44 protein-coding genes and 1 riboswitch (1 of these 45 running past the window's edge) are annotated in these 57,671 nt (G+C 35.7%); of the genes, 30 read left to right on the top strand and 14 right to left on the bottom strand.

Features of this window, described 5'->3' with window-relative positions:
* Positions 1 to 228 precede the first annotated feature (228 nt).
* Both GTZ96_RS06900 and GTZ96_RS06905 read right to left on the bottom strand, forming a co-directional pair.
* Positions 229 to 903 (bottom strand): hypothetical protein, encoded by a 675-nt coding sequence (locus GTZ96_RS06900; protein ID WP_161642242.1) that lies wholly within the window; start codon positions 901 to 903, stop codon positions 229 to 231.
* Positions 904 to 1,178: 275 nt separating this feature from the next.
* The gene (locus GTZ96_RS06905; RefSeq protein WP_161642244.1) at positions 1,179 to 2,129 is read right to left on the bottom strand and encodes a PhoH family protein; all 951 of its coding nucleotides are present in this window, start codon (positions 2,127 to 2,129) and stop codon (positions 1,179 to 1,181) included.
* A gap of 197 nt (positions 2,130 to 2,326) precedes the next feature.
* Between GTZ96_RS06905 and GTZ96_RS06910 the strand changes: the two genes are divergently transcribed.
* The 4 genes from GTZ96_RS06910 (at position 2,327) to dnaN (ending at position 6,909) form a co-directional block, all read left to right on the top strand.
* Positions 2,327 to 3,157 (top strand): SAM hydrolase/SAM-dependent halogenase family protein, encoded by an 831-nt coding sequence (locus GTZ96_RS06910; RefSeq protein WP_161642245.1) that lies wholly within the window; start codon positions 2,327 to 2,329, stop codon positions 3,155 to 3,157.
* A 105-nt stretch (positions 3,158 to 3,262) separates the two neighbouring features.
* A complete protein-coding gene (gldF, locus tag GTZ96_RS06915; RefSeq protein ID WP_161642247.1) occupies positions 3,263 to 3,988 on the top strand; it encodes a gliding motility-associated ABC transporter permease subunit GldF in 726 nt (241 codons plus the stop codon).
* A complete protein-coding gene (gldG, locus tag GTZ96_RS06920) occupies positions 3,988 to 5,673 on the top strand; it encodes a gliding motility-associated ABC transporter substrate-binding protein GldG (RefSeq protein WP_161642249.1) in 1,686 nt (561 codons plus the stop codon). Before gldF ends, gldG begins: the two co-directional genes overlap by 1 nt.
* A 117-nt stretch (positions 5,674 to 5,790) precedes the next feature.
* Positions 5,791 to 6,909 carry a DNA polymerase III subunit beta gene (dnaN, locus tag GTZ96_RS06925; protein ID WP_161642251.1) on the top strand — a complete coding sequence of 373 codons (1,119 nt, stop codon included), beginning with the start codon at positions 5,791 to 5,793 and terminating at the stop codon, positions 6,907 to 6,909.
* Positions 6,910 to 7,060: 151 nt separating this feature from the next.
* Here the strand turns inward: dnaN and GTZ96_RS06930 are convergent, their stop codons facing one another.
* Positions 7,061 to 8,833 (bottom strand): MutS-related protein, encoded by a 1,773-nt coding sequence (locus GTZ96_RS06930; RefSeq protein ID WP_161642253.1) that lies wholly within the window; start codon positions 8,831 to 8,833, stop codon positions 7,061 to 7,063.
* A 68-nt stretch (positions 8,834 to 8,901) separates the two neighbouring features.
* Positions 8,902 to 9,735: a universal stress protein gene (locus GTZ96_RS06935; protein ID WP_161642255.1), complete on the bottom strand. Its 834-nt coding sequence runs from the start codon at positions 9,733 to 9,735 to the stop codon at positions 8,902 to 8,904.
* 146 nt (positions 9,736 to 9,881) lie between these two features.
* Here GTZ96_RS06935 and mnmE point away from each other — a divergent pair, with 146 nt between their 5' ends.
* Positions 9,882 to 11,285 (top strand): tRNA uridine-5-carboxymethylaminomethyl(34) synthesis GTPase MnmE, encoded by a 1,404-nt coding sequence (gene mnmE, locus GTZ96_RS06940; protein WP_161642257.1) that lies wholly within the window; start codon positions 9,882 to 9,884, stop codon positions 11,283 to 11,285.
* Between the two features lie 181 nt (positions 11,286 to 11,466).
* Here the strand turns inward: mnmE and GTZ96_RS06945 are convergent, their stop codons facing one another.
* The 4 genes from GTZ96_RS06945 to GTZ96_RS06960 form a co-directional block, all read right to left on the bottom strand.
* Entirely contained in the window at positions 11,467 to 12,393 is a 927-nt protein-coding gene (locus tag GTZ96_RS06945) for a HipA domain-containing protein (protein WP_161642258.1), read from the bottom strand.
* On the bottom strand, positions 12,386 to 12,700 hold the full coding sequence (locus GTZ96_RS06950; protein ID WP_161642260.1) for a HipA N-terminal domain-containing protein: 315 nt from the start codon (positions 12,698 to 12,700) through the stop codon (positions 12,386 to 12,388). The genes GTZ96_RS06945 and GTZ96_RS06950 overlap by 8 nt, the downstream gene beginning before the upstream one ends.
* A gap of 2 nt (positions 12,701 to 12,702) precedes the next feature.
* Positions 12,703 to 12,912, bottom strand: a complete 210-nt coding sequence (locus tag GTZ96_RS06955) for a type II toxin-antitoxin system Y4mF family antitoxin (protein ID WP_161642262.1) — start codon at positions 12,910 to 12,912, stop codon at positions 12,703 to 12,705.
* 210 nt (positions 12,913 to 13,122) lie between these two features.
* Positions 13,123 to 14,478 (bottom strand): cobyrinate a,c-diamide synthase, encoded by a 1,356-nt coding sequence (locus GTZ96_RS06960; protein WP_161642264.1) that lies wholly within the window; start codon positions 14,476 to 14,478, stop codon positions 13,123 to 13,125.
* Between the two features lie 336 nt (positions 14,479 to 14,814).
* Here GTZ96_RS06960 and GTZ96_RS06965 point away from each other — a divergent pair, with 336 nt between their 5' ends.
* The 16 genes from GTZ96_RS06965 (at position 14,815) to GTZ96_RS07040 (ending at position 34,557) form a co-directional block, all read left to right on the top strand.
* Complete coding sequence (locus GTZ96_RS06965) at positions 14,815 to 15,663, top strand: GHMP family kinase ATP-binding protein (RefSeq protein ID WP_161642266.1); 849 nt, start codon at positions 14,815 to 14,817, stop codon at positions 15,661 to 15,663.
* Positions 15,664 to 15,668: 5 nt separating this feature from the next.
* On the top strand, positions 15,669 to 17,150 hold the full coding sequence (locus GTZ96_RS06970) for a cobyric acid synthase (protein WP_161642268.1): 1,482 nt from the start codon (positions 15,669 to 15,671) through the stop codon (positions 17,148 to 17,150).
* On the top strand, positions 17,147 to 18,169 hold the full coding sequence (locus GTZ96_RS06975) for a pyridoxal phosphate-dependent aminotransferase (RefSeq protein ID WP_161642270.1): 1,023 nt from the start codon (positions 17,147 to 17,149) through the stop codon (positions 18,167 to 18,169). The genes GTZ96_RS06970 and GTZ96_RS06975 overlap by 4 nt, the downstream gene beginning before the upstream one ends.
* Positions 18,154 to 19,095, top strand: a complete 942-nt coding sequence (gene cbiB, locus GTZ96_RS06980) for an adenosylcobinamide-phosphate synthase CbiB (protein ID WP_161642272.1) — start codon at positions 18,154 to 18,156, stop codon at positions 19,093 to 19,095. The genes GTZ96_RS06975 and cbiB overlap by 16 nt, the downstream gene beginning before the upstream one ends.
* 98 nt (positions 19,096 to 19,193) lie before the next feature.
* Positions 19,194 to 19,394: riboswitch (cobalamin riboswitch) on the top strand.
* A 115-nt stretch (positions 19,395 to 19,509) separates the two neighbouring features.
* Positions 19,510 to 22,131 (top strand): TonB-dependent receptor domain-containing protein, encoded by a 2,622-nt coding sequence (locus GTZ96_RS06985; RefSeq protein WP_161642274.1) that lies wholly within the window; start codon positions 19,510 to 19,512, stop codon positions 22,129 to 22,131.
* Between the two features lie 18 nt (positions 22,132 to 22,149).
* A complete protein-coding gene (locus tag GTZ96_RS06990) occupies positions 22,150 to 22,950 on the top strand; it encodes a HoxN/HupN/NixA family nickel/cobalt transporter (protein ID WP_161642276.1) in 801 nt (266 codons plus the stop codon).
* A gap of 78 nt (positions 22,951 to 23,028) precedes the next feature.
* Positions 23,029 to 23,967: a sirohydrochlorin chelatase gene (locus GTZ96_RS06995; RefSeq protein WP_161642278.1), complete on the top strand. Its 939-nt coding sequence runs from the start codon at positions 23,029 to 23,031 to the stop codon at positions 23,965 to 23,967.
* 83 nt (positions 23,968 to 24,050) lie between these two features.
* Complete coding sequence (gene cobI, locus GTZ96_RS07000; RefSeq protein WP_161642280.1) at positions 24,051 to 24,761, top strand: precorrin-2 C(20)-methyltransferase; 711 nt, start codon at positions 24,051 to 24,053, stop codon at positions 24,759 to 24,761.
* Positions 24,758 to 26,524, top strand: coding sequence for a precorrin-3B C(17)-methyltransferase (gene cobJ, locus GTZ96_RS07005; protein WP_161642282.1), 1,767 nt, complete (start codon positions 24,758 to 24,760; stop codon positions 26,522 to 26,524). Before cobI ends, cobJ begins: the two co-directional genes overlap by 4 nt.
* Positions 26,525 to 26,571: 47 nt before the next feature.
* Entirely contained in the window at positions 26,572 to 27,756 is a 1,185-nt protein-coding gene (cbiE, locus tag GTZ96_RS07010) for a precorrin-6y C5,15-methyltransferase (decarboxylating) subunit CbiE (RefSeq protein ID WP_161642284.1), read from the top strand.
* 24 nt (positions 27,757 to 27,780) lie between these two features.
* Entirely contained in the window at positions 27,781 to 29,649 is a 1,869-nt protein-coding gene (gene cobM / locus GTZ96_RS07015; RefSeq protein ID WP_161642286.1) for a precorrin-4 C(11)-methyltransferase, read from the top strand.
* Between the two features lie 32 nt (positions 29,650 to 29,681).
* A complete protein-coding gene (gene cobK / locus GTZ96_RS07020; RefSeq protein ID WP_161642288.1) occupies positions 29,682 to 30,437 on the top strand; it encodes a precorrin-6A reductase in 756 nt (251 codons plus the stop codon).
* Between the two features lie 2 nt (positions 30,438 to 30,439).
* Positions 30,440 to 31,516 carry a cobalt-precorrin-5B (C(1))-methyltransferase gene (locus tag GTZ96_RS07025; RefSeq protein ID WP_161642290.1) on the top strand — a complete coding sequence of 359 codons (1,077 nt, stop codon included), beginning with the start codon at positions 30,440 to 30,442 and terminating at the stop codon, positions 31,514 to 31,516.
* 64 nt (positions 31,517 to 31,580) lie between these two features.
* A complete protein-coding gene (locus GTZ96_RS07030; protein WP_161642292.1) occupies positions 31,581 to 32,279 on the top strand; it encodes a hypothetical protein in 699 nt (232 codons plus the stop codon).
* Positions 32,279 to 33,961 carry a VWA domain-containing protein gene (locus GTZ96_RS07035; protein ID WP_161642294.1) on the top strand — a complete coding sequence of 561 codons (1,683 nt, stop codon included), beginning with the start codon at positions 32,279 to 32,281 and terminating at the stop codon, positions 33,959 to 33,961. The genes GTZ96_RS07030 and GTZ96_RS07035 overlap by 1 nt, the downstream gene beginning before the upstream one ends.
* Before the next feature lie 11 nt (positions 33,962 to 33,972).
* Positions 33,973 to 34,557, top strand: a complete 585-nt coding sequence (locus GTZ96_RS07040; RefSeq protein ID WP_161642295.1) for a cob(I)yrinic acid a,c-diamide adenosyltransferase — start codon at positions 33,973 to 33,975, stop codon at positions 34,555 to 34,557.
* 167 nt (positions 34,558 to 34,724) lie between these two features.
* Here GTZ96_RS07040 and cobN read toward each other — a convergent pair whose 3' ends face one another.
* Both cobN and cobW read right to left on the bottom strand, forming a co-directional pair.
* Positions 34,725 to 38,600 carry a cobaltochelatase subunit CobN gene (cobN, locus tag GTZ96_RS07045; RefSeq protein WP_235972883.1) on the bottom strand — a complete coding sequence of 1,292 codons (3,876 nt, stop codon included), beginning with the start codon at positions 38,598 to 38,600 and terminating at the stop codon, positions 34,725 to 34,727.
* 78 nt (positions 38,601 to 38,678) lie between these two features.
* Positions 38,679 to 39,716 carry a cobalamin biosynthesis protein CobW gene (gene cobW / locus GTZ96_RS07050; protein ID WP_161642298.1) on the bottom strand — a complete coding sequence of 346 codons (1,038 nt, stop codon included), beginning with the start codon at positions 39,714 to 39,716 and terminating at the stop codon, positions 38,679 to 38,681.
* A 257-nt stretch (positions 39,717 to 39,973) separates the two neighbouring features.
* Between cobW and GTZ96_RS07055 the strand changes: the two genes are divergently transcribed.
* Genes GTZ96_RS07055 through GTZ96_RS07065 form a run of 3 tightly spaced genes read left to right on the top strand, consistent with a single transcriptional unit; the run spans position 39,974 to position 41,874 of the window.
* Entirely contained in the window at positions 39,974 to 40,339 is a 366-nt protein-coding gene (locus GTZ96_RS07055) for a cytochrome c (RefSeq protein WP_161642300.1), read from the top strand.
* A 27-nt stretch (positions 40,340 to 40,366) separates the two neighbouring features.
* Positions 40,367 to 40,921, top strand: a complete 555-nt coding sequence (locus GTZ96_RS07060; RefSeq protein WP_161642302.1) for a YceI family protein — start codon at positions 40,367 to 40,369, stop codon at positions 40,919 to 40,921.
* Between the two features lie 5 nt (positions 40,922 to 40,926).
* Positions 40,927 to 41,874, top strand: a complete 948-nt coding sequence (locus GTZ96_RS07065; protein ID WP_161642451.1) for a DUF5777 family beta-barrel protein — start codon at positions 40,927 to 40,929, stop codon at positions 41,872 to 41,874.
* 181 nt (positions 41,875 to 42,055) lie between these two features.
* Here the strand turns inward: GTZ96_RS07065 and GTZ96_RS07070 are convergent, their stop codons facing one another.
* Both GTZ96_RS07070 and GTZ96_RS07075 read right to left on the bottom strand, forming a co-directional pair.
* Positions 42,056 to 43,348 carry a PQQ-dependent sugar dehydrogenase gene (locus GTZ96_RS07070; protein WP_161642304.1) on the bottom strand — a complete coding sequence of 431 codons (1,293 nt, stop codon included), beginning with the start codon at positions 43,346 to 43,348 and terminating at the stop codon, positions 42,056 to 42,058.
* Positions 43,349 to 43,370: 22 nt separating this feature from the next.
* Positions 43,371 to 45,053 carry a GH39 family glycosyl hydrolase gene (locus tag GTZ96_RS07075; RefSeq protein ID WP_161642307.1) on the bottom strand — a complete coding sequence of 561 codons (1,683 nt, stop codon included), beginning with the start codon at positions 45,051 to 45,053 and terminating at the stop codon, positions 43,371 to 43,373.
* 215 nt (positions 45,054 to 45,268) lie between these two features.
* On the opposite strand from GTZ96_RS07075, the gene GTZ96_RS07080 reads away from it, so the two are divergent.
* The 6 genes from GTZ96_RS07080 to GTZ96_RS07105 all read left to right on the top strand — a co-directional run bounded on the left by GTZ96_RS07080 (position 45,269) and on the right by GTZ96_RS07105 (position 55,011).
* Positions 45,269 to 45,838 (top strand): helix-turn-helix domain-containing protein, encoded by a 570-nt coding sequence (locus GTZ96_RS07080; protein WP_161642309.1) that lies wholly within the window; start codon positions 45,269 to 45,271, stop codon positions 45,836 to 45,838.
* A 271-nt stretch (positions 45,839 to 46,109) separates the two neighbouring features.
* Positions 46,110 to 51,134 carry a translocation/assembly module TamB domain-containing protein gene (locus tag GTZ96_RS18415; RefSeq protein ID WP_317168886.1) on the top strand — a complete coding sequence of 1,675 codons (5,025 nt, stop codon included), beginning with the start codon at positions 46,110 to 46,112 and terminating at the stop codon, positions 51,132 to 51,134.
* A 21-nt stretch (positions 51,135 to 51,155) separates the two neighbouring features.
* A complete protein-coding gene (gene tamL, locus GTZ96_RS07090) occupies positions 51,156 to 53,462 on the top strand; it encodes a translocation and assembly module lipoprotein TamL (protein ID WP_161642312.1) in 2,307 nt (768 codons plus the stop codon).
* A 511-nt stretch (positions 53,463 to 53,973) separates the two neighbouring features.
* Complete coding sequence (locus GTZ96_RS07095; protein WP_161642313.1) at positions 53,974 to 54,213, top strand: YtxH domain-containing protein; 240 nt, start codon at positions 53,974 to 53,976, stop codon at positions 54,211 to 54,213.
* A 77-nt stretch (positions 54,214 to 54,290) separates the two neighbouring features.
* Positions 54,291 to 54,650: a hypothetical protein gene (locus tag GTZ96_RS07100; RefSeq protein ID WP_161642315.1), complete on the top strand. Its 360-nt coding sequence runs from the start codon at positions 54,291 to 54,293 to the stop codon at positions 54,648 to 54,650.
* Positions 54,640 to 55,011, top strand: coding sequence for a hypothetical protein (locus tag GTZ96_RS07105; protein ID WP_161642317.1), 372 nt, complete (start codon positions 54,640 to 54,642; stop codon positions 55,009 to 55,011). Before GTZ96_RS07100 ends, GTZ96_RS07105 begins: the two co-directional genes overlap by 11 nt.
* Positions 55,012 to 55,230: 219 nt before the next feature.
* Here GTZ96_RS07105 and GTZ96_RS07110 read toward each other — a convergent pair whose 3' ends face one another.
* Positions 55,231 to 56,703: a glycoside hydrolase family 30 protein gene (locus tag GTZ96_RS07110; protein WP_161642319.1), complete on the bottom strand. Its 1,473-nt coding sequence runs from the start codon at positions 56,701 to 56,703 to the stop codon at positions 55,231 to 55,233.
* 24 nt (positions 56,704 to 56,727) lie between these two features.
* Positions 56,728 to 57,671: the 3' portion of a glycoside hydrolase family 30 protein gene (locus GTZ96_RS07115; RefSeq protein ID WP_161642321.1), read on the bottom strand. It continues 511 nt past the right edge of the window; 944 of the gene's 1,455 nt are visible here — the last part of the coding sequence; the start codon falls outside the window, past its right edge; it ends in the stop codon at positions 56,728 to 56,730.

A 57,671-nucleotide genomic window follows, 5' to 3' on the forward strand; every position in this document is an offset into this window, starting at 1 on the left:
AACTAATTTTACGGGTAAGGGTACATATGCCTATAAGTGAAGGTAAACAACCTAAAACCAACCTTCAATCCACACCAAAAAAAGAGGACTAAAAATCCTCTTGAAAATCTACAAATTTATTTTACGATAACTCCATAGTGTGACGGATGTGTAATCGGTTCCGTTCAACACGAGTTTCATTGTTCGTGCTGCGCACGCAACGAAACTCTAACTGTTAGTAGCTGGCATTTAATGTCTGTTTTCATATTCCTTTAAAATTTTGGCTTTATCGATTTCATCTCTTAAACTAATTCGTCCATCAAGTAAATATTCATAAAGTGGAATTTTATTGTAGTCAATCCCTTTCCAATAATTTTCTATAGCTTTAATGTCTTTTGTTTCAATATAATAATCAAACCATTGTGAGTCAGCTTTATGAAATAATAATTGAATATCTATATTTATAGGAACAATAAAAAAATCTTTTTTATTTGGAAACATATTTTTTAGCATAGTTCTTCCATCAAAATCATCATTAGCTAAATAGATGGATATTAATCGGCTAGGTAAATTTGGATTAACTTCTCTTCTAATTCTTTCGAATTCAAATTCTATTTTAGCAATATCATTAATTCTCTGTAATTCCTTACTATCGAATATTCTGGTATTTTCAATTCCCACCCCTAAAACCAAACCATTTTTTGACATATTTGCCATAGTTAGGAATTTTAACCTAGGACTTGTAAATGTATTTACACATTGCATATTTTTTAATTCTTCAATTTCCAATGTATAAACAGGGTGTAGTTCTTTAGATGTTCCGTAATGAGCGAGTGTAGATGTAGAAATACAGTTTGTAATACCAAAATTATGGCACACTAAAAAATCCTCAAGATCTACAAAATAAATATAATTGGAATTCATTTTACGTTTTTCTGTGATGCTTATTACTGCTAACTTGTTTATATACTCAGTTTTTACTCATTTAGTTGAACCTATACAACAAAACAGTGCTGTATTGGCTGAACTTTAAATTAAGTTTTTTTCAAAACCAAATATATAAAATATTCTTACAAATATTTATAACTCTCCTTATCAAAACCTTAAATAATTCCCATAAAAAAACTACGACCTTAAAATTAGAGCCGTAGTTCTTTTGTTATTTGCTATTGCAAATTGTTATTGCTATTGATTTTTATTTAATCAACGTTTTCAGTGTACTTATAAGCATCAATTACCTTTTTAACTAATCGGTGTCTTACAATGTCTTTATCATCAAGGTAGATAATTCCAATGCCTTCAATGTCTTTTAAAACCAATAACGCTTCTTTTAATCCCGAAATGGTTCTTCGAGGCAAATCGACTTGGCCAGGATCGCCTGTAATCATGAATTTTGCATTTTTCCCCATACGGGTTAAAAACATTTTCATTTGCGAATGTGTCGTATTTTGCGCTTCGTCCAGAATTACAAACGCATGATCTAAAGTTCGTCCACGCATGAAAGCTAATGGTGCAATTTGGATAATTCCTTTGGTAATATATTCCTCTAATTTTTCATTCGGAATCATATCACGCAATGCATCATAAAGCGGTTGCATGTAAGGATCTAATTTTTCTTTCATGTCTCCTGGAAGAAAACCTAAATTCTCCCCTGCTTCTACCGCCGGACGTGTCAAAATAATTCGTTTTACCTGCTTTTCTTTCAATGCTTTTACCGCCATTGCCACACCCGTATAGGTTTTACCCGTTCCGGCTGGTCCAACTGCAAAAACCATGTCGTTTTTATTGATTGTATCTACTAATAATTGCTGGTTAGGTGTCATGGCTTTTACAATTTTGCCTCCTACTCCATGCACTAAAATTTTGTCATTCGGACTCATTTTTTTGTCGTCTTGAACATCTCCTAAAATTACGCGCTCAATTACATTGTCATCAATGTTGTTGTAGCGGGTAAAATGAAGCATTAATCTTTGAAAACGCCTTTCGAACTCGTCCAGTATGTCTTTTTCTCCAAATGCTTTTAAAGTTGTCCCTCTGGCAACTATTTTTAATTTTGGATAGTACTTTTTAATGGTTTCAAGATGAGTGTCTTGAGCACCCCAAAACTCTTTTGGAGCGATGTCTATGAGCTCGATGATTCTTTCGTTCAAAGGGTATAGTTTTTTAGTATTACTAAATCGATTAAAAATCTAATCCATAGTGTGAGTACACCTAGGTTTTATTTGGTTAATATTTAGAATTTGTTTTTGCTTTTTTGCTTTGTATGAATTTACTAATTATTAGCTTTGCATTTCTCAAATTTAATGAAAATTAAGTTTAGATTTCACCAATAGTTATAAACAAAAATATGTCAATAATTACCCTTACTACCGATTACGGCTTGAAAGATCACTTTGTAGGTGCGCTGAAGGGTAAAATTCTATCTGAATACTCAGAAGCTCAAATTATTGATATTTCGCATGATATAGATCCTTTTAACACCGTAGAAGCCAGCTACATCATTAGTGCTGCTTATGCCAGTTTTCCTAAAGGAACCGTTCACCTCATTGGGGTTGACATGGAATTAAATAAAGAAAATTTACACATTGTAATGCAATGGAACGATTCTTATTTTATTGCTGCCGATAACGGTATTCTAAGCATGCTTTCGCAAAAAATAGTTCCGCAAAAAATTGTAGCCATCAACATTCACGACCGTTTGCCTAGTGATGCTTCGGGATTGGATGTTTTTGTAACCGTGGCTTGTCATATTGCCAAAGGTGGTTTGCTCAATGTAATTGGCAAAGAAATCAATGCGGTGAAAGAAGTGACCGAAATGAAGGCCGTAACCGCAAACGATAACAACAGCTTAAAAGGTCATGTTATTTACATTGATCATTTTGGGAATGTGGTGACTAATATTACCAAAAAACAATTCCTGGAAGTGTCTAAAGGCCGACCGTATGAAATCCAGATGAAGACGAAAAACATCAAAACCATATTACCTAATTATTCGGCGATTGCTATTTCAGAAAAATACCCCATTAAGAATTACGAAGGCGAAAAACTCGCTATTTTCAATGAAGCGGGTTATCTCGAAATTGCCATTTTTAGAAGCAATCCGTCCAAAATTGGTTCCGCAAGCAGCTTATTAGGACTCAATTATCGCGATGCCGTAACCATAGAATTTAAGAATTAAGTCCCGATAGCTATCGGGATAGATTGCTGATTAACGATTTAAGATTTTTGAAGTAGAAAAAAATGTTTACAAAGCTTATAACTCATAACTATTAACTCATAAAGAATGAAAGCCCTATTATTACGTGAAATTAAATCCTTTTTTGGTTCGCCCATAGGTTATTTAGTTATCGCCATTTTTCTAATCATCAACGGATTATTCCTTTGGGTTTTTGAAGGCGATTACAACATCCTGAATTCGGGTTTTGCCGATATGACTCCGTTTTTCAGCTTAGCTCCATGGATTTTAATTTTCTTAATTCCTGCCGTAACCATGCGCTCTTTCTCTGACGAAAGAAAACAAGGAACACTTGAATTACTGTTAACTAAACCATTGTCAATTTGGCAAATAGCAAACGGAAAATTTCTTGGAGCTGTATTACTAATTGTCATCGCTATCATTCCAACATTTATTTACGTTGAAGTAATTTCGAATTTAGGAATGCCCGAAGGCAATATCGATATGGGAAGTACCATTGGTTCTTATTTTGGGCTTTTATTTTTAATTGGTGCTTACACTGCTATCGGGATTTTCACTTCTACCCTTTCTGACAACCAAATTGTAGCCTTCATTCTTGCAGTGTTTCTGTGTTTCTTTTTCTATTTTGGATTCGAAGGTTTCGCCAGTATCATTCCTTCTTTTTCGTCATTTATTTCGGTTTTAGGAATGCAAAATCATTTTAAAAGTATGAGTCGCGGCGTAATTGACACTCGAGACATTATTTACTTTGTGAGTCTTGTGGTGGCTTTTCTTTCGTTTACTGTTTACCAACTTAAATCTTTTAAATTGTAATGATAGCTGCTAAAAAAAGAAAACTACAATCAGTATTGATTACAATTGCAATTCTGTTATTGATAAACCTAATCGGGAATTCGTTTTTTCACCGATTTGATTTAACTAAAGATCATCGCTATACCTTATCGCAAACTTCATTAAATATTATCAAGCAGGTAAAAGAACCGCTTTCGATAAAAATTTATATGGAAGGCGATTTGCCTGCCGAATTCAAAAGATTACAACAGGAAACCAGAGAGTTACTAGAAGAATTCCAAGCGTATAATTCGAATATTATTTTCGAATTTGTGAATCCTTTAGAGAACGAAGACGAAAGCATAGACAACATCAAATCGTTGTACATGAAAGGATTAACACCTGTAAACATAACGGTTGACGACAAAGGAAAACAATCGCAAGCTATGGTTTTTCCTTGGGCAATTGCAGTGTATCACAACAAAGAAGTCAATATTCCGCTATTGAAAAACATCATGGGCGCTTCCACTACCGAAAAAGTAATTGGCTCCGTTCAGCATTTAGAATATTCTATTGCCGATGCTTTGAATAAAATCACCAAAGAGAAACAAAAAAAGATTGCCGTAATTAAAGGAAATGGAGAAATCCAAGATGTTTTAATTGCTAAGTTTCTATTACAAATAAGAGAAAGTTACCACATTGGTCCTTTTACCTTAGATTCAGTTGCTAAAAATCCTGTTCCTAGCTTAGAAGCCTTAAAAAAGTATGATCTGGCTATTATTGCCAAACCAACTGAAACCTTCTCTGATGCCGAAAAACAAGTCTTAGACCAATTCATCATCAACGGTGGAAAAACCATCTGGTTAGTAGATCAGGTAACAGTGGAAATGGATAGTTTGTACAACGATGCCGGAGCTACTCTGGCTTTTCCAAGAGATTTGAATCTAAACGATATGTTTTTTAAGTACGGTATTCGAATCAATCCTGATATTGTAAAAGACGAACAAGGAAGTCCTATAAAACTGGCCACTGGCGAACAAGGAAGTGCGACGCAATACCAAGCTTTCAACTGGAAATTTGCACCTTTGGTTTATCCAGAAAGCCAACACCCTATTGTAAAAAACCTTGGCGGAATCAAATTTGATTTTGCTAATCCAATTGATACTTTAAAAAACGGAATCAAGAAAACCGTTTTATTGCAATCGTCCAAATATTCTAAAAAAGTAGGAACCCCTGCCGAAATTAATTTGAATATTGTAACCGAAGAAACCAGTCCAAATCATTACATCAATACCGGAAATATTCCAATGGCGGTTTTACTCGAAGGCAACTTCCGTTCGGTTTTTCAAAACCGGGTTTTAGCTTTCGACCAAAACAATTTTGAAGCCACAGGAAAAGCCAGCAAAATGATTGTTATTTCGGATGGTGATATCATCAAAAATCAATTGGATAAAAATTACGCACCGGTTGAATTGGGCTTTGATCAACGCTCCGGGAATTTATATGATAATAAAGATTTTCTGCTCAACTGCGTCAATTACCTGTTGGATGATACCGGACTTATTAACATTCGATCTAAGGATTTAGATTTACCATTACTGGATAAAGAAAAAGTATACGAAAATTATACACAGACGCAAGTCATAACTATCGGGCTTCCAATTCTAATTTTAGCAATTTTTGGAGTTGTATTTGGCTTTTTAAGAAAGCGCAAATACAGCAAATAGATGTTAATAAAAATTTTTCAATACTAGATTTGTTTACGATATATTTGTAAAAGTGTATCATTTGCAAATTCTAGAAAAAGATACCCTATTCCAATAAAAATAAAATATAATCTTCATATGAAATTTATAGTATCGAGTTCGTACTTATTAAAGCAATTACAAGTTTTAGGAAGCGTTATCAACAGTAGCAATACTTTGCCTATTTTAGATAACTTCTTATTTGAATTAGACAATAACGAATTAACTGTTTCTTCCTCTGATTTAGAAACAACTATGTCAGCTACTTTAGCAATCGATTCTACTAGTAAAGGAAGTGTTGCTGTACCTGCTAAATTGCTTTTGGAAATCTTAAAAACTTTCCCGGAACAGCCCTTAACTTTTACGGTTGAAGAAAACAACACTATAGAAATCAGTTCTAATTCAGGAAAATATGCCTTAGCTTATGCTCCAGGAGAAGAATTCCCTAAAGCAATAAACTTAGACGAACCTTCGGTAACTTTAGTTCCTGCCGATGTGTTAGCTACTGCGGTAAGCAAAACCATTTTTGCTGCCGGAAACGACGATTTACGTCCAGTGATGTCAGGAGTATTCTTTCAGTTTTCTCCACAAGGTTTGACTTTTGTTGCTACAGATGCTCATAAATTAGTAAAATATGCTCGTACAGATGTTACTGCTTCTCAAGTAGCCGATTTTATTATGCCTAAAAAACCATTGACTATTTTAAAAAATATTCTGGGTTCTTCTGATGCAGAAGTTAAAATTGAATACAACGATTCGAATGCTACTTTTTCTTTTGACAACTACGTGTTAATGTGTCGTTTGATTGATGGAAAATATCCAAATTACGAAGCCGTAATTCCGAAAGAAAACCCAAATAAATTAATGATTGACCGTTCTCAATTTTTGAGTTCTGTACGTCGTGTGGCTATCTTTTCGAATAAAACAACTCACCAAATTCGTTTAAAAATTGCCGGTGCCGAATTAAATGTTTCTGCTGAAGATATTGACTATTCAAATAAGGCCGAAGAAAGATTGACTTGTGATTATCAAGGAGATGATATGCAAATAGGTTACAACTCTCGTTTCCTTACAGAAATGTTAACTAACTTACAATCAGACATGATTATGCTGGAAATGTCATTACCTAATCGTGCTGGAATTTTAACTCCGGTAGATGGATTAGAAGACGGCGAAACAGTGACTATGCTTGTTATGCCAGTAATGCTAAATAGTTAAATAAAAATTAAGAAAATATTAAGTTTTATTTTTGATATTCAAATATAATACTTATCATTGCGAACTATTAACCAACCATTTTTTATATTTAAAAAACCGCGATTCCTCCTAGAAAAGCGGTTTTTTTTTGCTTTAAACTTTCCTTCCAGAATTAAATAATTTCCATTTTTTTCATCAAAAAAGTAGCGCTTTTATTTTGACAGATTCCTTTTCGAAGTTTATAATCAAAATGTAAATCGTTGTCTTTTATTTCAACTTCAAAACAATTATTACTTAATATTTCGGGATATTGATTAGTCGTTAAACAAACTTCAATATCGTGCGTTGCAATAACTCCAATGGCTTTTTTAGCAATTACCTTTTTAAGCACTTCGATTGTTCCGCTGCGTTTATCGTCTGAATTGGTTCCTCTCAAAATTTCGTCCAGTAATACAAAAGCAGGTTGAACTTCTAAAGCATCCATAATCTGTTTCAAACGCTTTATTTCGGCAAAGAAATACGATTCGCTATCCGACAGAGAATCCGATAATCGCATAGAAACTAAAACAGGCAAAGGATGCACCTGAGCTTCACTAGCGCAAACTACAGAACCTGTTCCTGCCAAAACCATATTGATTCCTAAACTTCTCAAAAAAGTACTTTTCCCCGACATATTTGAACCCGTCAAAATCACAAATGATTGAGGATAAAAAATACTATCATTCCCTACTCTAGTTTCCGGATTCAATAATGGATGGCCTAGATTTGAAAAATTAATTTTAAAATCGGTATTCAATTCCGGATAAGCAAATTCAGGATTGTTATATGAAAAATTAGCTAAGCTATTGAGTTTTTCAAATTCCCCAATTACTATCAACCAATCTTCAAGAGCTTCGGAATGTTCTTTTTTCCAATTTAACAATGCTTTCAAAACATGAAAATTAAATAGAAATGTACCATTGAAAACTGTGGCTGTAACTAAATTTGCAATAGTATCCATTCTCGAAAACAACTCTGATAATTTTTTCAAATGTGTACTAGCATTGGCTGATTTGAATTGCAGTCTTTTTTGCAAATCAATTAACTTTTGAGAATGAAATTTTTCATCTTCAATTTTTTTTACCAACAAACCATATTGAGCAATAATCTTATCGATATTTTCGGCATTTGCAATTTCGCTTTGAATTCGTTTGAAAAATTTGCCTAGAAACATTAAATTAATAACAAACACATACGATGAACAACTCAAAAAAATAGTGTTGTCAGTAATCAAATAAGCTATAAAAGTCCCTAAAAACAAAGCAGGAAAAACATAAGAAAGAAAGATAGCCGTTTTTGATAAATCTGAACCAGAACTTTTATTCCATTTCAACAAAGCCTCATAACTATTTTGATTATCCTGACTTACTTTGGCGAAAGCCAAAAACTCCTGACGCCAATCTATTTTTTCATTCAATTCTTTAACTGACTGTTGATTATCTATAATCTCCTGATTAGAAACTTTATACAATAAAGTAGTAGCCAATGTCTTTTTTCCAATAAAAGTAGCGGTTCTATTAAGGTATTGAAACAACGAATGCTCACCAAAAATATCTAAATCGTAAGCATACGGATGATGAAAATCCTGAAACTCACCACCATTTTCAAAAGGGATTTTTTCTCTTTTTAGAAACGAAATTTCATCTTCATTAATTTTCACCAACGCCTTCGTTAAGAGTCTTTGAAAAGACAAACGAGAATGAATTCGCATTAAAACCAAAAAAGTACCGAAAAACAACACAGCCAGAATAACCCAAAAACCTTCCGATTTTTGAATGTAAAAATAGATTGAAGTTAAAAACAGAAAAATACTCAACAACCGAAACAAACTAATTGAATTGTATTTGGTGTTGATTTTGCTTAATTCACTGGTAAAAAAAGCAACCTTAGATTTATAAATGTCCATAATATATCAAATGAAAGACAAATATAAACTAGCCTAGTAAATAAGTGAGAAAAATTAGGTAAAAAAAACTATTTAATTGGAATGGCTAAAACCGGAATATCCAAATGTGATGCACAATCATTAGTCAGGCTATGATGAAATAAGTTTTCGAAAAAATTGCGTTTATAAGTTAACATAACCAAAACATCTACTTTTTTAAACATAATAAAATCCAGAATACTCTCTTTGACCTCTTCACTAAAAATAACATTGAATTCAACAGGCTCATTAGCAAATTCATGTTCCCATTCTTTAATGGTTTCTTTTGTCACATCAGAACTGTCTTTTTTAACATAAAGACATTTGATTTTTGCGCCCATCTTTTTAGCCAATTTTAAAACTTTCTTCAATGCTGGTTTGTCTTTATCTCTAAAACGGGTGGTAAAAACAATGTTTTTTACAGGTTTAAATTCTGTATTCGCAGGAATACTAAAAACGGGAATACTTACATCTGAAATAACGGCTGTAGCATGCGTTCCCAGCAATACTTCTGACCATCCTGTTGCACCTTCCGTCCCCATAATTACATAATCAATATTGTCTTCTTTGATGGCTCTTTCTATTGTGCTCAATAAATTGCCATCCATTAATCGATGTGTCATTTTAATTCCATCCAAATTGCGTTTTTGGGCAATAGCATGCAGTTTAGGCAGCTCGTCCTTAAAAATTTCAAATTGAGTCAATTCGACTGATTCATAAATCAGCATGTAATTTTCCGGGAAATACTGACTATCAAAAACAGGCAAATCAAAGGCATGCAATAACACTAACTCACCGTCAATACTATTAGCAAACTCTAAAGCATGTACAAAAGCATTGGTTGCAGCTTCAGAAAAATCGGTAGGAAATAAGATGCGTTTCATTTTAAACAACTTAAAAAATTAGACATCAACTAGTAGAATAAAGATACAATTTTAACGCTTTAATTCCCAACAAATTGTGGTTTTATATTCACACGCTAAACAATACTTCATTAGATTTAGTACCTTTGCAACCAATAATTAAGAAAATGCTAAACAACGATTCTATAGTAGCACTAGCCACAGCTTCAGGTGCCGGAGCCATTGCAATTATCCGTATTTCTGGCCAAGATGCCATCAGTATTGCTAATGCAGTTTTTAAATCGATTAAAAACAAAGATTTAACCCAGCAAAAAACACATACATTGCATTTAGGACATATTGTTGATGGTGCTAAAACCTTAGATCAGGTATTAGTTTCTATTTTCAAAGGACCTAATTCTTATACAGGTGAAAATACTGTTGAAATTTCCTGTCACGGTTCTACTTACATTCAGCAGCAAATTATCCAATTATTGCTTCGAAATGGCTGTCGAATGGCCGATGCGGGTGAATTTACGCTGCGTGCTTTCTTGAACGGAAAATTGGATTTATCCCAAGCCGAAGCAGTTGCCGATTTAATTGCGTCAGACAATGAAGCTTCACACCAAATTGCAATGCAGCAAATGCGTGGTGGTTTTTCGAATGAAATTGCTAAACTGCGTGAGGAATTATTGAATTTTGCTTCTTTAATCGAACTCGAATTAGACTTTGCCGAAGAAGACGTAGAATTTGCCGACAGAAGTCAGTTTAACGAATTATTGAACCGAATCGAATTTGTTTTAAAACGATTGATTGATTCATTTGCCGTTGGAAATGTCATCAAAAACGGAATTCCCGTAGCTATTGTGGGGGAACCCAATGTTGGAAAATCAACACTTCTAAATGCTTTATTGAATGAAGAACGCGCCATTGTTTCAGACATTGCCGGAACCACTCGTGATACGATTGAAGACGAATTAGTCATTGGCGGAATCGGTTTCCGATTCATAGATACTGCAGGAATTCGTGAAACCCAAGATTATGTAGAAAGTATCGGAATCAAGAAAACTTTCGAAAAAATAGAACAAGCACAGGTGGTTTTACTTTTAGTTGACAGCTCTCAATTGACAGCGGAAAGTTTGCCAAATGTCAAAATTGAAATTGAAAAAATAAAAAATCAATTTCCATTAAAACCACTACTTATTATTGCCAATAAATCCGATTTATTATCCAACGAAGTCCTAACTTTTATTGAGTCAGAACTCAAAACAGAAAACTCTAAACTTATAGCTATTTCAGCTAAAAACAAAGTTGGAATCGATGATTTAAAAAATGAGCTGCTATCGTTTGTCAATACAGGTGCTTTACGCAATAACGAAACAATTATAACCAATACAAGACATTACGATTCTTTATTAAAAGCTTTAAATGAAATCCAAAAAGTAAAATACGGACTAGAAACGAATCTTTCCAGCGATCTTATAGCACTAGACATTAAAGAAGCTTTATACCAATTCGGAACCATAACAGGTCAGGTCACAAATGACGAATTGCTGGGGAACATCTTCGCTAATTTTTGCATCGGGAAATAACAGAACAAAACATCGCAAAACAACAACAAACGAGTTAAATACAATGAAAAATTTAACTCGTTTTTTTATTTATCCCTTTTTATATTCCAAGACAGAAACATCAAAAAATCAAAGAACAAATGTATAAGTCTAAAACTTGCGGTGAATAATCAACTTAATCACCGCATTTTTTAAACCTAGATTATTGGAACATTTGCGTTTTGTTTTCCAATAAATTCAAATACTTTTCTTTCATATCGACTGACAGAAAAGAAATTTCAAGTAGTTCTTTCCATTTTGGAATTAGTTGTTGCATTTGTTGCAGGATTGTAGCAATTGTTTTTTCATTGAGTTGTAATCTATCTTTAGCATAATAATCAACAAAATCAGCCGCTTTTAAATTACTTTTTTTTCCTTTCAAGGTCAGTGCAATTTCTTCTTCAGGATTTTTAATTGCTATGGTAGAACTTAAAAAATCATATACAGGAGTAAGCGTTGTTTTACCATTTTTGGTAATCAAGGAAAAATTTTTTAAATGCATATCTTCATTTCCAGTAACATAACAAAAAAGAATTCTTTTAAAAAAGTCTGCTTTTTCAATAGCTGGAAAAGAACAATATTCGTCAAGTACAGGAATCAATTTTTCCATCGTAAAACGGTATTTTGTATCTCTTGTATTTCCTGTTAATTGAGCAAAATCTTCTGTAGCCAGTTTTTTTCCTTTACCGTAACGATCAAAACGCTTAATAAAATAAGACAAACTACCATCCTTAGCATACACCATACCGTGAAATGGCACTTCTAAACCAAACACTTTAGCCATTCGCATGGTTACATCTTCATTTTCTGGCAATTGTGGAAATAAGTCATTTTGTGGTTTTATGATATAGGTTCCAAATTGGTCAACAATTTTAAATTCTTGATCCACTATTGATATAGCTGCGCTAAGCTTTGGTTGCACACCCTGTATGGATAGCTTTTTGGCTCTATTAGCCGCCTCCTGACGAAGTTCAACTGCAGTATAGGGTAAATCGTTTAAATAAGTTAGTTTGGGAGCAATCATTCGAAGTCCTTTTTCACTGTACTTATTCGTACCACACAATTCATACGTAATTGGGCATCTATTCATCTTCCATCAATTTAACCGTTACTGCTCCTACTAGATCGTTTCCTGTTGCTATTAGTTGAGAGAAATAATCTTTTTTGTCAATTTTCACAATACGCAACAATCCCTCTAACATTACGCCTTCAGGTAATAAACCTTCAAAAAATGGAGGAAAGGATTTATAAGCATATTTTTTGTGACTTGTAGGCATGGTCAATGAAACAGCTTCGCCTTCATAATTTTCATCATACTCAAAATTATAATCATTTGAAGCTATTTCGGTTAAAATACCAGCACTTTTTCCATGCACTAATATGATTGCTTTTCTCATGTTTATTTAGTTAACGGACTTTTGAATTCTACTTTAATATTCAGCACTCGGAGTACCGCAAATAGATTGTTCAAACGAACTGTTTCTTTATTTTTTTCAATATCAAAAACAGTTGTTTTACCTACACCTGCCAAGTTGGCTAACTCAAGTTGAGTAAGTCCGGCTTTTTTTCGATGGTCTTTAATTAAAGCACCTAAATCTAAATTATTCATTTTTTACTGTTTTTACGGTAAAAATAAGTAATTTTAAAACACAAAGAGAATAAAACAGGAAGAATTTAATATTTTTACTGCTATACCAGTAAAAAACATCATATAATCATGATTTTCTGTATATTTAAAGTAATTCTGGAATTAATTACTGCTAAAACGGTAAAACTTAATCAAAGAATCTGTTTTAGAATTGACTGATAAACGTACATTTCAAATAATTTGATTTATATCCAATAAAAAATCAGCTATAAAACTAGAATCTCCCCAATAAAAATGGATATAGGAAGCCATTACGTTTTTTAATTTATAAATTGGAGTTTGCATTTCTATGCCTTTGGCATTAAAAACTGTCCCTACAGTAGGCAGTTTTTCTTTTTCTATAGCCACAGAATAATGAAACTCATGTCCTCTTATAATTGTATCATTCAATTGGACTTCCCGATATCCTAAAGAAAGTTTAGCTTTTTCCATCGAAGTCCCAACAGCTAAAAAACCTACCATTGGATATTCTCCACCTTCTGAATTGATAATCATATTTCCCAAATACATCATTCCCCCGCATTCGGCAATTACTTTTCCTCCATTCGAACAAAAATCAAAAATAGATTTACGCATAGATGTATTGGAGCTTAATTCCTCCAAAAACAATTCCGGATAACCTCCCGCTAAATATAGCATATCCGCTTCGGGCATTAACTTATCTTTCAGCGGACTGAAATAAATTACTTCACCCAAATCCTCCAATGTTTTAATATTTTCAAAATAGGTAAAATTAAAAGCATCGTCCTGCGCTACTGCTATTTTATAATCATTGGGATACTTTTTATTTTTAAAATCAACTTCTTTTGCTCCTTTTTCTTCAATAAAATCTGCATACTGCTTACTATTTTCGTCTGATTTGCAAATTCTTAGCAAACGATCTGTATCAATAAATTTAGCTAAATGTTGGGCTGCATTTTCGATTATGGTTTCATAATCATTCTCAGATGAAATGGCCAATCCCAAATGTCGGGAAGGAATTGAAATACCCACATTATTAGGAATATAACCTAAAGCCTCGATACCAACGTCATCGCAGGCATCTTTCAAAAAAGAATAATGACTCTCTGTATTGACAAAATTGAAGATTACACCCACAATTTTAATATTCGGATTAAAATTTTTCAATCCAAACAACAATGGCGCCACGCTATAAGCCATTGCCTTTGCATTCACCACCAAAATAACAGGGACATCTAACAGCATTGCAATTTCAGCACTACTCCCCTGCATTCTATTTGCCCCATCAAAAAGCCCCATTACTCCTTCTATTATCGAAATATCGGCTTCCTCACTATATTGGTTATACAAATCTTTTACATGACTTTCACTCATCATATAGGTATCCAAATTGATACTCACCTGATGGGCGGCTCTCGTATGGTGTTTAGTATCAATATAATCGGGTCCACATTTGAAAGGCTGTACTTTATGCCCTTGATTTTTCAACAACCGAAGCAACCCCAACGTGATGGTAGTCTTGCCAGAATTACTGGATGGTGCTGCTATAAGGAATTTTGGTTTCATGACTACAAATATAATATAAATTGTCATCGGGGCTTCGACAGGCTCAGCCACCGATTAAATAAGACAAACTTAACTATCTAAAAAAATATGAGAAGCTCAGCTATCGAGTAAAACTATTTACCCGTTGACTGAGCTTACATTATTTCCCTGGTGGCTGAGCCTGTCGAAGCCAAGTAGTGAAATTCACTTCTCTTTTTTCAATAACTGAGCTTCCATTATTTCCCAGGTAGCTGAGCCTGTCATTTTCGGTGGCTATTCTTCTCCTATTTATCCGGTAGCTGAGCCTGTTGAAGCCAGGGATTATTCTATCTTTGCACTATAACCCAGAAATAAAAAATGACTATCCAGATTACCACTTATGCTAAAATTGGTGAACTCCTACAAGGAGCATTTGGTATAAACGAACCCTTTTTAGTAAGTAATAAGTCTTCTAAACTATTCAAAACCCTTACTCTCGCAAGTACAAATCCAATAAATCAAAACGTAAAACCCGGAGATAAAGCGATGAAAGCTATGGAGTTATTTTATTCATTGGATAATGAAAAAATAAAAAAACAATCTGTTCCAAAAATCTATTTTAGCCAAGAAAGAAATTTCAAAATGGGTAAAGGACTATCATCTAGTTCTACCGATATCTTAGGAATCTTATCGGCTATGAATAAAATTTATAACACACAATATTCCAAGCATTTTTTATACCAACTTGCCGCTCAAATAGAACCAACTGATCCCTGTTTAGATTCAGATTCTGTATTATTCAATCAAAAATCTGGTGAAATTATAGATTCGCTTTCCCCAATTCCTTATTCGATACTTTATTTTGATTCGGATCCTAAAATAAAAATTGACACCGTAGAACTCTCACAAAGCAGGCACTATTCTGAAAATCAGATTTTAGAATTTCAAACACTATATTCAAACCTAAAAAAAAGTACCGAGAGCAAGGATTATGCAAGCTTTTTTGAATGTATCACAAAAAGTGCCATTATCAACGAAAGTATTTTGTCAAAGAAAAACTTTCCCTTACTACTTGATTTTGCCACCAAAAATAATTGTGGTTTATTTGTAGCCCATAGCGGTACCTACATGGGATTGCTAATTGAACCTGATCGCTTGCCTTTAATCGACTTAAATGCCAAAAATTTCGTGGCAAAACATTGGGAAACGCCACTTTATATTGAATAAACACTATGCAAAAATTAAAACCCATCATGTTTGTTGGTACTGCTTCTGATGTAGGTAAAAGCATCATCAACACTGGATTTTGCCGCATTTTTAAACAGGATGGTTATGCACCTGCTCCTTTTAAATCGCAAAATATGTCGCTTAACAGTTTTGCTACGCCCGAAGGACTCGAAATAGGCCGTGCGCAAGCCGTACAGGCAGAAGCTTGCGGTATCTCATGCAGCACTGATATGAATCCTGTTTTATTAAAACCAACAAGTGATAAAAGTTCACAAGTGGTTTTAAACGGGAAGCCTATTGGAGACCAATCGGCTTATGATTATTTTATGGGGAACAACAAAATGGGGCTCCTCAAAGAAGCTCAGGAAGCCTATAACCGATTATCCGAAAAATACAATCCTGTTGTGTTGGAAGGCGCAGGAAGTATTTCTGAATTGAATCTGAAACATCGCGACATTACCAATATGCGCATGGCAAAATATGCCAATGCAGCCACTTTTTTAATTGCCGACATTGACCGGGGAGGTGTTTTTGCAAGTGTTTACGGAAGCATTATTTTATTAACTCCCGAAGAAAAATCACTAATCAAAGGGATCATTATTAATAAATTTCGAGGAGATGCACAACTTTTTGAAGACGGAAAAAAAATCATAGAAGACCTCTGTGGCATTCCTGTTGTGGGGGTAGTTCCGTTTGCTAAGGATATTTATATTGAGGAAGAGGATTCTGTTGGACTTCAAAATAAAAATTCACAATCTGCAGAAAATAAAATTAACATTGCCGTTATTTTACTCAATCGTCTTTCCAACTACACCGATTTTAATGTATTGGAACGTCACGAAAATGTAAATTTATTTTACACCAAAAATCCTTTGGAAATTGAAAAAGCCGACATCATTATTCTTCCGGGAAGTAAAAACACTATTGCCGATTTAATTGAAATCAAGAATAACGGAGCTGCCAAAGCCATTGTCAATGCCCATAAAAACAATAAAACCGTTATCGGAATTTGTGGTGGTTATCAAATGATGGGACAAATTGTTGAAGACCCACATCAAATGGAAGGAACTGTTGAAAAAATGTCGGGATTAGATTTGCTACCTATAAAAACAGTACTCACAAAAGAAAAAATCACGAGACAAGTACAATTTCAATTTAAAAAATATCAGGAGACCTGTGAAGGCTACGAAATACATATGGGAGTTTCATCTTCTGTAGAAAAAAACACCCAACTGAACCATTTTTCAGATGACACAACTGATGGTTTTTTGTTGGCTGACAATTGCTGGGGAACTTACATTCATGGAATATTGGATAACGAAATTGTCATAAACGATTTGCTTTCTCAAACCAAAAAAGAAATGACCGCAACAGCTTTTGATTACAAAGCTTTTAAAGAAGAACAATATGATTTACTGGCACAACACTTACGGGAACATTTAGACTTGGAGTATATTTATTCTGTTCTTAAAGAAAAACAATTATGATTTTAGGACACGGAGACGACGGTTATTTACATCACGAAACAATTAAAGCGAATTTCAGTTCGAATGTTTTTTACGAAGGCCTTCCCAAAGGTTTAAAAGAATTCCTTTCCCTTCATTGGGAAAAGCTTACCCGCTATCCTGAGGCAAATGCCGAATCGCTTCAAGAAGCAGTAGCCCATTGGCACCAACTGGAATCCCAACAAATACTCATTACAAACGGGGCTACCGAAGCTTTTTATTTAATTGCACATTATTTACAAAAGAAATCGGCGACCATAATTATACCTTCATTTGCTGAATATGAAGACGCCTGCCGTGTACACAATGTACCTACCGAATTTATGGAATGGTCTGCTGTAAACGAGACAAGCCGTTTCAATACAAAAGCCGTTTTCTTTGGTAATCCAAACAATCCTACGGGGTTGATTTTTCCTAAAAAAATGCTGCATTCCCTATTGGAAAACAATCCCAATACGCTGTTTGTAATTGATGAAGCCTATGTCGATTTTACCTCGAATGTGATAACCATGGTAAACGAAATCAATAATTTTACAAATCTCCTGCTCGTAAAATCATTAACTAAAACCTATTCTATTCCTGGTTTACGTTTGGGATACATCATCAGCCAAAAACAAAATATTCAAGCCATACAATTGGCTAAAATGCCTTGGTCTGTAAACACTATGGCTATCGAAGCCGGTAAGTTTATTGTCGAAAACGCTGCCGATATTACATTACCGCTAAAAAGACTGTTAGCAGACACTACTGAATTGATGAGTTCCTTACAGCAAATTGAAAATATCGAAGTGTATCCCACAACAACTAATTTTTTCTTGTGCCAAACGAAAGTCAAAACAGCGGCAGAACTAAAAAAACAGCTCTTGAATGAGCATCAATTACTTATTAGGGATGCCAGTAATTTTAAAGGGCTTTCCCCTTATCATTTTAGAATTGCGACACAGACTCCCGAGCAAAATCAACTTTTAATTGATGCAATAAGCCAATGGACAACACTTTAATTCTTTTTTCAATCCCTTTACTTTTAGGTTATCTACTTGACTTAGTCTTGGGAGATCCAAGAAGATTACCCCATCCAATTCGTCTTTTTGGAAACGCAATCTATTTTGGAGAAAACCTGTTAAACAAAGGTAAATTCCGGTTTATAAAAGGAATGTTACTTACGCTTCTATTATGCAATTTGGTTTTTGTGTTTTTTTATTTTCTGTCCAATTTTTTACTCAAAACCAATACTGTCCTTTATATCCTTTTTACAGCTCTTTTTGTTTTTTATGGTCTGGCCAATAAAAGTCTGATACAGGAAGGGACAGCCGTTTTTGATGCGCTACAAAACAACGGATTGGAAGCGGGTCGAAAACGACTTTCCTGGATAGTGGGACGTGATACCACTGCCCTATCTGAAAACCAGATACGGACAGCCGTTTTCGAAACTTTGTCCGAAAACTTAAGTGACGGTGTAATTGCTCCGCTGTTTTATTATGCCATTGGCGGTTTGCCGGCGATGATGGTTTATAAAATGATTAATACTCTTGACTCCATGATTGGTTATAAGAGTGACAAGTATTTTTATTTTGGGAAATTTGCTGCCCTGTTAGATGATGCTGCCAATTTTATTCCCGCCCGATTAACTGCATTCCTGATGGTTTTAGTGAGCGGAAAATGGAATCTTTTTTCATTTATTTATCAATTTGGTAATCAGCATGCTAGTCCTAATTCAGGTTATCCAGAGTCGGCACTTGCAGGAATTATGAATTGTCGTTTTGGAGGTCCTAACAGCTATCATGGAAAAATTGTTCAGAAACCTTATATTGGAGTAAATAACCGAATAATTGAACATAAAGAGATCATTGAAGTTTCTAAAATCAACCACAAAGTTACTTTGCTGGCAGTCATTATTATTACTGCTATAAAATATTACTTTTTATAAACTTAGACCTCCTAATAAATCAACTGCAAAATCCTTAATTATAAAAGGTAATAAAGACTCTGCCTTAAAGTTTCTAAAAATAATCCATAAGCATTTTGTACTTTCGCCGCCGTAATGGTTTTCTTTTTGAATTATTGAAAAGAAATTAAAAGGGAATTCGGTGTAAATCCGAGACAGTACCCGCTGCTGTAAGTTTTATCAAGGTTATAACATTATGTCACTGTCTCGTTCTAAAACGAGATGGGAAGGCGTTATCTACTGAAACGAGTCAGAATACCTGCCTTTACATCGATTTGCAGCTTTCGGAGTAAAGGCCAAACGGGTGAAAATAATTCTTCTCCTTATCTTCACACGTCCTTTTTCTATTGTTGCAAATAATCGGTTAACGGGATTATTAACGCACAAAAACCTAAAATGGAAAAGGATTTATCCAAAATTAAAAAAATTATTTACCTCTGTAATGGTACTTCATGTACCAACAAAGGCGCTGAAGAAAACATTACCGCCCTTCGTAACAGCTTAACTGAACAAGAATTAAACGACGAAATTCATACCATTCGCACTAAATGCAGTGGTTTTTGCAAAAAAGGTCCCATCATTAGCATTCAACCCGAAAACACCTGGTACCAGGAAATGAATGTAAACACATCAAATGCTGTAGTTACCACTCATATTTTACAAAACACAATTCTCCAAGACCAATTATTATTTACTTTAAGCAATACAACCGAGAAATTTACACCTCAAAAAAGAAAAAAAAATTTCTTTACAAAGTATTTTAAATTAAGCATTTTTTTATTCTTATTATTATCGTTTTCTACTGCAAAAGCACAAAGCAATCTTAGTGGATTTATTACAGATGCCAACAATCACAGCAAAATTGAGGGAGCTACAATTCAGATAAAAGAGTCTAGTGAGAACAGCATTTCAGATGAAAATGGAGATTATCAATTACACTTCGCTTCCGAAGGGCTGAAAACAATTATTGTTTCTTGTGTAGGTTACAATACTTTTAGTCTAAAAACAAACCTAAAAAAAGACGAACAAAGAAAACTAAATATTGCTCTGCAAAGTAATGCCATGAATTTAGCCGAAGTTGTTATTTCAACTTCATTTAACAGAAAACAAGAAAGCAAAATAGATCTGTTAAGCCTGCAATTACAACCCATAAAATCGGCTCAGGACTTGTTACGTGCCGTTCCCGGATTATTTATTGCACAACATGCTGGCGGAGGAAAAGCCGAGCAAATTTTTGTTAGAGGAGCTGACAACGATCACGGAACCGATTTTAACATCCAGATGGATGGAATTCCGATAAACATGCCTTCACACGCACACGGCCAAGGTTATGCTGACATGCATTTTATGATTCCCGAAATTATTGGTTCGGCTAATTTTTATAAAGGTCCTTACGAAGCAAAATTAGGTGATTTTTCGGTGGCGGGTGCTGCTCAATTCAGCTCGAAATACCGTTTAGAAAAAAATGTTATCAAGCTGGAATTGGGTTTATTCAATACCCAAAGAATCCTGACAATGATACAACTTTTAGACCAAAAGCATTTGGTGCCAAAATGGAAGGACAATGCTTATTTGGCTTCAGAATACAACTATACCGATGGTTTTTTTGATAGTAAACTAAAATTTAAACGTTTTAATATTTTCGGGAAATACAATGCACAACTCTCTAACAAAACAACCGCAACTTTCTCGGGTTCTTATTTTTCCAGCACTTGGAACGCTTCGGGACAATTGCCTTTGCGTGCAATCGAAGATGGTTCGCTTTCCAGATATGGTTCTATAGATGATTCCGAAGGTGGAATCGCTTCGAGATTAAACGCAAACTTAGTCTTTGAAACCAAATACAGCGAAACTGCATTTTGGAAAAACCAATTGTACTACTCAAAAAATATCTTCGATTTATATTCCAATTTCACCTTTTTCATGAACGATCCCGTCAACGGAGATGAAATATTACAATGGGAAAAACGTGATTTATTCGGATTAAAAAGTACTTATAATAGACTCGACAACATCGGATCAACCCAATTATCATCTGAAGTAGGATTGGTTACCCGTACCGATATTTTATCACGTGGCAGAGATCATGTTTTACGCAGGGCTTTATTATCTAATGATGCAATAAACGATGTTAACATTACTAATTATAGTTTGTATTTTGATGAAAATTGGCAGTTTGCACCCAAATGGACTTTGAAATTAGGAGCTAGAAATGAAGTCTTCGATTTTTATTTGAAAGACAAATTAGATGACTCAAATTCAGGGCAAAAAACCGTATATCGCTTTAATCCGAAAGCACAATTAAACTTTAATGCAACATCAAATTTCACTGTTTTTACCAAATGGGGAGTTGGATTTCACTCTAATTACGCTCAAACTGCAGTAAGTAAAGCCCCAACAGCAGGTAATCCTGTACCTCAATCTGAAGGAGCCGATTTGGGTTTTATAATGAAATTGCAAAAGAAATCAATCTTTAATTTCACGGCATGGTGGCTCGATACGGGTTCCGAATTTAGATTTGTATCCGATGACGGTAGCTTTGAAAACTTGGGACCAACCAGAAAATATGGTTTTGATGCAGCAATAAAAATTCAATTTACCAATTATTTATGGGCTGACAGCAATTTAAATTATGCCTATAGCATTCTGAAAGATGCACCAAAAGGCGAAAACTTTGCGCCATTGTGTCCTAAATGGAACTCTACAGGCGGATTGACCTTAAAACTGGAAAACGGAATTAATGCCAGTTTGCGTTACCGTTTTATGGGAGAACGCCCTGCTACCGAAGACGGATCAGTGTTTTCTAAACCCTACACCATAGTAGATGCCGTTATCCGATACACCAAACCCCGTTATGAAGTATGCCTTTTTACCGAAAACATATTCAATGTCAAATGGGCAGAAGCACAATTTTATGACGAATCACAATTAAAAAATGAAACAGCTCCAGTAATGGATTTTCACAATACTCCAGGAACACCTTTCTTTATTAAGACTAGCGTTTCTTATTTTTTTTAACTTAAAGACTATCCCAAAATGGAACTTCTAAATAACAATTTATCAGCATTGCTCATTCTATTTATTTTAGGTTTGCGTCACGGCTTAGACCCAGATCACATTACTGTAATAGATAATTATACCTATCGTTTGCACGAAAACAAAAACGCATGGTCAAGATGGGTTGGAACGTTATTTACTTTCGGGCATGGTGTGATGGTTACCTTAATCGCATTAACGCTGAGCTATCTGAAAAATCATTTTGAAGTTCCATTGTGGGTTGATTTTTTACTCAATTGGCTGCCAATGGTTTTACTTCTTGTGATGGGAATTGGAAACATCATTTCTTTATCCCAAGCTAAAAGTAGCAATTCGTTAAGTATCAAAAAACACTTTATTCCTAAATTATTAGACAAAAATCTGAACCCATTTACGGTATTCTTAACGGGAATTATTTTTGGATTCATCTTTGATACTTCTTCGCAAATTGCAGCTTTCGGGCTGGCTGTTTCAGGAACGCATCACTGGCTGTTTTCGGTTATAGGCGGTCTTATTTTCTCTATAGGCTTGATATTCACAGGAACAATAGATTCCTTTTTATTGAGCAAACTATTAAAAACATTCGACCGAAGTAAAATTCAAAAACATCGATTTAAACTAAATGTACTTATAACGGTAATGTGTTTCATTATCCCCATTTATAAAATAGGAACCGTATTCAATGCCGATTTAGAACTGACTGATTTACAAAATAACCTGGTTGGTCTAGGTTTTCTCGGAACAATTCTTTTTCTCTATTTTGATTTGTATCTTCGTTCCCGAATAAAAACAATCCAATAAGAAACAAAAAAGGTTGTTTTATAGTAGGAAAACATACATTTCCCATTGGTACTAATCCAAATAATTTTTTAGAAAAAAATGAATCGTAAAAAAGGAATTTTAATTTGCGGACATGGCAGCAAGGATCCGGAGGGCGTTAACGGATTCAAGGAATTGGTGCGTCTCTTAAAAATACGCTATCCCGATTACGAAGTCGATTATGGTTTTTTGGAATTCTCACATCCCGTTTATGCAGCTGCAGTAGAGCGTTTGTATACCAATGGCATCCGTGAAATTATTGCTATTCCTGCCATTCTGTTTGCTGGAGGACACGCCAAGAATGACATTCCATACGAAATGAATGCGCTCCAGAGTCAGTATCCTGATTTAAAGATTACTTTAGGAAAACACTTTGGTATCACACCGTCGATATTACAACTTTCTAAAAAACTAATAGAAGCTACGGAATCTAAACTAACTCCTTTAGACCGAAAAGAAAGCTGTTTATTGGTTGTTGGCCGTGGTACGTCTGATCCGGATGCTAATTCTGACATTGCAAAAATGACTCGAATGCTTTGGGAAGGAATGGGTTTTGGCTTTGCCACAACAACCTATATTGGAGTTACGCAACCTTTATTAAAAGATACTTTACCATTGGTAAACCAACTACCCTACAAACGTGTGGTAGTATTGCCTGTCTTTTTATTCACAGGTGTTTTACTAAAAAAAATATATACCCAGGTTCAAGAATTTGCGATAAACTCAGATACCGAATTTTGTTATACCGCCTCTTTCGAATGTGATGAGCTGTTGCTGCAAACCATAGACGAACGTATAGCCGAAGTAGAACAAGGCAATCCTAATATGAATTGCCAATTGTGCAAATACCGTACGCAAATTATCGGTTTCGAGAACGAAGTTGGTAAAGAACAAAAAGGGCATCACTTGGCCGTAAAAGGAATTTTATTTGAAGAAGAAGAAAAAATAGCCGTTAAAAAAGTACCCTTTTCAGGTTTAAAAAAACTATTAGGAATTTAGAAAATGGTAAAGTGTTAGTTATTACATACTAACACCAACTGGCTGCTGAGCTTGTCGAAGCAAGCCATAATTAAAAACAAGAAATGGTCAAAACAGGAAAAATATACGGTATCTCTTTAGGCCCTGGTGATCCGGATTTAATCACCATAAAAGGACTTAAAGCACTCCAAAAATCGGATAAAATATATTATCCTGGTTCCTTATTGCCTAATGGAAAAACAAGCAGTTTCTCCCTGCCTATTTTACAGCACTATCAACTGGATGAAGAAAAATTGGTCGGAATGTTTCTTGATATGTCTGATGACAGAACACAAGCCACAACTACCTATGCCGCTACTTTTCAATCCATGCTAAAAGATTACAATAACGGCTTAACAATTGTTTTTGTCAGCGAAGGGGACAGTTTGTTTTACAGCACCTTTGCCTATTTATTAGAACACATACAGCAACACCAACTCGATGTTGAAATTATAGCCGGCGTTCCTTCTTTTATATTGGGAGCGGCACAACATCAGTTACCGCTAGCCATACTAAATGAAAAAATCGCAATCATACCAAGGGTCAAGAACAGTCTGGAACTGGAAACAGCCTTAAATGATTTTGACACAATCGTGTTGATAAAAGTTCGAAGTGTACTTAAAGACATTTCACTTTTTTTGACAACAACTGATTTGACAATCATGTATTGCGAACGATTGGGAACAGCACAACAATACATTACAACCAATATAGAAGACATTAAAAACAGAGAGATCCCCTATTTTTCTTTGTTAATTATAAAAAAACGAAAATGAAAGGATACATGTATTTACTAGAATGTGCCGATGGGAGTTATTATACAGGTAGCACCATAAACCTTGAATTGCGTTTAAAACAACACCAAAACGGAGAAGGCGCAAATCACACTAAAAAACATCTTCCTGTAAAGCTAGTCTATTTTGAAGAATTTGATAGAATAGACGCTGCTTTCAATAGAGAAAAACAAGTTCAAGGCTGGAGTAGAGCCAAAAAAGAAGCTTTAATTAATCACGAATTTAATAAATTACCTGAATTGTCACGAAATTATACAGAATACCCTTTGGCTTCGACAGGCTCAGCCAACGATAAAAAAGACTCACCCCAAAATAATTCTATACCGGTGGCTGAGCTTGTCGAAGCCAATTCTGTGGACGACTCGCTGGCTGAGCCTGCCGAAGCCAGGCTTTCTGTAGTAGGCATTGGCCCCGGCGGACAGGAATATATTTTACCAATTGCACAATCGGTTTTAGCAGATGCCGATGTGGTTATCGGTTACCATTATTATTTTCAATTTATCGAACATTTGCTAAAAGAAAACTGCGAGTGCATCGGAAAAGAATTAACCGAGGAAGAAGCACGTGCCATATTAGCGGTAGACCGTTGCGAGAAAGGCAAACACGTAGTGGTAATCAGCTCCGGCGATGCCGGAATTTATGCGATGGCATCTTTGGTTTACCAATATGCCAGCACCCAAACCGATAAAGACATCGACTTACAAACCATTCCTGGAATAAGTGCTTTTATTGCCTCAGCCGGAAAACTGGGCGCACCTCTGGGACATGACTTTTGCTGTATCTCGCTATCCGATTTAATGACCCCTTGGACAACGATAGAAAAAAGAATTCACGCCGCGGCTACAGGTGATTTTGTAACTTCTTTATACAACCCAAGAAGTAAAAAACGCTTTTGGCAACTCAACCGGCTCAAAGAAATTTTCTTAAAACACCGCAGTCCTGCTACTCCGGTAGCCGTCATTCGTCAAGTTACAAGACCAGAAGAACACATTACTATCACCACTTTGGGCGAGTTCGATACCGAAATTGTCGATATGTTCTCATTAGTCATGATTGGAAATTCACAAACGTATCAGTTCAAGAACTTTCTTGTTACCCCGCGTGGCTATTTGGCTCGAAAACCCCATACAGGACAAGAAATTCAAGAGGAAAGCTTTCGCCAAATTGCCGAAAGTTTACAACGTACTGATCTTCCCGAAGCAGACAAATGGGCAGTAATGCGCTGTGTACACACCACAGCCGATTTTGAATACGAAAATCTCTATTTATCGAGCAATAATGCCATCGAAAAATGGAATGATTACCTGATAAATGGTGGCACAATCATCACCGATGTCACGATGGTGCAATCCGGAATTACCAAAGAATTTACATCCAAATACCAAAACCAAGTGCTTTGTTATTTGAATGATCCCGAAGCTACGGCACTCGCACAAAGCGAAAACATTACCCGTAGTCAGGCAGGAATCCGATTGGCATTAACAAAACATCCAACAGCATTATACGTAATTGGTAATGCTCCAACTGCCCTATTCGAATTATGCGAACAAATATTAGACAAAAAATGTAACCCTGTGGGTGTAGTTGGTGCCCCTGTAGGATTTGTAAATGTTGTGGAATCAAAACTAAAATTACAAGCAATAAACGCTATCCCTTATGTAATTATCAGAGAACGTAAAGGAGGTAGTAACGTTGCTGCAAGTATTGTAAATGCTGCATTTACTTTTAAAACAGCAGCTAACTAACCCTTTCAGGGTTTGAAACCCTGAAAGGGTTGTTAAATAAATATCAAATGAACTACCTTGTAATTGGCATATCCGATAACCCAAATTTCGTTTTTTCAAACGAAACACAACAACTGTTGCAATCGCATCAGCTGTTTTCGGGTGGAAAGCGTCATTATGAATTGGTACAAAAACACCTTCCCAAAAATCATCAATGGATTACTATTTCGGGAGAAATGAATTCCTTATTTGACACCTATAAGCAACAAAATCAAACCCTGATTGTTTTTGCTTCGGGTGATCCTTTATTCTATGGATTTACAAATACTATTCAAAAATTTCATCCTGAAGCAACCGTAAAAACAATACCGTATTTCAACAGCATTCAATTGCTTTGTCACAAAGCTGGCATTACGTATTCAAACATTACGTATGCTTCCGTTCATGGGCGCAGTTGGAAAGAACTGGATGTCGCTTTGATGCAACAAAAAGAATGCATTGGTATATTGACTGATGCTCAAAAATCGCCTCAGGCTATTGCTAAAAGAGCATTGGATTATGGTTATAAAAACTACCAAATGATAGTGGGAGAATCTTTGGAAGGCAGTGACGAAAAGATAAGCCATCTCACTTTAACGGAAGCAATTCAACAGGAATATCAACCACTCAATTGCGTTTTATTAATCAAGAAAGAACAAAAAGAAAGACCTTTTGGCATTCCGGACACCGAATTCGAAGGATTGCCCAACCGTCCCAATATGATTACCAAAATGCCTATTAGATTACTGAGTTTATCCCAATTGGATTTACACAACCGAAAAACACTCTGGGATATTGGTTTTTGTACTGGTTCCATTTCAATCGAAGCCCAATTGCAGTTTCCTCATTTAGAAGTTTTGGCTTTTGAAATCCGCCCTGAATGCGAAGCGATTTTAGATAACAATGCCCGAAAATTTGGTGCTTTGGGCATTCAAACTCTTGTGGGCGATTTCTTTTTGCAAAATCTGGCCGAATTAAAACAACCCGATACCGTTTTCATTGGAGGACACGGCAACCGATTGGCGGCACTGATTTCTAAAATCGATTCTTATTTGTTACCTAAAGGACGTATCGTAATCAATGCCGTAAAACAAGAAAGCAAAACCGAATTTATACAAAGCATTCAGCAACTCGATTACGAACTGCTCATAACAACAACTATAAAAATAGAACAACACAACGAAGTAACTATCTTAACCGCCCAAAAGCGATAGTTAGTACAATTTATATTTAAAAAAATGAAAAAAATAGCTTTACTGGCCAGCACTGACAAAGGAGTACTTTTGGGAAAAACACTTCAAAAGGAATTTCAAAAATCAGTTTTGGTATCTACCCGAAAACACGAAGGCGTAACCGAAATTGAATCGATTGCTTTATTCCTGGAATCTAATTTCAATGCTTTTGACGGTTTTATTTTTATTGGAGCTTTGGGAATTTGCGTGAGGAGTATTGCGCCACACTTAGAAAACAAAACCAAAGACCCAGCCATTATCAATATCGACGATGCCGGAAAATTTGTGCAATCGGTGCTTTCAGGACATTTGGGCGGTGCCAATGAATTGGCTCAGAATTTAGCCAAAGTAATTGGAGCACAAGCTGTAATTACAACTGCCAGTGACGGGCAGGATATTTGGGCTTTGGATACTTTGGCAAAAACTTTCAATTGGAAAACTCAAAGTACCATTGAAATGAATCAAATCATTTCGTTGTTTGTCAACAATAAACCAACCGCTTTATTATTGGACATCAAAGACAAAGGCTGTACATTTTTAGAAAAAAACAAACCCGATTTTGTTACTGTTTATTATAGTTATGAAGCTATTGACTTTTCTAAATATGAACTTTTTTTAGCAGTAACTTATACTGTTTATACTGCTCCAATTCCTGCATTATATTATTATGCCCCCGTAATCACTATGGGAATGGGATGTTCAAGAGACATCGAATCTGATTTGTTGGAAATTTCATTTAGGGAACAATTACAGCAAAATAATATTGCCGTAGAATCAATAAAATCTCTTGGTTCTTTGGATGTAAAACACGATGAAGTGGCTTTTATAGCTTTAGCAAATACCTTAGCCATTCCGTTTATCACTTTTACTGCCGACGAATTAAACTCTAAAACAGCCGCAAATCCGTCAGAGGTTGTAATGGGTAAATTAGGCGTTCACAGCGTTGCGGAGGCTTCGGCAATGCTATTGGCTCAAACTGATGATTTGATTTTAGAAAAACAAAAATTACATTTATCCTCCGGAAAAAAACACACCATCGCTTTGTCATTGGACAAAAAAGCAAAACGTAAAGCCGAAATCGTAATTGTGGGTGCAGGTCCGGGTGCTGCCGATTTGATTTGTGTAAAAGGAAAAGAACTGCTGGAAGATGCCGATTTGATTTTGTACGCGGGAAGCCTTATACCTGTTGAGTTAACACATTATGCCAAACCCAATGCTATCGTTCGCAACTCGGCGAGTATGACTCTTGAAGAGCAAATAGAAATTATGGACGAACATTATGCTCAAGGACATCTGATAGTGCGTTTACAATCGGGAGACCCTTCTATATATGGAGCTATTCAGGAGCAAATGACCATTTTTGACGAGAAAGGAATGGATTATTCTATCGTTCCGGGTATATCGTCTTTTCAGGCTGCAGCCGCTTATTTGAAATCCGAATTTACTATTCCGGAAGTTGTACAAAGTATTATCCTGACCCGTGGAGAAGGAAAAACACCTCTTCCTGAAAAAGAGAAACTGAACGAAATGGCAAAACACCAAGCCACAATGTGCATCTTTTTAAGTGCCACAATTGCCAAATCGGTTCAGGAACAATTACTGGAACATTATCCCAAAGACACTCCTGTTGCTGTTTTATATAGAGTAACCTGGAAAGACGAAAGAGTATTTGTGGGCAAACTATCTGAATTGGCACAAATAATTCGTGATAATAAACTAACGTTAACGACTTTAGTAATCGTTGGAGCTGCCATTGGCGCTCGAAAAAACCGTTCTTATCTATACAGTCCCGAGTGGAAACATATTTTCAGGACTGGGAAAGAAATGAAGGTTATCCTTCGACAAGCTCAGGAACCTTTAGCAGGATCAAAATAGATTTCGACAAGCTCAGTATAAAATATTTTTTTATGATATTAGTATTTGGTGGCACAACAGAAGGAAAAAAAGTAGCGAAGTTTCTCGAAAAAGAAGCCTTGCCCTACTTCTATTCTACTAAAACGGAAATCGAATTTGACAAGGGAGAATTTGGAAATTATCGTTTTGGGGCATTCTCTGTTGCAGAATTAATTGCATTTTGTCAAGAAAAAAAAATTGACACCATCATACATGCCAGTCATCCTTTTGCGGAAATATTGCATCAAACCATAGCCGAAGCCAGTAGCTTTTTATCGATTCCGGTTATCCGTTTTGAAAGACAATATCCTGCAAAAAACAGTTCAAAAGAGGTAATTTATGTCAAAAATTATAAGGAAGCCATTGCCTATCTGAATGCGGAGAAAATAGAAAAATTATTGGCTTTAACAGGGGTACAAACCATCGAAAAGTTGGAATCCTATTGGAAAAAAAACAATACCTACTTTCGGATTTTACCAAGAGAAAGTTCATTGGCTATAGCCGAAAAAGCTGGGTTCCCGAAAGAAAATTTGATTTTAGAATTTCCAAGCGATGATTTGAACCATGAAATTGAGATTTTAAAAAAACACAATTGTCAAGCAGTGATTACCAAAGAAAGCGGTGAATCTGGTTTTTTATCAACAAAAATTGAAGCTGCCAAAATTTGTAAAATCCCAATCGTGATTATCGAAAGAGTTCTGTTGTCCAATAGTTTTTTATTAGCGTCTAATGAAGCTGATTTGTTTAACTTTATGGCTTTAAAAAAATAAAAATGGCATTGCTTCCAATTCCAGACGGTCCTTTACGCAACGGCTACACCACAGGAGCCTGTGCAACTGCATGTGCAAAAGCGGCATTGATGAGTTTATTGGAACAAAAAGAAATAAAAGAAGTAACAATAACTTTACCTTTTGGTGAAAAAGTAAATTTTACAATCACTACCTGCTTTTTTGATAAAAAACAGGCCACTTGTACTACCATAAAAGATGCGGGAGACGACCCCGATGTAACTCATGGCGCAACAATTGGTTGTACAATTTCCCTAAATGAAGTCGAAGGAATTCAATTTCTACAAGGTAAAGGTGTGGGTATTGTAACCTTACCCGGATTGGCAATTGCTGTGGGCGAACCTGCCATTAATCCCGTCCCAAGAAAGATGATTACTGATGCTGTAAATTTTATAAAACACCAATTTCAGTGTAATAAAGGGGTAAATGTGGAGGTTTTTGTCGAAAATGGGGAAGAAATTGCAAAAAAAACATTGAATTCCCGCATCGGGATTCTAAACGGAATTTCGATTTTAGGGACAACTGGCATTGTTAAAGCTTTTAGTTCTTCGGCCTATATTGCCAGTATTACACAAGGTATCGATGTCTCGATTGCAAATGGCTGTAACGAAATCATTATCAATTCCGGAGGGCGATCAGAAAATTTATTGAAAGCCAGATTTCCAGATTTGCCTGATTTTGCTTTTATACAATACGGCAATTGGATTGGAGATACTTTAGAAAAAATAAAATCGGTTCCTTTAAAGAAAGTAACCATTGGAATAATGATAGGTAAAGCGGCCAAACTGGCGCAAGGCGAACTTGATACCCACAGCGGAAAATCAACTTGGGATAAAGCATTCATACATCAAATGGCAAAAGATTGTGGGTATAGAGAAGAACAATGTTTACCGATTTTAGATTTAAATATGGCAAGGAGACTCACAGAAATATTCAATTTTACTGAAGATGAACCTTTCTTTCAATCCTTGCGACAACATTGTTATGATGTTTGTAAACAGCAAATTCCAAACGTTGAGTTAACTGTTTTATTGATTGATGCGAATGATAAGATAATATAGAACAGTTCTCTGAGCCTGTCGAAGGGATTCCTTCGACAGGCTCAGAGAACATTAAAATTAAAAAATGATAGGTTATTTATTTACAGATTCGCTTTTATTAGGCATTCAGCATTCCTTTGAACCGGATCACATGGCTGCGGTTTCAGTATTGGCATCCGAGCGAAAAGACAACAAAATAGGTTTATCAAAACTCTTATGGCGTTCTTCTCAATGGGCTATGGGACATTCGGTAACCTTGTTGCTTTTTAGTGTATTTGCCTTATTATTAAAATCAGCTATCCCCTTAAATCTTTCTACTTATGCCGAAATTATAGTTGGTCCGGTAATGATTTGGTTGGGAATATCTGCAATCAGACGCAATCATAAACTCAAAAAAATAATGGCTGTACACCGTACCATAGCCGAGCACGAGCATACTACAAATGTGTTACACATACACGGAAAACAAGGTGAAGAAATTACGATGAATGTTTTGAGCCGTACCTTCTGGGTGGGGATGTTGCATGGTTTAGCCGGTACCGGAGGAGCTTGTTCGATTGCATTGGTCATGGCATCAAAGGATACCTATACAGCTGTCGGGATTATTGCTTTGCAAAGTATTGGGATTATTATTGCAATGACCACTTACAGTTGTGTCCTGACTTTTTCGGTTTCCCGATTTATCGAACGAAACCAAATTGCTTTCAAAATGATGAATGCCGTTGTTGGTGTTTTTTCAATTTTTATTGGGTTACTTTGGATTTTTAATGCTATAAACGAATAATGATGCACAAAAATTTTCCTTTCAGTGCCATTTATGGACAAGACGATTTTAAGTTGGCTTTACTTTTATGCATGATCGATCCATCGCTGGGTGGCGTTTTAGCTCTTGGTGACAAAGGAACGGGAAAAACCACAACAGTTCGGGCGCTCCAAAGCCTGATGAAGAATATCGAGACCGATTTTCCGTTTGTCAATTTGCCTATAGGAGCTACCGAAGATCGGGTTTTAGGATCCATTCACTTGGAAACTTTAATCAACGAAAAGAAACTGGAAGTCCAAAAAGGATTGTTATCCAAAGCGCATCATGGTATTTTATACATCGATGAAATCAATCTGTTGAATGATTACCTGATGGATATTTTACTCGACGCATCTTCAAGTGGAGGTTACTTTCTGGAACGAGATACGATTTCGCAATGGCTCGACAGCCGATTTTGTTTGGTAGGAACCATGAATCCTGAAGAAGGCGATTTACGTCCACAGTTACTGGATCGTTTTGGATTGAGTGTCACCATAAAAACTCCAATGAACAAGAAAACCCGAATGGAAATTGTAAATCGCCGATTGAATTTTGATATGGAGCCAAATGCTTTTTGTCTTCGATTTGAAAATGATGAAAAGAAGTTGTCTAAAATGATTGCGTCAGCAAAAGAGCAACTTTCCGGTATTTCCATTTCGGAAGAAATTAAGGAAAGTATTGCCGACAAATGCATTTCACACCAAGTAGAAGGCCTGCGAGCCGATATTTTACTGATGAAAACAAGCCGTGCTTATGCTGCTTTAGACAATTGTACCGAAGTAACACCAATGCACTTAGAAAAAGTAGCTCCTTTGGTCTTGAACCATCGGGCAAAACATTTTCCAAAAAGCAATGACAATGGCAATGAAAATGAAAATGGGAATAGCAATGGGAATGAGAATCAAAATGAAAATGAAAATATAGGAAATAGCGGGTTGAGTGACTATTTACTACAAACTACAGCAACAGAGCAGTTTTTAAAAATACAAACACCAAAGATTGAATCGAAGAAAGGCTTTTTATTCAAAAATGAGTCACAACCAAAAAACAGTAAGCATTCTTTTGGAACTCTCACAACTGGAATCGATGTTTTGTCCTCGGTAAAAGAATATCTGACAACCCAAAAGTTTACCGTTCATTATAAAAAAGCCGTTTCCCAATCAAAAATTCACTTAGTTTTCCTGATTGATTCGAGTAGTTCCATGGTGCAAAACCAGCAAATTTCTTTTATAAAAGGATTGATTTCGGAAACCCTTCTTAAATTTAAAAACAAAAAAATACTACTTTCGGCTGTGGCACTTCAAAACGGTACGGCAACCGTTATTTTGAAGCTGACGCAAAATATAGAAAATTTTATATCAGAAATACAACAGTTGCGTTCTGGTGGAAAAACAAATTTAAAAGCTGGTTTGTCCTTAGTACACCAACTTTTAAAATCTAAAACGCCACAGGAAGAAACGGTTTTATATGTCTTGACTGATGGCAAAATAAATCAGGGAGAAACCGAAAATCCTTTTGCGGAAGCGGTTTCCTACTTTAAAACCTATCTGAGAATATCCAAAAACACGACAATAATAGATACCGAAAAAGGTTTTGTGAAATTAGCTTTAGCCAAAAAATTAGCTGCTGAAATAAATGTAAACTACCGAGTTATTACTTATTAAAATCAAAAAAAATGAAAATATATACCAAAAAAGGAGATACAGGAAAAACGGGATTATTTGGCGGAAGCCGAGTTTATAAAGATGATGTCCGTGTCAATTGCTACGGCACATTAGACGAAGTTAATTCGACCATTGGTTTGTTGCGTGCCAAGTTAGGGACAGAACACGAATGGCAACAAAACCTGCATAAAATTCAGAAAGATATGATGGATATGATGTCGCATTTGGCACGACCATCAAACTGTAAAAAGGTAAATCCAAACCCGAAACCTGAAGATGGGGCGGAATTTTGCGAAGCTTGGATAGACGAACTGGAAGCTGCCATGACTACCAAATCAGATTATTTTTTACTTCCGGGAGGCAATGAAATCTCGGCTTTATGTCATGTCGTGCGTACACAAATGCGTCGAGGCGAGCGCTTATTGGTGAGTTTGATGAAAGAAGATGAAGTCGATGACTACATTCCTGCCTACATCAACAGAATGTCTGATTTATTCTTTATTTTAGGCCGTGCCGAAATGGATAAAGCAGGTGTAGCCGAAGAAAAATGGCAATTATTTTTGTATAAAAGAAAAAAACAACCAGAGAATCAGTAGGCAGTTTTAAGTGGTCAGTGTTCAGTTTTTTAGTAATCAGTGATCGGTTTGGGGTTTATATCAAAAAAATATTTGAAAACTGATTTCCAAATATAGGAAACCTTTCAGAATTCAAAACTCTGAAAGGGTTGAAAATCTGAATACTAAAAAACTGACCACTGAACACTTTACTCTGAGTCAATCAACAATTGCTGCAATCTCTCAACCGTTTCAGGTTTTGGTTCTTTCCACATGCCACGTTGAATAGCTTCCAGCATTCGTTCGGACATGTCTTTTAATGCCCACGGATTTACTTTTTCAATAAATTCCTTGTTTTCGGGTTTAAACAAATATTCTTCTGTGATGCCTTCGTACATAAAATCGTCAATCAGATCAGTGGTTGCATCATAGGCAAAAAGATAGTCCATAGTAGCTGCCATTTCAAAGGCTCCTTTGTAACCATGCCTTTTTACTCCCTCAATCCATTTTGGATTTACCACACGGGAGCGATAAACTTTGAGCAATTCTTCTTTTAACGTTTTTACTTTCGGATTATCAGGTCGGGAATGATCTCCAAAATAAACTTTGGGCTGCGTGCCACTTACGGTTTGTACAGCATTGGTCAAACCACCCTGAAACTGATAATAATCATCAGAATCCAGAATATCGTGTTCCCTATTGTCTTGGTTATGCATCACAATTTGAATATCGGATAACCGTTGTTCAAAAACTTCATGAGCCGACTCCCCTATCCTATCGCTGCCATAGGCGTAGCCACTCCATTGCATATATACGCGTGCCAAATCTTCTTTGGTTTGCCAATTTTTCTCGTCAATTACAGCTTGAAGTCCTGCTCCATACGCTCCCGGCTTCGAACCAAAAACACGAAATAAGGCTCTTTTATGCGCCTTGTCCTCGTTAATTCCTTTGGCTTTCCAATCGCCTTTTTCTTTTAGAAAACGTTTCCTGATGGGATTATCTTCCGGATCTTCTTCCAATTGTGCCAAACGCTCTACCACCTTATTAAACAGCGAAATTACATCTGGAAAAGCATCCCTAAAGAAACCCGAAATACGCAACATCACATCAACCCGTGGACGTTTGAGCATGAGCATGGAGATAATTTCAAAATCAGTCACTCTCCGATTAGCGCCTTCCCAAACGGGTTTTACGCCCATCAAAGCAAAGGCCTGAGCAATGTCATCGCCACCTGTTCGCATAGTAGACGTTCCCCAAACCGAGAGTCCAACAGTCTCAGGGTATTCCCCGTTTTCTTGTAAATAACGTTCTATAATCAGGTTTGCACTTTTTACACCTAATGCATAAGCGGTTGGCGTGGGAATAGTACGTACATCTACCGAATAAAAATTCCTGCCTGTGGGCAACACATCCAAACGACCACGTGTAGGAGCACCAGAGCTTCCCGAGGAAACATATTTCCCGTTCAACCCTGCCATTAAATTAGTAATTTCGTCTGTGGTTTGCTGTACTTTTGGGTAAGTGTCTTTTGCAATAAAATTAAGAACGGCATCAAAATTTAGATAACCCGTTTCTTTTCTATCTAATAAAAATTGGGATAAATAGACTCTCGAAATCAATTCGAGCTGTTCGACAGCATCGCCAATCGTTCTACAATAAACCTGTTGGATTTTTTTCTCAAAAGGAGTGGAATAATCACATTGCAATGGATTAAAATCCAGTTCCAAATCAAGTGCCAATGCATGTGTAATTCCTTTTATTGCTCCCGATGGAACACGGTGCAAGGCAATGAGTAAATCAAGTAATTGATCATTTTCTGGCGCCTGTCCAAAAATATGTAAGCCGTCCCGAATTTGTGCTTCTTTCAAATCACACAAATAACCGTCTAATTTCACTAATAATTCGTCAATATCCTCTACCGAAGCCCTCAAATCAGTATCTAAATGAGCTTCCTGAACCAAAGCTTTGATTTGCTTTTTTAATAATGTGGCTCTTTTTATATCCAACGTAAAAGCCTCGTAATATTCGTCTATCAGATGCTCCAATTGTGTCAAAATACCATAATTTTCGGCACGGGTCATCGGTGGAATCAGATGATCCAAAATCACAGCCTGATTGCGACGCTTGGCTTGGGTACCTTCTCCCGGGTCGTTTACAATAAAGGGATAAAAATGCGGAATGGCCTCCATCAATAACCTCGGATAACAACTTTCTTTGCTCAACGCAACACTTTTTCCCGGTAACCATTCTAAGTTTCCATGCTTGCCTACGTGAACAACGGCATCGGCTTGAAAAACATGATTAACCCAAAAATAATAGGCCAAATAATTGAAAGTTGGCGGTAAATCCGGGGAATGATAAATTGCTTTTTCGTCTTGATTGTACCCTCGAGAAGGCTGAATACTCACGAAAACAGTTCCCAATAAAAAACCTGCAATAGCAAATTTTCCATCGCTATAAAATGGAGAATCTTCGGGCTTTCCCCATTGATTTTCCAGTTGCTCCCTCAGATTTGACGAAATGTTATTATATTGCTCATAAAACTCATTAAGCAATAATGAAACCTGAAAAGGACGAAACTGGGTAGTATCAACATCATTGGTAATATAATGAGTGACCAATTCTATCAATTCCTGGCTCGAATTGGGTATAAAATTCCCTAAATCATATCCATTCTCTTTGAGAGCCTTGATGATATTGACCATGCTTTCCGGAGTGTCAAGCCCAACGCCATTGGCCAAACGGCTGTCTTTATTAGGATAATTAGGCATTATCAAAGCAATACATTTTTCTGAATTCTTTTTGGTTTGCAATCGATGCCAGCGCACTGCAAAATCCACCACAAAATCGACTCCTTCTTGGTGTGTCTCGTATTTTAAAATATCCGAATCGGTTATGGCATCTTTGCCCAAAGCCACTTTGAAAGATACTGCGGTGGTAATAATGCGCCCGTCCAATTCGGGTAGCGCAATATTGATGGCAACATCGGTAGGAGTTAATCCGAATAAATTATCCTGCCAAATGGCTTTGGTACACGAAGCAAAAATAGCCTGAATAACAGGAATATTGAGTTTATAAAAAATAAAATCGGACTCGTTCTCCGTTAATGCTTTTATCGAAAAACTAGTCGTATTGATGATTGTACTCAATTGACGGTTGTTACCTTTGGTCAGTAAGTCATACAACTCATCGGCTGTGTTTTTGTCCCGAAGATTATTGACAAAAGCCATAATCGGGCGCGTCTTTTTCTCTTGTAATTGTTCACAGATAGCATAAACAGGTTCTAAATTATCTGCCAAATAATGCGATTGATATACCAAAACCACGGTATCGAATTCCTTATGATAAGCCTGTTCCTTGGTCAAAATTCCGTTTTCCAAATCGCATAAAAACAAATCAGGTATGCGTTGCGGGGCATTATAGGTCAATTCTTTTTTATCAAAAAAATGATTCAATATGAAACGCAATGCTTCTGTTAAATTTTGTTTTCCGCCTGCGCAAAAGTATTTCCAAACCAAGTCCGAAACCGATAAATCGACTGTTGAAAGATTCATCAACTCTACATCTGGTGCATCATAACCCGGCAAAAAAAGTACTGGAATGTTTTTTTGCCTGCACTCTAATTCAATCGATTCAACCAGATAAGGGTAATAACTAATCCCGCCCAATAGCCTGCAAATAACAAGCTTTGCTTCACCAATTACTTCTTCAACATATTTATCAATGGTTAATTCCTGCTTTAAATAGGTAAGATTGGCCATTCTTAAAGACGGCGCTTCGACTACGCACCCTTCGACTTCGCTCAGGAGTGCTCCGCTCAGCGACCGGAATTCTTCGACTTCGCTCAGTGGTACTCTGCTCAGCGACTGGAAATCGGTTTTCACATCAACTTCTTCTCTTGTTTCTCCGTTCACTGAGCCCTGTCGAAGTGAGCCTTGTCGAAATGCCGCATATGCTTTATTTAGCGAATGGATTTCGGTATCGGCAGCCGACAGAAAAATAATATCGCCTTTGGACTGCTCGATATGAAAAACGCCGTCCTCATTAGGATTCCAGCCTCCGGGAATGGTAGGTATTAAGTGCATTTGTACTATTCTAATTTTAAAAAAAATGGATAATCAACAACTGTCGATTATCCATTCAAATATACCTTCTATTTGCTTTTAATTCAATCTTTCGTTGATAATTTGTTGCAAGTTTTTATGTTCTAATTCGTCTCCAATAATGACTAAACTTGTTTTTCGGGTTTCATTATCTTTCCATTTACGGTCAAAATAACTTTCAAAACGGGTCGATACTCCTTGTAGTACCATACGCATCGCTTTTTCAGGAACATTTATAAATCCTTTTATTCGATAAATCTCGTGTTCTTCGATAATTTGTTTTAAAGTTGCAACTAATGTTTCTGGAGTATGAACCGCAGTAATTTCGACAACTACAGAATCAATATGATCGTCATGTTCGTGCTCATGACCATTGGCATGATCCTCTTCATGGTGCGAATGACGGCTTGCCAAATCGTTTTCGGCTTGAGCTCCGATTCCCAGCAAAATATCAGCGGCAATAGTACCTTTATTAGCACTTACTATTTTTACATTCGACCTGATTTTATCAGCGATAATAGCTTGTACCTCTTCAAATTGTGTTGGATCTAGTAAATCTTTTTTGGTCATTACAATCAAATCAGCGCAAGACAATTGGTCTTCAAACAATTCTTCAATTGGCGTTTCATGATCTAAGGATTCATCAGCCTGACGTTGTGCTTCAACTCTGGCACGGTCACAGATTTCACCAGTTGCCTGACCCACCGCGTCAACTACGGTAATCACTGCATCTACAGTGATTTGCGGTTTTAATTCCGGCCAGTTAAAAGCGTGCAATAACGGTTTTGGCAACGCAAGCCCCGAAGTTTCAATGATGATATGATCAATAGTATCTTTGCGTTCCATCAATTGCAACATAATAGGCAAAAACTCGTCCTGTACCGTACAACAAACACAGCCATTACTCAACTCCATGATGTCTTCTTCATTGGTACAACAGGATTTTAGCAATTCGCCATCGATGCCCATTTCGCCAAACTCGTTTACAATAACAGCCAATCGTTTACCATTGTTGTTTTCTAATAAATTACGAATAATTGTGGTTTTCCCAGATCCAAGGAAACCGGTTATAATAGTTACTGGAATTTTAGATGTCATAGCTGTTTTAAAGTATTATTTATTAATGGTTAAAAATAGTCTATCCATCAGAAAACTTCCAAATAATTTAAGCTTTATTATTTACAGATTTGTTAAATTAAGAAAACATAAATAGTAAGCTGTTACAGCTTAAGCGTTTTCGAGTTTAAAAAAACATTAAGGTAAATTTAAATTATTTGATTTTTACTATACAAACATTTTATTTATTTAAAAAAACATTTAGTTTTGCCTAAAAATAAATTTACTGTAATATAAAAATGAATACGAATTATCCTATACCCTTTCTACTGCTACTATTTTTGGCTTCTTGCTCAAAAGAAGGTGATTATATTGATGATAGAAAAGTATTTGCATCTCCTGAAATTACAACAGAAAATGTAAGCTATCAAAATTATGTTAAACCTCTTTTAACAAAAAACTGCGCCACCTGTCATGGCGTTAACGGCTCTGCTGAAGTATGGTGGTTAAACTCTCATAATTATGAAAATGCTGTTAGATATGCTAATCCAATAGCAGCCACAATTATTAATGGCACAATGCCTCCTCCTCCAAAATTTCCTTTTACCCAACGCGACCGCGATTTAATAGCTGCATGGATTGCAAAGGGAATGCCTGAAAATTAATCAATTACTTATTTTAATATCTACACAATGACATCAAAATTATTTTTCGTTGCACTGGCAGCGTTGTCTTTTACTTCTATGTTTTCACAAGACATTTTTACCACTTCAAACGCAAAAGTGAGTTTCTATTCTAAAACTCCCATGCAAGATATAGACGCAACCAGCAGCAAAGTAGCTACTGTTTTAAATAAAGCGACTAAACAAGTCTATTTTAAAATTCAAAATACCACTTTTCAGTTTAGAGAAAAATTAATGCAAGAGCATTTCAATGAAAACTATATGGAAAGTGACAAATTTCCGGTATCTGATTTTAATGGTAAAATTTTAGAAGATATTGATTTTACAAAAACAGGAAATCAGAAGGTAACCATCGTGGGAATATTAAATATACACGGAAAAAAGAAAGAATATAAAATAGCAGGAACATTATCGAATAATGAAAACGGCTTGGTTTTAACTTCCGATTTTAAAATTAAACTGGCTGATCATGGCGTGGAAGTTCCAACAGTGGTATTTGCAAAAATTGCAGAACAATTAGATATCAAAATTACAGCAAATTATAAGCCTTACAAAAAAGTATAATGAAAATGAATCAAATATTTAGAATCGCTTTGGTTGTGATGTTACCTGTTTTTAGTCTTACGGCCCAAGAAAACATGGAAAGTTATTTACCTTCTGAAACGACAACTGAAAAAGACACTATTCCGGTTTATGCCACTTTTAAATCCTCCAGAATTATCAATGCCCGATCCAATGAACTGGTTCATAAAGGAGAGCTTGAATTGATAGTTTCCCATCGATTTGGTGACGCTGGTGGTCATAATGGCGGATTTAAAACTTTCTATGGAACCGATAACGCTTCAGATATTAAAGTTGCTTTTGATTACGGACTAACAGACCGTTTAGCTATTGGAGTTTCCAGAACAAAAGGAGCAACCGCTATCCGTCAATTATTTGAATCAAATGTTAAATATAAGCTACTTGAACAAACTGAAAAAGACCGCATTCCATTGGGAATTACATTCTTTGGGAATGCTGTTATTTCCACAATGAGTTCTAATATCAATCCTAAAGTTCCCGATCATTTTGATTCGTTTTCTGATCGTTGGTCGTTTGTGGCTCAGATGATTTTGACAAGGAAATTCAGTAGTAATTTTTCATTGGCATTGCTCCCAACCTACACTCATTATAACCGTGTGGGCTATGGAGACAGTAATGATATTTTTGCTATGGGAATTGGAGCAAGAGCTAAATTAACCAAAAGAATGGCACTAATAGCCGATTACTTTTATACATTCGATAGCGAAAATCGTAAAGCTTATTTTGAAAAAAACGGACTGCCTTTTTATAACCCTTTGTCGGCTGGTCTCGAAATTGAAACTGGAGGCCATGTTTTTCAATTGACTTTTATGAACAACACTGCTCTTTTAGAAAATCAATTTATTCCTTATACCACAACTTCCTGGAGAAAAGGTCAATTCCGATGGGGATTCAGTATCTCAAGACCATTTTCATTCAAAAAGAAAAACAAGTAATACAAAGCAAAGAGGCTGTCTCAAAATAATAGAGACAGCCTCTTTCGTTTTTTTATGAATTCAGATATAATTAGAACAGGACTTTACTTATGTCATTATCAATGGTTATTACTACACATTAATATTTATTACTAAAATTAATTGAGAATTAAATTGCGCCATTTTAATCTTAGTTCTTAAACTAATTTGCCTTTACCCGCCAGATTGTTTTTGCAGCATCATCGGTTACCAATAATGAACCATCTGGGAGAACAGCAACAGCAACTGGCCGTCCGTGTACTTCATTCTTTTCGGAATTTGCTATAAAACCAGTTAAAAAATCTTCTGGTTTCCCCGAAGGATGTCCATTTTTAAACGGTACAAAAACTACCTTGTAACCTGATAATATAGCTCTGTTCCATGATCCATGCTGACCAATAAACATTCCGTTGCGGTACTTTTTAGGAAAAGATTTACCTCGGTAAAATGTCAGTCCAAGTGATGCTGTATGTGATCCAAGGGCAATATCCGGAACGATGGCTTTGCTTACCAAATCAGGTCGTTCATTTTTATGACGTGGATCTACGTTTTGTCCAAAATAAGAATAAGGCCAGCCATAAAATCCGCCATCCTTAACACTGGTTGCATAATCTGGAACAAGATCATCGCCAAGATCATCGCGTTCGTTTACAGCAGTCCATAAGGTTTTTGTTCCTGGTACCCAATCCATTCCATTAGGATTACGTAAGCCACTGGCATAAATACGCTCCCCGCTTCCATCGGGATTTATTTCAAGAATGTTGGCGCGTTTAAATTCCGATTCAATACCATGTTCTGCCACATTACTTTCTGAACCTACAGTAATGTATATCTTAGAACCTTTGGGACTAGAAATTATATTTCTCGTCCAGTGATTGTTGTATCCTCCAGAAGGAAGGTCTATAATTTTTTCATATTTTCCGTGATTGATACTGTCTTTCTCGTGATAAGGAAAACGTAAAACCTCATCGGTATTGGCTACATAAAAATAATCGTTAAGTACCAACATACCAAAAGGTTGATTAAGGTTAGTTAAATAAGAATATTTACTTTCATAAACCCCATCTTTATCCTTATCCCTAAACATCGTAATACGGTTAGCACTGCCAAAATTCTGTGATTTCGACGCAAAAAATTCATCTTTTTCATCGCTGCGTTTCGTTTTTGGTATTCTAGTGCCTGCTTCTGCCACAAACACATCGCCATTTTTTGCAACATACAGCCACCTTGGATTTTCTAAACTACTGGCAAATTTACTTACGGCGAAACCTTTTGGAGCAACAGGTGCCTGATTCCCCTTCCAGCCTATTACTTTAGAAAACACCTTACTCGATTTTGTTGCATAAGGTTCGGGTAATACTACATGATCTTTGTACTCTTGTGCCTGTACTGAAATATTGAATGTTGATATAACTGCTAGTGTACAGCCTAATGTTATGTACTTATAAAATATCATTGTTTATGTTTTAAATTAATGATTACCAATCCAGTTTTACCAAAGCTACACCTTGACGTTCTAATTTTAAAGGCAATACCGTTTTGGCTAAATTAATTTTTATTTTTTTAGTTAAGATACATTTTAGTTTTCCTGATTTTTCGAGTGTATCTATTTGTTGCTGAGTAGGATTTTGAGGCGAACCCATTTTTTTCCATACTTCATAAGAATTACTGTTTTCTTTGTCAATTAAGTAAATATTTAAAGTAACCTTCTTAACGGGAATATTTTCGATAGTTATGTTTACCGTTTCAACAGGGCCAGATTTATCATCATCATGATAATTCCACACCATAACTGCTGCAGATTTTAAATCTTTTGTTGCCAATGCACCAATATCTGACTGTGTACCTCGAACACTTGATTTTAGAACTTCGGCAATAGGATACATACGATTGCTTTTAACAGCTAAACGTTTTCCTGACATCATACCAAACATTCTGAAAACATTCAGCACCGGTTTATCAACTCCATTGGTTGCAAGATCGCGAAAGCCATAGAACCAGGGTTGGTTTTCAAACTCAAAAGACCATGAAACCGCACCCAAAAAATTTGCTTTTGTCTGATCTGCCAATATATATTTACGGGCAAAAGATGCCGCTGTATAACTGGAATACATGGTGCCATTTCGATAAGCATTCTCTGGATTGGTAGCCATACCGCAGGCTGCACAGCCTTCAGGATCTGATTCACCAATTATGATTGGGAGATTTTTTGTTTCTGGATACAACATAGTAAGCTTAAAACCAGTTTCTATATCGTTTAACTGTGGTGCCATATTCATTCGGACAGCACCATCTACTAATTTAGGACTGCCTTTAGCATGAAAAAGAATCGCATCCATAGGCGAACCTTTTTTTCCTGTAGCATAGTTGATCCCATTGATACAATGTTTAATGAAATCATTGGTCCACTCCTGAGCTCCCTTCCCTTTTGTACCAGCAATATTAATCCCTCCTATTTTTGCTGTAGGCAAGGCTTGCTTAAGCCCATCGGCTGCATAATCATACATCTTAAAGAATTCTTCTCGTGTGCCTTTCCAATAGTGTCCATTTGGTTCATTCCAAACTTCCCAATACCAGCTTTCTACTTCTTTTTTCCCATAGCGTTCCACCGAATGTTTAACCCATTCGTACACCAAATTTCTCCATTTGTCATAATCTTTTGGCGGATAAGCCCATCCAGTAATAATATCAGTATAAGGATCTCCAGGTTTCCAATAATGTCTATAGGGTGTAGGATGTGTTGATAAAGCTTCAGGCATAAAACCTATTTGCGCCAAGGGTTTCATGCCTCGGGAAACATAGGTATCAAAAATACTGTCTACTATTCTCCAGTTGTATATTGGATTCCCGTTAGTGTCTTCTGTATAAGCATTTGTAGATCCCCACTTCAAGGCCGCAACACCATCACCACTAACAAGCATACTGTGCGTGCGTACATATACAGGAACCGGACTCAAAGCTGCAATTTCGCTAAGAAGCTTTTTACCATCTTTCATATACGTATAATTGGGTTCATCATAACCAAACCATGCCCATACTGGAATCATCGGAGCTATCTCTTGTTTAAGATCTACCGTAATTTCAGGACTTTGAGCATAGAGGCCTTGGGTTAAAAATTGGAATATAAAGACAGCCAGGCAATACTTGAATAGTTTTAGCATAGTTTGGTTTGTTTTATACGGAATTACCGCAATAGTTAGTTATATTTAAAAATAATGTTTACTTTTATTCAACAATGTTGACAAATGTAATTATATATTATTAAAATTAGTATCTTTAATTCGTATTTTAATTTCAGAATATTGATTAGCTGAATAATTGCAATAATTATCTAATATTAAGCAAAAAATTAATTTAAACAATTGACTACTGTATTTTGGAAAAAGAAAATAGTACCGTTACACCAGCAAATACACTTGAGGTTGGCGCAAGAATAAAGTTATTGCGTATTAACCAAAAACGCACATTGCAAGAAGTTGCCGATAGCTGTGGATTATCTAAAAGCATGATTTCCAAAATAGAGAATGATAAAACAATTCCTTCTGTTGCCACACTGGTAAAAATTGCGGCAGCATTAGGTACTTCTGTTTCAGGTCTTTTGGAACAGGACGGATGGAATAAAGCCATTGTTACGAGTAGGAATACCGCAATGGAAAAAATGGTGAAGACCGAGAAAGGATACATGATATTTCCTTATGCCTCAGAGTATCATGACAAAAAAATGCAGCCATTTTTATTTGTAGCCCGCAAGGGAGAAGTTGTACCACACCAGCTATCACACGAAGGTGAAGAGTTTGTTTTTATAGTCGAAGGCAGTATGAAAATGCAAATAGGTGACACAGAATACATACTTAAAACTGGAGACAGCCTGTATTTTAATGCACTTCAAAAACATGGAATTATCCCCATATCAAATGAGGTTACCTATATTGATATTTTTGTTTAACAACATATAAAAGTTGAATTTTCTGCTTGCAGATAAAGATTTTTAAATGAACTATTTCTATAGGCTTTTATTGAATGTCTAATAAATTTAATTCTTCAACCAATAAAGTGGTTCTTATTGCGAAATCAAACCATAAAAAATTGGACTATTTTAGAGTTTATTAATATGCGAATTATATAAAAGAATATCTATTATTTGTAATGCTGTTCTGAACTTTTTATGTCAATTTTGTATACGAGTGGTTACTAATGGCATGAATTCCAAATAAAAAGTGATAGTACATAAATACGTAACGAAAAGCCTTAAAATAGTAGGCTGGATAATAGCTTCTATTATCTGCCTGTTTTTGCTTATAGTATTATTAATTCAGATACCCTCTGTTCAGAATGCTGTAAAAAACAAAGCGGTAAGCTATTTGGAAGGAAAAATTCATACTCCTGTTCAGATTGGACATGTAGCAATCGGCTTACCTAAAAAAATTGTATTGGAAGAGGTGTATTTCCAAAGCCAGTCAGGTGACACCTTGCTTGCCGGTAAGAAACTAGCAATTGATATCAGCCTGTTCAAATTATTGGATGATGAAGTTGAAATCAATTCTGTTAACCTGAATGGCATCACGGCAAATATTAAACGTGATAAAGATTCCATTTTCAATTTTGATTATATTATCAAAGCCTTTGCTTCCAAAAAGACCGAAAGCAATACAAAGGAAACCAAATTTTCCCTCCACGATATCATTCTTTCCCATATCCGGTTGTATTTTGATGATGCCATTACCAAAAACAATCTCAATATATCGTTGAAAGACTTTGATATGCGTATAAAAACATTTGACCTTAATCAGATGAATTTTGATGTGCCAAAAATCAGTCTTGATGGTCTGACCGTAAAATTAAAACAGGGCGAACTGGTACGTGAAATTGCCACAACAACGGTTGTAACAGCTGATTCTATAATTAAAAAACGCCCCGACCTGAAAATCAAATTAGGTATAATTGACCTTAGCAGGATAAAAGTGGATTATGACAACACTGGTACCCAGCTCAATAGCGGCATAGCATTGCAAAAACTATTTATCGATTTTGAAGAAACCAATTTGCCAAAGCAGAATATAGCCATTAAAAAATTAGAACTTGAAGGGATAAAAGGTGGCTTAACTTTAGGTAAATTCAATCAGAAGCTTAATATTCAAACTCTTCCAGAAAAAAGTATACCCAATTGGAAACTTAGCATTGCAAACACTAGTATAAAAGACGTCAATTTCCGTTTTGATGATGAAAATGCGGCACATATTATGCGCGGTATTAACTACAAGCATTTTAATGTTCGTCAGCTTCAGTTGAAGGCAAGCGAATTTAAGTACGCTGCATCAACCTACTCCGGAAAAATAAAATCATTTGCCGTAAAAGATCAAAGTGGACTGAACATTCAAATGTTGAGTACGGATATTGTATATAACGATCAAGGCTTTCAATTAAAGAAACTATATCTAAAAACGCCACATACTTTATTGCGTAATGAAATTATGTTGCACTACCCTTCTTTGACTGTATTGAAATCGACTCCTGGACTGTTGGAAATTAATGCTAAGCTGCAACAGAGTCATATTGGATTTAAAGACATTTTATTATTTACCCCTGATTTATATCAAATACCTTTTTTCAATAATCATAAAAATGCTATTGCTCCCGTAGATGGTATTATTAGTGGGCAACTTAAAGATATTCGTTTTCCTAGAATTCAAATCAGCGGTATAGGAGGTTTGCGTCTAACTGGAAGTGGCAGGATTGTTGGTTTACCTGATTCGAAAAAAGCCTGGTATAACTTGAACATTAAACATTTGCAACTGGGTGCTAAAGACATTCAGCAATCTATAGATCCGGGAATCTTGCCAAATACTATTCAGCTTCCGGAACAAATGGCTGTCAAAGGTACTTTCACTGGGACACTGAATAACTTCAAAACTAATTTAGCAGTAAATAGCAGTTTTGGAATAGCCAAAATCAATACCATTTTTGATTATCGTGTAAAAAACAAGGAGCATTACAAGGGTGTTGCTCAACTGATCGATTTTAATCTTGGTAAACTAATTAAAAACACTTCTCTTGGAAAAATCACCCTAAATGCTAAGGTTAACGGCCACGGACTGAATCCAAAAACTGCTGTAGCAACCATAAACGGAACCATGTCTAAGGGAAGTTTTAGTGGTTATACTTACCACAATCTGGCGTTGAATGGTACGATTGCGAATAGTCATTACCAAGCCAAAGTGGGTATGAAAGACCCCAATTTAAATTTTAACTTAGTTTCAAAAGGCAGCTTTGCTGATATTTACCCACAGATCAATTTAAAAATGAACGTAGATATTGCCGATCTGGAAAAACTAAACCTCCATGCCGGCCCCTTAAAAATTAGAGGGCAGCTTGATGCTGTTATCCCTACAGCCGATTTAGATTACCTTAACGGAACCGTTACAGCACATCATATTCTTATTTCGAATGACAAACAACAAATCCTTCCTGATTCGATTCAGGTAGTTGCAACTGCCACAGCTAAAAATAATTCTTTACAAGTAAAATCGCAATTCTTAAAAGCCAGTGTTGAAGGCAAATATCAGTTGAGCCAAATAACCACTGCCTTTACAAATTCAATAGCAAAATATTATGATTTACATCCCAGAGCAATAAAAAAAATTACAAAACCTCAACAATTGGTCTTTTCTGTAAACATCAATAATGACCCAATAATTGGCCAACTGTTTCCAGAAATTAAACAGCTCGACCCTATCAGTATTAATGGACGCTATAACAGTGTTAATGATAGTATTATATTGAATGCTGCTTTACCTAAAATTATTTACGATACCAATTCTATCAGTACTATTTTCTTAAATATAAACACAGTCGATGGTGGTTTAGTGTACAAAGGCGGTACTGGTCAATTGAAAAATCCTCAATTCCTAGTACCGAAGTCTCTCATCGAAGGGAATCTGAAAAACAATACGCTAAGCTATAAACTACAGCTTCCAGACATAAAAAACAAAGACCGATATGTGCTTTCTGGAACCGTTAAAGCGGCGAATGGAAAGACCGAAATTCATTTATTACCTAAAGATTTACTGTTGAATTATGAGCAATGGAATATAGCCGATAATAATCTTATTCGCTTGGGTAATAAATCCATTTATGCCCAAAACTTTGAACTCAATCATGCCCAAAGCATCATGAGGCTACAATCGCGTTCTGAGTCGCCTAACTCCCCTTTGGCAATTGATTTTACTAATTTTGATATTGCCACATTCTCACAAATGATTCAGCAGGAATCACTAGCTTTTGAAGGACTCTTGAATGGAAATGTGACATTGGAAAATCTCACTACCCAGCCTATTTTTACTTCTGACCTGACAATCGGGAATTTTACCTTCAAAAAAATTGTCATTGGCGATATCAGTTTAAAAGTAGACAATCGTATAGCCGATACTTATTCGGTTCAGGGGACATTGACGGGGCAGGAAAACCAGCTGACTCTTGATGGAAAATACAGGAATAATGAGAAAGCCTTTAATCTAAATCTTGACATACAACACCTCAATATGTTAAGCATAGAACCGTTTACTTTTGATCAGCTGACTAAAAGCAGTGGATTTGTTTCGGGAAAATTCAATATCCATGGAACAGCTGAGCAGCCTAAAGTAATTGGGAATCTGCAGTTTCATAACGGGGCTTTTACTGTAAAAACACTCAATTCGGCCTTTGAATTACTTAATGACAGTGTCGCTTTTACCGAAGAAGGCCTAGTCTTTGAAAAATTCAGTATGTCTGATGCCGAAAAAAACAACCTGAACATCAGAGGAAAAATAGATACACCTAATTACCGTGATTTTGCTTTCAACCTTAGGGTGAATTCAGATAATTTCAGAGTAACCAATTCCACTGCAAAAGATAACGACCTCTATTATGGAAAATTATTTGTGGATAGCCGTTTGCGTATAAAAGGAGACATGAATAAACCAGTAGTTGATGGCAGTATCAAAGTAAATGAAAATACACAATTTACAGTTGTCCTTCCACAGTCTGACCCTTCTATAGCTGAAAGAGAAGGTATCGTCGAATTTATTGATCAGGATGCCCCATTGATTGACGAGCGATTTAAAGTAGCGATGGACACCCTCAATAAATCAAAATTCAAAGGCATGAATGTTTCGGTAGCCATTGAAGTTGATAAAAAAGCGGAACTAAGCATGATTATTGACAAAGGGAATGGTGATTATTTAAAAGTAAAAGGCGAAGCCCAGCTTATTGGCGGTATTGATGAATCGGGAAAAACCACCCTAACAGGACGTTATGAATTAAAGGAAGGAACTTATGAAATGACTTTTAATTTTCTGAAAAGAAAATTTGAAATACAAGACGGCAGTTATATACTCTGGACAGGAGAACCTACTACTGCCGATATTAATATTACGGCAGTCTATAAAACCTTGACCTCTCCCCTTGATTTGGTTGCGAATCAATTAGGGGATGTTTCTCCAACAGTTAGGAACACCTACAAACAACGTATTCCGTTCGAAACGATATTAAAAATGAAAGGTGAATTGTTGAAACCGGAAATTTCATTTGATATCACACTACCCGAAGGCAATTACAATGTGTCCTCTGAAATAGTTACCAATACTAGAACCAAACTGGTACAATTGCGTCAACAACCTAATGAGTTAAACAAACAGGTTTTTGCCCTCTTGCTTTTGAACCGTTTCATAGGCGAAAATCCTTTTGCCAGTGAAGCAGGTACCGGAAGTGAATCACTTGCCCGTCAAAGTGTGAGCAAAATCCTTTCGCAACAATTAAATAATCTGGCGGCCGATTTAATAAAAGGAGTTCAACTTGATTTGGATTTGGAATCTTCAGATGATTATACTACCGGAAACCGTGAAAACCGCACCGATTTAAATGTCGGTTTATCAAAACAATTATTGAATGACCGCTTGAAGGTAACAATAGGTAGTAGTTTTGGTATCGAAGGACCAGAACAAATCAATCGCGATGCCACAAACATTGCCGGTGATGTTTCACTGAATTACCAATTATCTAAAGATGGTCGCTATATGCTAAGAGCCTACCGCAAAAACGAATATCAGGTGGCATTGCAAGGGCAGGTAATTGAAACGGGCTTAGCTTTTACCATTACGATGGATTATAATAAATTCAGCGAACTCTTTCATCGTTCTGAAGAAGACAAAGAAATCCGTAGGGACATGAAAAAAAGAAAAGAGGAAGAGAAACAAAAAGCCAAATAACAGCAGTAAAAAAAGTATAGTATGAAAACGCTAAATCATTATTTATTATTTTTTTCAGTGCTACTAATGGCCTCTTCCTGCAGTAATACCAGGCAGCTACCCGAAGGAGAACTATTATATGTGGGAGGAAAAGTCAAAGTGATTGACACCGCTATTTCCCGACACGAACGCAAATTGCTACAAAAAGAATTGAAGCCCCTCCTCCGCCCTAAGCCAAATTCTAAGATAGCTGGTATGCGCATAAAGTTATTTTTATACAATCTCGCTGGTGAGCCTAAAAAGACAAAGGGATTCCGTCATTGGCTGCGTACTAAGGCGGGAGAACCTCCTGTATTGTTCAGTCAGGTAGATTTGGATTATAATACCCGGCTGTTGCAAAATTATTCCCAGAATCGTGGTTACTTTAAGGCCACCGCTTCGGCAGATTCTACCCGAAGAAATAAACGTGCCACAGCAGAGTATATTACTAAGCCCGGAAAACAATACCATATAAAAGAAATTAAATTCCCCACAGATTCCTCAGCTCTTGGAAAAGCTATAGCGGCTACCCGTGATAAAACGCTTTTTAAAGAAGGAGATGGTTATAGTCTTGATGTTGTTAAAGCAGAACGGATTCGCATTGACGGCCAACTTAAGGAACAGGGATACTACTATTTTGGTCCCGATTACCTAAAAGTACAAATAGATAGTACTATCGGTAAATATCAAACCGACCTGATTGTAAAAGTAAAGGAGGAAACGCCAAAACAGGCCAAACAAGTCTTTACTATCAATAAAATAATGGTTTACCCTAATTATTCGATAAAAGACAATAACCGCTATCTGAAAAAAATGGAAAAAGATACTACTGCGGTACTATCTTACCATGATTTTACAATTGTAGATAAGGATAAACTCTTTAATCCCCGCATCTTTGACCATACGCTCTATTTCTATAAAGGCGATTTGTATAACCGTACTGCCCACAATCTTTCGCTAAACCGCTTGGTGAACCTTGGTACATTTAAGTTTGTTAAGAACCAGTTTGTGCTTTCAGATTCCTTGGGTACGGCTTTGGACGCCTATTATTACCTTACTCCGCTGAAAAAGAAATCCATTCGAGTGGAAGTTTTAGGCAAAACCAATTCTGCGAATTATACTGGAACTGAACTGAATGTGAACTGGAGTAACCGCAATACTTTTAAGGGAGCTGAATTATTTACGGTTTCTATTTTTAGCGGGCTGGAAGTTCAAATGTCGGGTCAAAATAACGGATTCAATGTTTACCGTGTGGGTTCAGAAGTCAATATGATATGGCCTCGTTTTATTGCCCCGTTCCGATTGCATTCTTCCAGTGGCTTCATGCCAAAAACCAAAGCCACTTTGGGCTATGAATTCCAAAAAAGAGTACACTTGTATGCCTTGAATTCTTTCAAAGGTTCCTTTGGTTATCTGTGGAAAGAAAATATAAGGAAAGAACACCAACTGAATATTACGGATATCAATTATGTGAGTCCCAACAATGTGACCGCATTATATAGAGAACAAATGGCAGCTGATCCTACATTGGCAAAAGTCATTGAAAAACAACTCGTTTTTGGACCAACTTATTCTTATACGTATACGAATACAATGGAAACAAACCGAAAACATACGCTTTACTATAAAGCTTCGGTATATTTAGCAGGAACACTGGCAGGTATACTATCCAGTGCTAATGTTAAACAAGGTGATACCACTAAAGTATTTGGAGTGGCTTTCAGTCAATATGTCAAGATAGAAAACGATTTTAGACATTATATGAAACTTGGCATCGATTCTCAGCTGGCGAGTCGTATTATGTTTGGAGTTGGTTATGGCTACGGGAATTCAACAGAACTTCCTTATATCAAGCAGTTTTTTATTGGTGGTACCAATAGCATCCGGGCTTTCCGAGCACGCTCTATTGGGCCTGGATCATTTTTAAATGAAACAGAAAGTTCCTTTTTACCTGATCAATCGGGAGATATCAAACTGGAACTGAATACTGAATATCGGGTTAAACTTTTCAATATTGTCAAAGGAGCAGTCTTTGTAGATGCGGGTAATATTTGGTTGATGCATAAAAATCCAAATAAACCCGGTGCTGAATTCTCGAAAAAATTCTTGGATCAAATGGCAGTAGGTACCGGAATGGGACTCCGATTTGATTTTTCCTTTTTATTACTTAGAACTGATTTGGCTTTCCCTCTCAGAAAACCTTATCTGGAAGAAGGCCAACGCTGGGTGATTGACCAAATCAATTTCGGCAGTGGATCATGGCGCAAGGAAAACCTTATATTCAACCTGGCTATTGGTTATCCTTTTTAAATTCCTACTAACTTTTAATTGTATAAAAAATCAATTAAATTATACAACTATTTTTAAATTAAAAAATGTATATTTAATATATTCATCTGATAGTTAGTAAAATAATCGTTTTAAAGTTCCCTCGATTGGAATCATTGAAACACTCTCAATGGAATTAAGATTCACTTGATAGAGTTTCTGACACCCATTCTTTTTGCTATTAACTTCATTTGAAAGAATATTACTGAATTTAATTTTAAAATTATTTTAATTCAGTTTAAGGAGGTTTTTTAAAATATGGGAATATTGAAATTTCTTTTAAAAATCATGAAACTTTTTTTGTAATAATGCTTTTAATTTTACTAAATATCAAATTTGATTTTCAAACGACAAAAGTACAATAACACAATTTGGATAAAAAAAATAATTTCATAATAATAATAATAATAATAATAATAATAATAATAATAATAATAATAATAATAATAATAATAATAATAATAATTTCATAAACAATTTAAAAACTAAAATTATGAGTACAGCTAAAGTAGTATCAGGAGTATTGGCAGGTCTTGCCGTTGGAACGGTTTTAGGAATTCTTTTTGCACCTGAAAAAGGTTCAGAAACACGTAACAAGATTATTGATAAACGAAATGATTTAATGGATAAACTAAAATCAAAATACGGTGATTTAGAAAATTCATTAAAAAACGAATTTAAAAACGTTAAAGACGAAGTAACTAATTTAGCCGAAAAAGGAAATACATATTAAAAAGCGACCAGAATAATAACTGATCGTAAGTGTATTAGTTTCTTATAAAATTTTTAGTTAACTAAAACTTTAAAGCTATGACTGACAATGCAACACCACTTGCCACACTTTTAGAAAGAGCGGAAGATTACAGCAAAACAACTTTGGAGCTGTTTAAATTAAATACAATAGACAAATCAGCGGATGTAGTCTCATCACTAGTTTCGCGACTTGCTATTTTTATAATAGTTGCGTTGTCAGTCATAATTATTAGTATTGGACTGGCATTGTGGATTGGCAAACTGCTGGGTGATTCTTTTTACGGTTTTTTTGTAATTGGCGGTTTCTATGCTCTATCGGCATTCGTTCTTCACATTTTCCGTCATCAATGGATAAAATATCCAATTAGCAATTCTATTATCAAACAATTGTTAAAACAGAAACAACATGAAAACTAAAAATGAAACCGATTCGTTAAATGATTTAATCATTTTGGTGGAGCAAAAACGTGCTTATGAATTAGAATTATTAAAAGAACAGCTTCATATGGTAGCAGAAAGCTTAGACCCTTTGAACTTAATTAAGAGCGTATTTCACGAAGTAGTTGATTCTCCTGAAATAAAACACAATCTAGTTAATAGCGCAATAGGCTTATTTACAGGATTTATTTCAAAAAAACTGCTAACGGGCAATTCCCATAGTTCCTTTAAAAAAGTGTTGGGAACATTAATTCAATTTGGTGTGACTAATGTAGTTTCAAAACATTCTGATGATGTAAAAACAATAGTAAAAAATCTATTCAGTCGTTTTTCAAAATAACAAAGGACTATCATTGCTTACCCTGTCCTAATATTTATTATCAGAATCGTTGATGATTATCAATTCTTGATTGCCCAAACCATAAAAACATCTTATAAAAAATTCTAAAAAAGGGGATTCAAATACCTTTGAAAAATTTGCTACTCATGTCAGCAAAATGACCGGTAGTACTCCGGCATTTCTCATTGCTTTTTCGGTAGTAATTTTCTTTTTCAATTTTTATTTCCATATATATGTTCCAACAGATCCTGCTGCTAAAGATGTTGTTATCCATTTATCATTAAATTTAATATTGAAGCTCTCATTTACCAATCCATCATTTTCAACAATTAAAACTTTTGAACCCGAAGGCGTAATGAAAGCAACATTTTGCAAATTTCCGCTTGAATTACTTGCAATTCTAATAGAACCAGCTGGAACAAATTTTGAAGCATGTGCAATAATGTAATAGGCTACATTACGTTGAAAACTTTCGCTTGAAGTTATCGTTAAGGCGCCTTTACATGTTGTACATCCACCTGGTGTGTGAGGGCCAAAAGAGTCGTTGTTAGCTAAATTCCATTCTAAGGCATTCTTACTATAATTTCTCATAGAACCAATTATTACATTTCGAACATGCCATTTTAAATCTCCACCAAAATCAGTTGTTGAAGCGGTATATTGTTCTGTGAAATAAATATTTTTAGTCGGGTAAGAATTGTAAACATTAGTAAGAGCATTGATGTCCCCAGCATATAAATGGAAAGCAGATCCGTCCACAAAAGCAAATGCATCGGCATCTGCCAAAATAGCTTTTGGATAATTTGGATTATCGCAATTATGATCGTAAGCGATGATTTTTGCTGCAATATTGGCAGCCTTGAATGCTGGGCCTAAATTATTTTTTATAAAATTAGTTTGTTCTAAAGCCGACATTTCCATACTTGGATTATTTCCTCCGTTCAAAGGTTCGTTTTGAGGGGTAATAGCATCAATGACAACACCTTCAGCTTTCATTTGTTGAATGTATTTTACAAAATACTTAGCGTACACATCGTAATATTGAGTCTGTAATTTCCCTCCAATAAAACTGTCTTTGTCTTTCATCCAGAGCGGTGCTGACCACGGCGTTGCCAGAATTAAAATTTTTGGATTAATTGCCAAGATTTCTTTTAGAAGTGCAATCACACCATTTTTATCCTTTTCTAAGCTAAATTTCGCAAGGCCTAAATCGGTTTCTCCTGTCGGAAGATCATTGTAAGTGAACGGTGCAGCATTTAAATCAGAAGCACCAATACTGATTCGGATATAACTAACTCCAATTGAATTTTCACCAGAACCAAATAATTCTTGCAATAGTGCACTCTTTTTTAATGCAGTCAATTGATTAATCACATCAGCACTACCACCAGTTAAAGTGTATCCAAAACCATCAACCGTTTGATATTTTTGAGAAGCATTAACTTCAATATTTGTATATGCATTAACTGATGTACCAAATCCCAATGTTCCGGTTTGTTTTGCTAATAATACACTTTGATCTCCTTTTGTTAACCAAAAATCGACATCGTTTGTTACGACAACTGGAGGGTTTACCACAGGTGGATTAACCTCAGAATCTGCAACATCGTTTGAAGACGAGCAGTTTACCTGAGCAAATACTGTCATTGTAAAGAATAACGCTTTTATAGTATTTTTAAAATTTAGTTCCATTTTGACATTTTTTTAGTGGAGCAACTAGTATACAATAGTTTGGATAGCATGTGCAGGTATCCTAATTACTGTTTTTTCAGCAGCTATAATTAAATTATAAATAACCTCTTTATCAGATTGATTCATGACAATTGTTGCCATTGTACCATCAGTATTCAAAAATGAAGTACTTAATAATGCGCTTCTGCTCACGGCAGAACTCACTCTTACTGCATTCAAACGAATGAATTTTGAAAAATGACCAATATAATAATAAGACGGCGTATAAATTAATTCTCCCGTATTAGTATCAGCATGGATGGGCGCAAAGCAAAAATTGCCAACATGATTAGGTCCTCCATTTTGATCCAAAAGAATATTCCAGTCTGTCCAACCAGCTGTTCCGTTATTAAAATCATTAATCATAGAAATTCCATACCTTTCTCCGTTACCCCAAAATTGATATTTTTTGGTATCAAATTTCTCCACACAACCTTCTGTAAACAAAAGTCCTTTATCAGGATATGCCTCTTTTACTTTGGCAACATTATCAAACATTGATGAACCTCCCGACCAGTTTTCGTACCAATGAAAACCCAATCCCCAAACATATTTTGAAGCTTCCGGATCAGAATAAATTACGTTAGCTCTATAGTTCATCAAATCGCGGTTGTGATCCCATGCAATAATTTTTACTTTACCAAGTTTTTCTTTTTTTAGAGTTGGTCCAAGAAAATTTTTAATAAAATCTCTTTCGGCTTCGGCAGTATAAATACAAGATTCCCAAGTTTGAACAGCCATTGGCTCATTTTGAGTAGAAGTTCCCCAAATCGGAATTCCTTCTTTTTCATATGCTTTTATAAATTTAACATAGAAATTGGCCCATGTCTGGTAGTATTCAGGCAACAATGTTCCGCCTTTAAGAACATCCTTATTGCTTTTCATAAAAGCATTTGGCGACCATGGTGCTGCATAGGTGGTTAATTTTC

Source organism: Flavobacterium undicola (assembly GCF_009909155.2).
GTDB lineage: Bacteria > Bacteroidota > Bacteroidia > Flavobacteriales > Flavobacteriaceae > Flavobacterium > Flavobacterium undicola.

Coding starts and splice junctions, on each gene's coding strand:
- GTZ96_RS06900 (WP_161642242.1), bottom strand. CDS start 903: ATGAATTCCAATTATATTTATTTTGTAGATCTTGAGGATTTTTTAGTG.
- GTZ96_RS06910 (WP_161642245.1), top strand. CDS start 2,327: ATGTCAATAATTACCCTTACTACCGATTACGGCTTGAAAGATCACTTT.
- gldF (WP_161642247.1), top strand. CDS start 3,263: ATGAAAGCCCTATTATTACGTGAAATTAAATCCTTTTTTGGTTCGCCC.
- gldG (WP_161642249.1), top strand. CDS start 3,988: ATGATAGCTGCTAAAAAAAGAAAACTACAATCAGTATTGATTACAATT.
- dnaN (WP_161642251.1), top strand. CDS start 5,791: ATGAAATTTATAGTATCGAGTTCGTACTTATTAAAGCAATTACAAGTT.
- GTZ96_RS06930 (WP_161642253.1), bottom strand. CDS start 8,833: ATGGACATTTATAAATCTAAGGTTGCTTTTTTTACCAGTGAATTAAGC.
- GTZ96_RS06935 (WP_161642255.1), bottom strand. CDS start 9,735: ATGAAACGCATCTTATTTCCTACCGATTTTTCTGAAGCTGCAACCAAT.
- mnmE (WP_161642257.1), top strand. CDS start 9,882: ATGCTAAACAACGATTCTATAGTAGCACTAGCCACAGCTTCAGGTGCC.
- GTZ96_RS06945 (WP_161642258.1), bottom strand. CDS start 12,393: ATGAATAGATGCCCAATTACGTATGAATTGTGTGGTACGAATAAGTAC.
- GTZ96_RS06950 (WP_161642260.1), bottom strand. CDS start 12,700: ATGAGAAAAGCAATCATATTAGTGCATGGAAAAAGTGCTGGTATTTTA.
- GTZ96_RS06955 (WP_161642262.1), bottom strand. CDS start 12,912: ATGAATAATTTAGATTTAGGTGCTTTAATTAAAGACCATCGAAAAAAA.
- GTZ96_RS06960 (WP_161642264.1), bottom strand. CDS start 14,478: ATGAAACCAAAATTCCTTATAGCAGCACCATCCAGTAATTCTGGCAAG.
- GTZ96_RS06965 (WP_161642266.1), top strand. CDS start 14,815: ATGACTATCCAGATTACCACTTATGCTAAAATTGGTGAACTCCTACAA.
- GTZ96_RS06970 (WP_161642268.1), top strand. CDS start 15,669: ATGCAAAAATTAAAACCCATCATGTTTGTTGGTACTGCTTCTGATGTA.
- GTZ96_RS06975 (WP_161642270.1), top strand. CDS start 17,147: ATGATTTTAGGACACGGAGACGACGGTTATTTACATCACGAAACAATT.
- cbiB (WP_161642272.1), top strand. CDS start 18,154: ATGGACAACACTTTAATTCTTTTTTCAATCCCTTTACTTTTAGGTTAT.
- GTZ96_RS06985 (WP_161642274.1), top strand. CDS start 19,510: ATGGAAAAGGATTTATCCAAAATTAAAAAAATTATTTACCTCTGTAAT.
- GTZ96_RS06990 (WP_161642276.1), top strand. CDS start 22,150: ATGGAACTTCTAAATAACAATTTATCAGCATTGCTCATTCTATTTATT.
- GTZ96_RS06995 (WP_161642278.1), top strand. CDS start 23,029: ATGAATCGTAAAAAAGGAATTTTAATTTGCGGACATGGCAGCAAGGAT.
- cobI (WP_161642280.1), top strand. CDS start 24,051: ATGGTCAAAACAGGAAAAATATACGGTATCTCTTTAGGCCCTGGTGAT.
- cobJ (WP_161642282.1), top strand. CDS start 24,758: ATGAAAGGATACATGTATTTACTAGAATGTGCCGATGGGAGTTATTAT.
- cbiE (WP_161642284.1), top strand. CDS start 26,572: ATGAACTACCTTGTAATTGGCATATCCGATAACCCAAATTTCGTTTTT.
- cobM (WP_161642286.1), top strand. CDS start 27,781: ATGAAAAAAATAGCTTTACTGGCCAGCACTGACAAAGGAGTACTTTTG.
- cobK (WP_161642288.1), top strand. CDS start 29,682: ATGATATTAGTATTTGGTGGCACAACAGAAGGAAAAAAAGTAGCGAAG.
- GTZ96_RS07025 (WP_161642290.1), top strand. CDS start 30,440: ATGGCATTGCTTCCAATTCCAGACGGTCCTTTACGCAACGGCTACACC.
- GTZ96_RS07030 (WP_161642292.1), top strand. CDS start 31,581: ATGATAGGTTATTTATTTACAGATTCGCTTTTATTAGGCATTCAGCAT.
- GTZ96_RS07035 (WP_161642294.1), top strand. CDS start 32,279: ATGATGCACAAAAATTTTCCTTTCAGTGCCATTTATGGACAAGACGAT.
- GTZ96_RS07040 (WP_161642295.1), top strand. CDS start 33,973: ATGAAAATATATACCAAAAAAGGAGATACAGGAAAAACGGGATTATTT.
- cobN (WP_235972883.1), bottom strand. CDS start 38,600: ATGCACTTAATACCTACCATTCCCGGAGGCTGGAATCCTAATGAGGAC.
- cobW (WP_161642298.1), bottom strand. CDS start 39,716: ATGACATCTAAAATTCCAGTAACTATTATAACCGGTTTCCTTGGATCT.
- GTZ96_RS07055 (WP_161642300.1), top strand. CDS start 39,974: ATGAATACGAATTATCCTATACCCTTTCTACTGCTACTATTTTTGGCT.
- GTZ96_RS07060 (WP_161642302.1), top strand. CDS start 40,367: ATGACATCAAAATTATTTTTCGTTGCACTGGCAGCGTTGTCTTTTACT.
- GTZ96_RS07065 (WP_161642451.1), top strand. CDS start 40,927: ATGAATCAAATATTTAGAATCGCTTTGGTTGTGATGTTACCTGTTTTT.
- GTZ96_RS07070 (WP_161642304.1), bottom strand. CDS start 43,348: ATGATATTTTATAAGTACATAACATTAGGCTGTACACTAGCAGTTATA.
- GTZ96_RS07075 (WP_161642307.1), bottom strand. CDS start 45,053: ATGCTAAAACTATTCAAGTATTGCCTGGCTGTCTTTATATTCCAATTT.
- tamL (WP_161642312.1), top strand. CDS start 51,156: ATGAAAACGCTAAATCATTATTTATTATTTTTTTCAGTGCTACTAATG.
- GTZ96_RS07095 (WP_161642313.1), top strand. CDS start 53,974: ATGAGTACAGCTAAAGTAGTATCAGGAGTATTGGCAGGTCTTGCCGTT.
- GTZ96_RS07100 (WP_161642315.1), top strand. CDS start 54,291: ATGACTGACAATGCAACACCACTTGCCACACTTTTAGAAAGAGCGGAA.
- GTZ96_RS07105 (WP_161642317.1), top strand. CDS start 54,640: ATGAAAACTAAAAATGAAACCGATTCGTTAAATGATTTAATCATTTTG.
- GTZ96_RS07110 (WP_161642319.1), bottom strand. CDS start 56,703: ATGGAACTAAATTTTAAAAATACTATAAAAGCGTTATTCTTTACAATG.